Annotated in this window: 54 protein-coding genes, 1 pseudogene and 1 riboswitch (2 of these 56 running past the window's edge); of the genes and pseudogenes, 10 read left to right on the forward strand and 45 right to left on the reverse strand. The window is 52.2% G+C overall.

What is annotated here, in order from left to right; all coding sequences use genetic code 11:
- A protein-coding gene (locus HC248_RS12560; protein WP_168922772.1) for a hypothetical protein crosses the window boundary here: on the forward strand, positions 1–2790 show its 3' portion. Its footprint begins 3741 nt before the window's first position; only the last 2790 of its 6531 coding nucleotides appear in the window; its start codon lies beyond the left edge, outside the window; its stop codon occupies positions 2788–2790.
- 47 nt (positions 2791–2837) lie between these two features.
- Here the strand turns inward: HC248_RS12560 and HC248_RS18010 are convergent.
- The 6 genes and pseudogenes from HC248_RS18010 to cbiE form a co-directional block, all read right to left on the reverse strand.
- Positions 2838–3299 (reverse strand): annotated as a pseudogene (locus HC248_RS18010) (ESPR-type extended signal peptide-containing protein); the annotation flags it as partial.
- A gap of 103 nt (positions 3300–3402) precedes the next feature.
- Positions 3403–3876, reverse strand: a complete 474-nt coding sequence (locus tag HC248_RS12570; protein WP_168922773.1) for a DUF4019 domain-containing protein — start codon at positions 3874–3876, stop codon at positions 3403–3405.
- A gap of 906 nt (positions 3877–4782) precedes the next feature.
- A complete protein-coding gene (gene cobF, locus HC248_RS12575) occupies positions 4783–5622 on the reverse strand; it encodes a precorrin-6A synthase (deacetylating) (protein ID WP_168922774.1) in 840 nt (279 codons plus the stop codon).
- Positions 5619–6437: a precorrin-4 C(11)-methyltransferase gene (gene cobM, locus HC248_RS12580; RefSeq protein ID WP_168922775.1), complete on the reverse strand. Its 819-nt coding sequence runs from the start codon at positions 6435–6437 to the stop codon at positions 5619–5621. Before cobM ends, cobF begins: the two co-directional genes overlap by 4 nt.
- The gene (locus tag HC248_RS12585; RefSeq protein ID WP_238342622.1) at positions 6434–7039 is read right to left on the reverse strand and encodes a cobalamin biosynthesis protein; all 606 of its coding nucleotides are present in this window, start codon (positions 7037–7039) and stop codon (positions 6434–6436) included. Before HC248_RS12585 ends, cobM begins: the two co-directional genes overlap by 4 nt.
- A 14-nt stretch (positions 7040–7053) precedes the next feature.
- Positions 7054–8247 (reverse strand): precorrin-6y C5,15-methyltransferase (decarboxylating) subunit CbiE, encoded by a 1194-nt coding sequence (gene cbiE / locus HC248_RS12590; RefSeq protein ID WP_168922776.1) that lies wholly within the window; start codon positions 8245–8247, stop codon positions 7054–7056.
- On the opposite strand from cbiE, the gene HC248_RS12595 reads away from it, so the two are divergent.
- Positions 8246–9025 carry a cobalt-precorrin-6A reductase gene (locus tag HC248_RS12595; RefSeq protein WP_168922777.1) on the forward strand — a complete coding sequence of 260 codons (780 nt, stop codon included), beginning with the start codon at positions 8246–8248 and terminating at the stop codon, positions 9023–9025. The two genes, cbiE and HC248_RS12595, sit on opposite strands and share 2 nt — an antisense overlap.
- On the opposite strand, the gene cobJ is transcribed toward HC248_RS12595, so the two are convergent.
- The 17 genes from cobJ to bluB all read right to left on the reverse strand — a co-directional run bounded on the left by cobJ (position 8989) and on the right by bluB (position 27587).
- On the reverse strand, positions 8989–9735 hold the full coding sequence (gene cobJ / locus HC248_RS12600; protein ID WP_168922778.1) for a precorrin-3B C(17)-methyltransferase: 747 nt from the start codon (positions 9733–9735) through the stop codon (positions 8989–8991). The genes HC248_RS12595 and cobJ overlap by 37 nt on opposite strands.
- Positions 9732–10463, reverse strand: a complete 732-nt coding sequence (cobI, locus tag HC248_RS12605; protein ID WP_168922779.1) for a precorrin-2 C(20)-methyltransferase — start codon at positions 10461–10463, stop codon at positions 9732–9734. The genes cobJ and cobI overlap by 4 nt, the downstream gene beginning before the upstream one ends.
- Positions 10463–11095: a precorrin-8X methylmutase gene (locus tag HC248_RS12610; RefSeq protein ID WP_168922780.1), complete on the reverse strand. Its 633-nt coding sequence runs from the start codon at positions 11093–11095 to the stop codon at positions 10463–10465. The genes cobI and HC248_RS12610 overlap by 1 nt, the downstream gene beginning before the upstream one ends.
- Positions 11079–12368: a precorrin-3B synthase gene (gene cobG / locus HC248_RS12615; protein ID WP_168922781.1), complete on the reverse strand. Its 1290-nt coding sequence runs from the start codon at positions 12366–12368 to the stop codon at positions 11079–11081. The genes HC248_RS12610 and cobG overlap by 17 nt, the downstream gene beginning before the upstream one ends.
- 10 nt (positions 12369–12378) lie before the next feature.
- Positions 12379–13161 carry a CbtA family protein gene (locus tag HC248_RS12620; protein ID WP_168922782.1) on the reverse strand — a complete coding sequence of 261 codons (783 nt, stop codon included), beginning with the start codon at positions 13159–13161 and terminating at the stop codon, positions 12379–12381.
- Positions 13162–13181: 20 nt separating this feature from the next.
- The gene (locus HC248_RS12625; protein ID WP_168922783.1) at positions 13182–13394 is read right to left on the reverse strand and encodes a CbtB domain-containing protein; all 213 of its coding nucleotides are present in this window, start codon (positions 13392–13394) and stop codon (positions 13182–13184) included.
- Between the two features lie 121 nt (positions 13395–13515).
- Positions 13516–13944, reverse strand: a complete 429-nt coding sequence (locus HC248_RS12630) for a DUF1636 family protein (protein ID WP_168922784.1) — start codon at positions 13942–13944, stop codon at positions 13516–13518.
- Between the two features lie 48 nt (positions 13945–13992).
- Positions 13993–14685 (reverse strand): vWA domain-containing protein, encoded by a 693-nt coding sequence (locus HC248_RS12635; RefSeq protein ID WP_168922785.1) that lies wholly within the window; start codon positions 14683–14685, stop codon positions 13993–13995.
- Positions 14664–15758: a magnesium chelatase ATPase subunit I gene (locus HC248_RS12640; RefSeq protein ID WP_168922786.1), complete on the reverse strand. Its 1095-nt coding sequence runs from the start codon at positions 15756–15758 to the stop codon at positions 14664–14666. The genes HC248_RS12635 and HC248_RS12640 overlap by 22 nt, the downstream gene beginning before the upstream one ends.
- A complete protein-coding gene (cobN, locus tag HC248_RS12645; protein ID WP_168922787.1) occupies positions 15755–19675 on the reverse strand; it encodes a cobaltochelatase subunit CobN in 3921 nt (1306 codons plus the stop codon). Before cobN ends, HC248_RS12640 begins: the two co-directional genes overlap by 4 nt.
- 5 nt (positions 19676–19680) lie before the next feature.
- The gene (cobW, locus tag HC248_RS12650; protein WP_168922788.1) at positions 19681–20763 is read right to left on the reverse strand and encodes a cobalamin biosynthesis protein CobW; all 1083 of its coding nucleotides are present in this window, start codon (positions 20761–20763) and stop codon (positions 19681–19683) included.
- A 72-nt stretch (positions 20764–20835) separates the two neighbouring features.
- Positions 20836–21405, reverse strand: coding sequence for a cob(I)yrinic acid a,c-diamide adenosyltransferase (cobO, locus tag HC248_RS12655; protein WP_168922789.1), 570 nt, complete (start codon positions 21403–21405; stop codon positions 20836–20838).
- A 71-nt stretch (positions 21406–21476) separates the two neighbouring features.
- On the reverse strand, positions 21477–22922 hold the full coding sequence (locus HC248_RS12660) for a cobyrinic acid a,c-diamide synthase CobB (protein ID WP_168922790.1): 1446 nt from the start codon (positions 22920–22922) through the stop codon (positions 21477–21479).
- Positions 22923–22991: 69 nt separating this feature from the next.
- Positions 22992–23225, reverse strand: a riboswitch (cobalamin riboswitch).
- A gap of 89 nt (positions 23226–23314) precedes the next feature.
- A complete protein-coding gene (locus HC248_RS12665; RefSeq protein WP_168922791.1) occupies positions 23315–24865 on the reverse strand; it encodes a cobyric acid synthase in 1551 nt (516 codons plus the stop codon).
- Positions 24862–25875, reverse strand: coding sequence for an aminotransferase class I/II-fold pyridoxal phosphate-dependent enzyme (locus HC248_RS12670; protein WP_168922792.1), 1014 nt, complete (start codon positions 25873–25875; stop codon positions 24862–24864). Before HC248_RS12670 ends, HC248_RS12665 begins: the two co-directional genes overlap by 4 nt.
- Positions 25872–26888 (reverse strand): adenosylcobinamide-phosphate synthase CbiB, encoded by a 1017-nt coding sequence (gene cbiB, locus HC248_RS12675; RefSeq protein WP_168922793.1) that lies wholly within the window; start codon positions 26886–26888, stop codon positions 25872–25874. The genes HC248_RS12670 and cbiB overlap by 4 nt, the downstream gene beginning before the upstream one ends.
- Positions 26889–27587: a 5,6-dimethylbenzimidazole synthase gene (gene bluB, locus HC248_RS12680; protein ID WP_420371986.1), complete on the reverse strand. Its 699-nt coding sequence runs from the start codon at positions 27585–27587 to the stop codon at positions 26889–26891.
- 268 nt (positions 27588–27855) lie between these two features.
- Between bluB and xth the strand changes: the two genes are divergently transcribed.
- The gene (gene xth, locus HC248_RS12685) at positions 27856–28638 is read left to right on the forward strand and encodes an exodeoxyribonuclease III (protein ID WP_168923827.1); all 783 of its coding nucleotides are present in this window, start codon (positions 27856–27858) and stop codon (positions 28636–28638) included.
- Positions 28639–28885: 247 nt separating this feature from the next.
- Here xth and ntrC read toward each other — a convergent pair whose 3' ends face one another.
- The 9 genes from ntrC to HC248_RS12730 all read right to left on the reverse strand — a co-directional run bounded on the left by ntrC (position 28886) and on the right by HC248_RS12730 (position 38738).
- Positions 28886–30460: a nitrogen regulation protein NR(I) gene (ntrC, locus tag HC248_RS12690; RefSeq protein WP_168922794.1), complete on the reverse strand. Its 1575-nt coding sequence runs from the start codon at positions 30458–30460 to the stop codon at positions 28886–28888.
- A gap of 92 nt (positions 30461–30552) precedes the next feature.
- Positions 30553–31638, reverse strand: coding sequence for a nitrogen regulation protein NR(II) (gene glnL, locus HC248_RS12695; RefSeq protein WP_238342623.1), 1086 nt, complete (start codon positions 31636–31638; stop codon positions 30553–30555).
- 89 nt (positions 31639–31727) lie between these two features.
- The gene (locus HC248_RS12700; RefSeq protein WP_168922795.1) at positions 31728–32249 is read right to left on the reverse strand and encodes a hypothetical protein; all 522 of its coding nucleotides are present in this window, start codon (positions 32247–32249) and stop codon (positions 31728–31730) included.
- A gap of 203 nt (positions 32250–32452) precedes the next feature.
- Positions 32453–33868 (reverse strand): type I glutamate--ammonia ligase, encoded by a 1416-nt coding sequence (gene glnA, locus HC248_RS12705; protein ID WP_168922796.1) that lies wholly within the window; start codon positions 33866–33868, stop codon positions 32453–32455.
- 253 nt (positions 33869–34121) lie between these two features.
- Positions 34122–34946 carry a competence/damage-inducible protein A gene (locus HC248_RS12710; protein ID WP_168922797.1) on the reverse strand — a complete coding sequence of 275 codons (825 nt, stop codon included), beginning with the start codon at positions 34944–34946 and terminating at the stop codon, positions 34122–34124.
- A gap of 23 nt (positions 34947–34969) precedes the next feature.
- The gene (locus HC248_RS12715; RefSeq protein WP_168922798.1) at positions 34970–35902 is read right to left on the reverse strand and encodes an EI24 domain-containing protein; all 933 of its coding nucleotides are present in this window, start codon (positions 35900–35902) and stop codon (positions 34970–34972) included.
- A gap of 75 nt (positions 35903–35977) precedes the next feature.
- Positions 35978–36940 carry a sterol desaturase family protein gene (locus HC248_RS12720; protein ID WP_168922799.1) on the reverse strand — a complete coding sequence of 321 codons (963 nt, stop codon included), beginning with the start codon at positions 36938–36940 and terminating at the stop codon, positions 35978–35980.
- 3 nt (positions 36941–36943) lie between these two features.
- Positions 36944–37819 (reverse strand): polysaccharide deacetylase family protein, encoded by an 876-nt coding sequence (locus HC248_RS12725; protein ID WP_168922800.1) that lies wholly within the window; start codon positions 37817–37819, stop codon positions 36944–36946.
- Positions 37785–38738: a YVTN family beta-propeller repeat protein gene (locus tag HC248_RS12730; RefSeq protein WP_238342824.1), complete on the reverse strand. Its 954-nt coding sequence runs from the start codon at positions 38736–38738 to the stop codon at positions 37785–37787. The genes HC248_RS12725 and HC248_RS12730 overlap by 35 nt, the downstream gene beginning before the upstream one ends.
- Positions 38739–38973: 235 nt before the next feature.
- On the opposite strand from HC248_RS12730, the gene HC248_RS12735 reads away from it, so the two are divergent.
- Positions 38974–39831, forward strand: a complete 858-nt coding sequence (locus tag HC248_RS12735; protein ID WP_238342624.1) for an alpha/beta fold hydrolase — start codon at positions 38974–38976, stop codon at positions 39829–39831.
- A 23-nt stretch (positions 39832–39854) separates the two neighbouring features.
- Here the strand turns inward: HC248_RS12735 and HC248_RS12740 are convergent, their stop codons facing one another.
- Entirely contained in the window at positions 39855–40598 is a 744-nt protein-coding gene (locus HC248_RS12740; RefSeq protein WP_168923831.1) for a pseudouridine synthase, read from the reverse strand.
- A gap of 305 nt (positions 40599–40903) precedes the next feature.
- Here HC248_RS12740 and HC248_RS12745 point away from each other — a divergent pair, with 305 nt between their 5' ends.
- Positions 40904–41371: a type III secretion system chaperone gene (locus tag HC248_RS12745; RefSeq protein WP_168922801.1), complete on the forward strand. Its 468-nt coding sequence runs from the start codon at positions 40904–40906 to the stop codon at positions 41369–41371.
- A 2-nt stretch (positions 41372–41373) separates the two neighbouring features.
- Here HC248_RS12745 and HC248_RS12750 read toward each other — a convergent pair whose 3' ends face one another.
- Positions 41374–41742 carry a hypothetical protein gene (locus tag HC248_RS12750; RefSeq protein ID WP_168922802.1) on the reverse strand — a complete coding sequence of 123 codons (369 nt, stop codon included), beginning with the start codon at positions 41740–41742 and terminating at the stop codon, positions 41374–41376.
- A 244-nt stretch (positions 41743–41986) separates the two neighbouring features.
- Here HC248_RS12750 and HC248_RS12755 point away from each other — a divergent pair, with 244 nt between their 5' ends.
- The gene (locus HC248_RS12755; RefSeq protein ID WP_168922803.1) at positions 41987–42466 is read left to right on the forward strand and encodes a type III secretion system chaperone; all 480 of its coding nucleotides are present in this window, start codon (positions 41987–41989) and stop codon (positions 42464–42466) included.
- A gap of 82 nt (positions 42467–42548) precedes the next feature.
- Complete coding sequence (locus HC248_RS12760; protein ID WP_168922804.1) at positions 42549–43331, forward strand: ParB N-terminal domain-containing protein; 783 nt, start codon at positions 42549–42551, stop codon at positions 43329–43331.
- A gap of 52 nt (positions 43332–43383) precedes the next feature.
- Here the strand turns inward: HC248_RS12760 and HC248_RS12765 are convergent, their stop codons facing one another.
- Positions 43384–44439: an asparaginase gene (locus HC248_RS12765; RefSeq protein WP_168922805.1), complete on the reverse strand. Its 1056-nt coding sequence runs from the start codon at positions 44437–44439 to the stop codon at positions 43384–43386.
- Positions 44440–44834: 395 nt separating this feature from the next.
- Here HC248_RS12765 and HC248_RS12770 point away from each other — a divergent pair, with 395 nt between their 5' ends.
- On the forward strand, positions 44835–45455 hold the full coding sequence (locus HC248_RS12770) for an ABC transporter ATP-binding protein (RefSeq protein ID WP_168922806.1): 621 nt from the start codon (positions 44835–44837) through the stop codon (positions 45453–45455).
- A 34-nt stretch (positions 45456–45489) separates the two neighbouring features.
- Here HC248_RS12770 and HC248_RS12775 read toward each other — a convergent pair whose 3' ends face one another.
- From HC248_RS12775 to HC248_RS12800, 6 genes are all read right to left on the reverse strand, one after another.
- On the reverse strand, positions 45490–45975 hold the full coding sequence (locus HC248_RS12775) for a hypothetical protein (RefSeq protein ID WP_168922807.1): 486 nt from the start codon (positions 45973–45975) through the stop codon (positions 45490–45492).
- Positions 45976–46134: 159 nt separating this feature from the next.
- The gene (locus tag HC248_RS12780; protein ID WP_238342626.1) at positions 46135–48483 is read right to left on the reverse strand and encodes a bifunctional metallophosphatase/5'-nucleotidase; all 2349 of its coding nucleotides are present in this window, start codon (positions 48481–48483) and stop codon (positions 46135–46137) included.
- A gap of 149 nt (positions 48484–48632) precedes the next feature.
- Positions 48633–48989: a copper-binding protein gene (locus HC248_RS12785; RefSeq protein WP_168922808.1), complete on the reverse strand. Its 357-nt coding sequence runs from the start codon at positions 48987–48989 to the stop codon at positions 48633–48635.
- A gap of 46 nt (positions 48990–49035) precedes the next feature.
- Positions 49036–49530 carry a cupredoxin domain-containing protein gene (locus tag HC248_RS12790; RefSeq protein WP_168922809.1) on the reverse strand — a complete coding sequence of 165 codons (495 nt, stop codon included), beginning with the start codon at positions 49528–49530 and terminating at the stop codon, positions 49036–49038.
- A 39-nt stretch (positions 49531–49569) separates the two neighbouring features.
- Positions 49570–50976 (reverse strand): multicopper oxidase family protein, encoded by a 1407-nt coding sequence (locus HC248_RS12795; RefSeq protein ID WP_168922810.1) that lies wholly within the window; start codon positions 50974–50976, stop codon positions 49570–49572.
- Positions 50977–51023: 47 nt separating this feature from the next.
- Positions 51024–52097, reverse strand: a complete 1074-nt coding sequence (locus tag HC248_RS12800) for a TolC family protein (RefSeq protein ID WP_168922811.1) — start codon at positions 52095–52097, stop codon at positions 51024–51026.
- Between the two features lie 142 nt (positions 52098–52239).
- Between HC248_RS12800 and HC248_RS12805 the strand changes: the two genes are divergently transcribed.
- Positions 52240–52929: a heavy metal response regulator transcription factor gene (locus HC248_RS12805; protein ID WP_168922812.1), complete on the forward strand. Its 690-nt coding sequence runs from the start codon at positions 52240–52242 to the stop codon at positions 52927–52929.
- Between the two features lie 7 nt (positions 52930–52936).
- On the forward strand, positions 52937–54346 hold the full coding sequence (locus HC248_RS12810) for a heavy metal sensor histidine kinase (protein WP_168922813.1): 1410 nt from the start codon (positions 52937–52939) through the stop codon (positions 54344–54346).
- A 40-nt stretch (positions 54347–54386) separates the two neighbouring features.
- On the opposite strand, the gene HC248_RS12815 is transcribed toward HC248_RS12810, so the two are convergent.
- The 4 genes from HC248_RS12815 to HC248_RS12830 all read right to left on the reverse strand — a co-directional run.
- Entirely contained in the window at positions 54387–55403 is a 1017-nt protein-coding gene (locus tag HC248_RS12815) for an ABC transporter ATP-binding protein (protein WP_238342627.1), read from the reverse strand.
- A gap of 77 nt (positions 55404–55480) precedes the next feature.
- A complete protein-coding gene (locus tag HC248_RS12820) occupies positions 55481–56455 on the reverse strand; it encodes an ABC transporter ATP-binding protein (protein ID WP_168922814.1) in 975 nt (324 codons plus the stop codon).
- Positions 56456–56469: 14 nt separating this feature from the next.
- Positions 56470–57381, reverse strand: a complete 912-nt coding sequence (locus tag HC248_RS12825) for an ABC transporter permease (RefSeq protein WP_168922815.1) — start codon at positions 57379–57381, stop codon at positions 56470–56472.
- Positions 57382–57468: 87 nt separating this feature from the next.
- Positions 57469–57671, reverse strand: the 3' portion of a protein-coding gene (locus HC248_RS12830) for an ABC transporter substrate-binding protein (RefSeq protein ID WP_168922816.1). The gene runs 1381 nt beyond the window's last position; only the last 203 of its 1584 coding nucleotides appear in the window; its start codon lies beyond the right edge, outside the window; its stop codon occupies positions 57469–57471.

Consider the following 57671-nt stretch of genomic DNA (forward strand, 5'->3'; position numbering starts at 1 on the left):
GTATTCAAGTCAGTCGATAGCGTGCTCACATCAGTAGACAAAGCGCTAATGCTTTCCGAGGTAGCGGTCGATAACGAATTCACCGTGCTGTTAGTCGTATTCAAGTCTGTCGATAACGTGCTCACATCAGTAGACAAAGCACTAATGCTCTCTGAGGTAGCGGTCGATAACGAATTCACAACGCTGTTAGTCGTATTCAAGTCGGTAGACAAAGCGCTAATACTCTCTGAGGTAGCAGTCGATAAGGAATTCACAACGCTGTTAGTCGTATTCAAGTCTGTCGATAACGTGCTCACATCAGTAGACAAAGCGCTAATGCTTTCCGAGGTAGCGGTCGATAACGAATTCACCGTGCTGTTAGTCGTATTCAAGTCTGTCGATAACGTGCTCACGTCAGTAGACAAAGCACTAATGCTTTCCGAGGTAGCGGTCGATAACGAATTCACCGTGCTGTTAGTCGTATTCAAGTCAGTCGATAGCGTGCTCACATCAGTAGACAAAGCGCTAATGCTTTCCGAGGTAGCGGTCGATAACGAATTCACCGTGCTGTTAGTCGTATTCAAGTCTGTCGATAACGTGCTCACATCAGTAGACAAAGCACTAATGCTCTCTGAGGTAGCGGTCGATAACGAATTCACAACGCTGTTAGTCGTATTCAAGTCGGTAGACAAAGCGCTAATACTCTCTGAGGTAGCGGTCGATAACGAATTCACAACGCTGTTAGTCGTATTCAAGTCGGTAGACAAAGCGCTAATGCTTTCCGAGGTAGCGGTCGATAACGAATTCACAACGCTGTTAGTCGTATTCAAGTCTGTCGATAACGTGCTCACATCAGTAGACAAAGCGCTAATGCTTTCCGAGGTAGCGGTCGATAACGAATTCACCGTGCTGTTAGTCGTATTCAAGTCAGTCGATAGCGTGCTCACATCAGTAGACAAAGCGCTAATGCTTTCCGAGGTAGCGGTCGATAACGAATTCACCGTGCTGTTAGTCGTATTCAAGTCAGTCGATAGCGTGCTCACATCAGTAGACAAAGCGCTAATGCTTTCCGAGGTAGCGGTCGATAACGAATTCACCGTGCTGTTAGTCGTATTCAAGTCTGTCGATAACGTGCTCACATCAGTAGACAAAGCACTAATGCTCTCTGAGGTAGCGGTCGATAACGAATTCACAACGCTGTTAGTCGTATTCAAGTCGGTAGACAAAGCGCTAATACTCTCTGAGGTAGCAGTCGATAAGGAATTCACAACGCTGTTAGTCGTATTCAAGTCTGTCGATAGCGTGCTCACATCAGTAGACAAAGCGCTAATGCTTTCCGAGGTAGCGGTCGATAACGAATTCACCGTGCTGTTAGTCGTATTCAAGTCTGTCGATAACGTGCTCACGTCAGTAGACAAAGCACTAATGCTTTCCGAGGTAGCGGTCGATAACGAATTCACCGTGCTGTTAGTCGTATTCAAGTCAGTCGATAGCGTGCTCACATCAGTAGACAAAGCGCTAATGCTTTCCGAGGTAGCGGTCGATAACGAATTCACCGTGCTGTTAGTCGTATTCAAGTCTGTCGATAACGTGCTCACGTCAGTAGACAAAGCACTAATGCTCTCTGAGGTAGCGGTCGATAACGAATTCACAACGCTGTTAGTCGTATTCAAGTCGGTAGACAAAGCGCTAATACTCTCAGAGGTAGCAGTCGATAACGAATTCACAACGCTGTTAGTCGTATTCAAGTCTGTCGATAGCGTGCTCACATCAGTAGACAAAGCGCTAATGCTTTCCGAGGTAGCGGTCGATAACGAATTCACCGTGCTGTTAGTCGTATTCAAGTCTGTCGATAACGTGCTCACATCAGTAGACAAAGCACTAATGCTCTCTGAGGTAGCGGTCGATAACGAATTCACAACGCTGTTAGTCGTATTCAAGTCGGTAGACAAAGCGCTAATACTCTCAGAGGTAGCAGTCGATAACGAATTCACAACGCTGTTAGTCGTATTCAAGTCTGTCGATAGCGTGCTCACATCAGTAGACAAAGCGCTAATGCTTTCCGAGGTAGCGGTCGATAACGAATTCACCGTGCTGTTAGTCGTATTCAAGTCTGTCGATAGCGTGCTCACATCAGTAGACAAAGCACTAATGCTTTCCGAGGTAGCGGTCGATAACGAATTCACCGTGCTGTTAGTCGTATTCAAGTCTGTCGATAACGTGCTCACGTCAGTAGACAAAGCACTAATGCTCTCTGAGGTAGCGGTCGATAACGAATTCACCGTGCTGTTAGTCGTATTCAAGTCTGTCGATAACGTGCTCACGTCAGTAGACAAAGCACTAATGCTTTCCGAGGTAGCGGTCGATAACGAATTCACAACGCTGTTAGTCGTATTCAAGTCGGTAGACAAAGCGCTAATACTCTCAGAGGTAGCAGTCGATAACGAATTCACAACGCTGTTAGTCGTATTCAAGTCTGTCGATAGCGTGCTCACATCAGTAGACAAAGCGCTAATGCTTTCCGAGGTAGCGGTCGATAACGAATTCACAACGCTGTTAGTCGTATTCAAGTCTGCCGATAGCGTGCTCACGTCAGTAGACAAAGCACTAATACTCGCTGAAGTAGCGGTCGATAACGAATTCACAGTGCTAGTCGTAGAACTCAAACTGGTAGAGAGTGAGCTAGCAACAGTTGATAGTTGGGTCACATTGACAGCATCTAATTGCCCAACGCCAGCGGCAACCCCGGTGATAGTTCGATTACCTACTGCGACTTCACCTAAAGAGGTTTGTGCGGCTGCCAAACCGTAAGCCGTGTAGCCAACTTGCGCACCGACGGTAGTTACAGACCCACTTCCCAGAGCCACGCTGTTGGCGTTTGTCACTACTGCATTCGATCCAAGTGCTAAGCCATCGGTTGCAGTCAAACTTACCGTTGCCCCGCTGCCTATTGCTATTGAAGTTGTACCCAATGCATTTGCATCGTAACCCAACGCTGTGGAATTAGTACCACTTGCGACTGCCAATGCACCTACAGCTGTACCCCCGATACTGCTTGCTATTGCCTGGTCCGTTAGACTTGCACCAATGGCGATTCCTGTGCCATCGATGCCGGCTATGGCACCGCTGATTGTTCCGTACCCATTTGTGTAGTCGGCATAAACATTTGGCGACATTAACGCCGCGCCGCCAAAAACTGCTGCGACCACCACAGCAGCCAACTTAGAGCCACCACACTTGCAGTGAGCGCTTGCAATTTCAGGAACAGCAATCCAAGTACCTAGATGTACGCTGAAGACCGTACGATAAAACTTATTCATTGGCTATCGCTTTCTGCGAATGGCTATTAATTCTGAAATCATTTTTTTCATTCAGAAGTGAAATCGAAGTAAATTCAGTGTGAACCTAGCATTGATGTGGTCACTATTTAGCTATTGGATTGATATTCGGAATGGTGCCGTACTGGTAGCCAACAGGAGACCAATGGTCTCGATTCCAGACCAAGGAAACTTTTTCCCAAGTTCGAATTTGGGCGATTTGAGAGACGAACAAGACACTGGTAAATTCACCAGGCGGCAAACTTGGATGATTAATTTTTCGTTCCATTTCGGTCCACACCCGCAAACCAGGCGCCGATCCCAAAGTATTTTTTCTGCTCATGATGTAGTTAATCCAAAACGTGCGATCAACCTTATCTTTCATCAGTGGGTCACTTTTTTCCCACATGATGGCAGCATCGGCATCCGCCGCCTCTAGCCACTGCTGAGCAATCGAAATAGCAGAGTCGGCAGAAGATGTTTGTGCAAAAACACCAAAAGAAAGCCCACAAGCAACAAGAAGTAACCAAAGTCGCAGCACAAGGCTGTTCGTCCATTTAACGTATTTCGATTTGCGCATGTCATCCTCTAGTACATCGGTTTATTCAGTGATTTAGTTTGCTTAATTCAACTTTCTAGCGAGCTAGAGAGAGCAATCTGAAAGAAATCAGCTGTTAACAGTGTACGAACAAATGTATTAATGTGTACAAATAAATTAAAAATTGTAAAAAATTACACAAAATAATGAAAAATTAAATAAATTTAATTACTAATTAAGGTTCTTCATCAATTTAATGTGAATTTATTTTTTATAAAAATGCCAGATTGAGCAAATTGCAAGCGGCCTTCTTGCCGGCATCACTGATTTAAACGTTTGATTCTTAGCGGATGATGTGAAGCGCAGCGACAGGAAATGCAAAGATAAAAAATACGCGCGTCTGTTCAAAGAGCAAGACATAAGGAACGGTTGGAATTTCAAAAAATCGCAGTGCTGTTCGACTACTTGTTAAGCCTATTTATGGATACGCTAAGGAGTAGGCTGGAAATAAAATATCAATGCAGCGAACTAAATAATTAGTTCAGCATTCAGCGCGAGAACGGCTAAACAAGACTGCGTATTAGCGCAAAAGACATATTGTCTGAACACACCCGTCAAGCCATTCGAAATCTACGAGAAGCGCAGCTCAGATTCACAGCTTTGATTGAGGGGTCTGATGCGCTAGAAATGAGGACGAACACTGATGCAAAAATTTTGACATCAACACCTACGGTCAGCATCAACAGAGATAAAAGAAAAATCACTTTCTAGACGTCAATATGTCTGAGAAAAATCACGTCAAAAAAAAAACCCGCTAATACTGATTATTGTTAAAGTAAATCGGTGATTGATGGCATGTAGAACGCGTAGATAGCTACGTAAACACATCAAAAACCAGAAACTTAAAACGTCGTCAAAAAGTTAGATGAGTTGCGTTTTATGCAGCAACTAATTAACTGTTTGCGTATTACTTTGACTTATCCTACGGAGCAAATACGTATCCATAATCCACCCATGCGCGCATCGCGCAGCTTGGCGTTTTTGCATAATAAATTCACACACCTGGGCCAACGGACCGTGCGCCAATACCTGCTCTGGCATACCCAGATAAGCGCCCCACCAAATGTGGATGTCAGTCGGGTCTAAATCACGAAAAGAACATTCCCCATCCAGCATCACGGCAAGCGTGTCAGCACTGGCTGGCCAGCCATGCTCGCGTAATTGGCGGCCTGTGGTGATGGTGACGGGGGCATTGATGTCGTTAAGTGCAATCGCATGGGCAGCAGTCAGCGCTTGCAAGGCAGTGATGCCGGGTACGACAGATACTTGCAAATCTAAGCGCAGCTTTAAACGCTCGGCAATGCGCAGTGTGCTGTCGTAAAGCGATGGATCGCCCCACACCAGCAAAGCTAATTTTCCGGTTAATTTTTCACCCGCTTTATTAGCCGTTTTTAACTTTGTTTTTTCACTTGAATTTTCATTTTGCGAAAAATGCTGACCTATCTTCTCAAACCAAATATCCGCAATCGCATCATGCCAACGGTTCACAGCACCGACGTAATCGGCATCAGCGCTATCGCGAAGCGGCATGTCAAAGTGAACTATTCGGGTGGAGCGGTTTGTCAGCACCGCCGCGCAGATGGATTCACGTAGTTCAGCCAAGTCGTTTTTACCTTGGGATTTACGCGGTATCAAAATCACATCAGCGGCGTTTAGTGCTTTGATGCCTTGCAGGGTTATATGCTCAGGACTGCCAGAGCCTATGCCGACCAAACTCAGTTCAATCATGGCGCTGCGCCCTGCGTTATATCAGCATCAGCAGATTCATTGCTTGGAAAACGCGGCTGCGTACCAACCGGTCGATAACGACGGTCGTAATCACCGGCATACAAACGACTGGTGTCAAAGTCTTCAGCGCCTAAAGTGTGGCCGACCAAAATAATCGCCGTGCGTTCCATGCTCTGGCCCACCGCCGCTTCTATGCTGGCGAGTGTGGCGCGCACAATGCGCTGGTCTGGCCAACTCGCACGCCAGACCACCGCAACTGGGCAGTCTGGGCCGTAATGCGGACTTAGTTCGCGCACCACACGCGGCAAAACATGTATCGATAAATGAATCGCCAGCACCGCACCGGTAGCGGCAAAGTTGATCAGTGATTCGGTATCCGGCATGGCCGAGGCGCGACCAGAAGTGCGGGTAAGCACCACTGATTGCGACATGCCCGGCAGCGTCAGCTCTGCACCTAGGGCCGCCGCCGCCGCCGCAAACGAGGGCACACCCGGCGTCACGGTGAAATCGATATTGGCCGCGCGCAAGCGGCGCAGTTGCTCACCCATGGCCGACCAGACCGACAAGTCGCCCGAATGCAGCCTCGCTATCTCATGGCCTTCTGAATGGGCGGCGCTAATTTCGGCCATGATTTCGTCTAGCGAAAGCGATGCCGTATTAACCAGACGCACGCCCGGTGGGCAATGCGACAGCACTCCTTCTGGTACCAAAGAGCCGGCATACAAACAGACTGGACAAGCCGCGATAAGGTCGCGGCCGCGCAGTGTTAAAAGGTCGGGTGCGCCGGGGCCGGCGCCGATAAAGTGGACTGTCATAGTGGCTCAGGGTGAGAGTTGTCGTGAAGGCTGGTTGCAACCGTCTGCGTAGAAAACTTAGAAGACTTAGAAAACTTAGAGGACTTAGAGGACTTAGTAAGGGGAGTAGTGATTACTGCAATCGCAGCCGTGGCCATTTTGTCGGCGGACACGCTGCGCGGCGCCAGCAGTTGCGCGCCTAACCCAGCAGCGACCAGCGCTGAAGTCTCAGCAAGACTACGCGCACCATAGCGTTTAGGAATCCGGCTCAGCATAGTGACAGATACATCGGTTGCGGTTGCAGTTTCAGCCAGCGTGATCAATTGCGCCAGTGGAACGGCCGTCAAGCCCAAGCCCAATTCATGCGCCAGTTCTAACAGTGCTGGGTGCTCAACTTTGTCTTCTGCAGTGGCTAAAAAAATAATACTAATGGGCTGACTGATAAGGCTTGCGCTGGCGGCTTGGCAGGCGTGCAGGGCTTCGCGCAGAGAAGCGACGGTGGCGTTCGCCCTAAAACCAAATCCCGCCACAGCATTAATGGCAACCTGTTCGGCAACATCTTCGGCAACATGTTCGGCAGCAGCACCAGCAGCACTAACAGCTTGCGCTGAATTTTTCGTCACTTCATTTTGAAGCGTCACAGCACTACGCTCCACTGCACAACAGGCCGTGCCGACACCCAGCCGCGCATACGTCCCAAGGGCGCAGCATGGGCTAATTCAATTCGCAGCAACTCGCCGCCATGCACGGCATGCAACTGAGTCAGTAAGGCTTCGGTTTCCAATGTGACGGCGTTCACCACCAACTTGCAGGCCGGTGGTGCCAAGGTTTTAAGCCCATCAAACAAGGCCGCATTAAATCCACCGCCGACAAAAATAGCGTCTGGTGGACTGAGACCGGCGAATGCTTGCGGGGCCAAGCCTTGCATAATCTGCAACGACTTAGTCAGCCCAAAACTGTCCGCGTTGCTGCGAATATTTGCCACTCGATTGGCATGCTGCTCAATAGCCGTGGCGTGGCCACCGGCCAAACACCATTCCACACTGACTGAACCTGAACCGGCGCCGATATCCCACAGATGCAAACCGGGTCGTGGCGCGAGTGCGGCCAGAGTCAAGGCGCGTATCGGGGACTTGGTGATTTGTCCATCGCTGGCAAAACTGCTGTCCGGCAAGCCTGCGCTACGCGGCAAACCAGTAGTGCCCGCAACCTGCAAAGCAAGCGCCACCGGCGCGCGCACATCGGTCAAAGAAAAATCTGCCGCAGTGGTTTTACGCATGCGCTCATGCGGGCCGCCTAGCGACTCCAAAACCCAAAGTTGAGAAAGGCCAAAACTGCGCTCGGTTAACCAACGCGCAAAATCACCCACCGACGCGCCATCGCGCATCAAACCAATCAAACGCTGACCGGTATGCAGCGCGCTGCGGGTAGTGGCAAACGCGCTGGCGTGCAGGCCAAAGCAGGCAGTCTCTTCAAGCCGCCAACCCAAGCGCGCAGCGACCATAGAAAAAGTTGATGGTGCGGAGAAAACCTGCCACTCGTTTGCCGGTAGATGGGCAGCCAAAGAGCCGCCCACACCAAACCAAAACGGATCGCCAGAAGCCAGCACCGCCACACGCTGCCCACGCAAAGCCAGCACCGGCGCGACATCAAAAGGAATTGACCAAGCGCGGCAACGCCCAGCGCCGTCGCTACTCAGATTGGCGAGCGCCAAGTGGCGCGGGCTACCGAAGACAATGTCAGCAGTGTTTATTGCTAAACGACTAGCATCGCTAAGTCCGGCTTTGCCGTCTTCAGTCAAACCAATAATCGAAAGCCAAGCTTCAGACATGACCAGCGCCTCCCGTGAACGTATTCTTTTGTTGGGCGGCACGACCGAGGCCAGCGAATTGGCCCAAGCCTTGGCCAACGCCCATATTGACGCGATTTTTTCTTATGCAGGCCGAACGCTTTCGCCCGTTGCTCAACCCTTGCCCACCCGTGTGGGCGGCTTTGGTGGCGTTGCCGGCTTGCAAGCTTGGCTGCAGGCTAATTGCATCACCCATGTGATCGATGCTACGCACCCGTTCGCCGCGCAAATGAGTGCGAATGCCGTGCAGGCTTGCACTGCAGCTGGCGTGCCGCTGTTGGCTTTTGAGCGAGCGGCCTGGCAAGCACAAGCCGGCGATAACTGGCAATACGTCGCCGATATAGAAGCCGCAGTGGCGGCCTTGCCCGCCGAGCCAGCACGAGTTTTTTTGGCGATTGGCAAGCAACACTTGCTGCCTTTTGCACGTTGCCCAGAGCACGCTTACCTGTTGCGTTTGGTCGATGCACCGCTTGACTTGCCTTTGCGCAGCGCGCAAGTCGTCATCGCGCGCGGCCCCTTCACCGTGGACGGTGATGTGGCGCTGCTGCAAGCGCACGGCATTACCCATGTGGTGGCTAAAAATGCCGGCGGTAGCGGCGCGCAAGCCAAGCTTGAGGCGGCCCGTGCGCTGGGCTTGCGCGTGATTTTGATCAATCGCCCTTCCCTGCCCGCGCGCAACACGGCCACCACGACAGCGCAAGTAATCGCTTGGTTGGCTCAACATCAGGCGGTAACTGGCAGCACTGAACGCGGCGTATAAACAAAGCGGCCGACGCGCCGGGTAGCGCTGTTGCCGACAATCACCACGGTGCGCATATCGGCCATTTCGGGACTGGCGTCAACCAGCGCCACGGTAACTATCTGCTCGTTGGGCGTAGATACTGCACGCGCAAAAATAATCAAACGCTCGGGCTCACAGACTTGCCGCAGAACCGTCAGAATACGGCCAAAAGTTTCGGGCCGGCTGGCAGAGCGCGGGTTGTAAAACGCTAACGCAAAGTCTGCGCCGGCGGCGGCGCGCACACGCGCTTCTATCAAAGCCACAGGTTTGAGGTTGTCGCTTAAATTAACGACGCAAAAATCATGTCCCAAGGGCGCGCCCGCTTTGGCCGACGCTGCCAGCATGGCAGTGATGCCGGGCAGCACACGAATATCTAAAGCCTGCCATTGGACTTGCCCTTCCAAGGCTTCAAACACCGCTGACGCCATGGCAAATACGCCGGGGTCACCGGATGACACCACCACTACTTTTTTGCCCGCAGCGGCCATTTCAAGAGCGGCGCGGGCTCTGTCCATTTCGACCCGGTTATCCGAAGGATGCAAGGTTAAACCTTGGCGCGGCGCAATTCTGGCGACGTAAGGGATGTAGCCCACCACGTCGCTAGCGCTGGCCAATACAGCGCTGACTTCAGGCGTTACAAGCGCGCTATCCCCAGGCCCTAAACCGACAATGCAAAGCCAGCCGGTCATTCCAGCACCTCAGGGCGGCGGCCATGGCCGTGCACCAGCACCGTGGCGAAGTATGGGCAATCACTGCCATCGACTTGCGCCAGCGCCAACACCCGCTGCGTTGGCATGGTTCCGCGCTCTATCAACCAAGCGCTATCCAAGCGACCCGCAGCTTCAAGCGCACGGCGTACTTTGGGCAGATTGCGGCCGGTTTTCATAATCACCAAGGCATCTGCCGACTGCATGTGGCGCACTAAATCGGCCTCTGGCAAAGTGCCCATTAGCACCGTCATGACGTCGTCGCCCCAGGTAATCGGTGTGCCGGTACTCCACCAGCAACCCACCATACCGGGGATACCGGGAATCACTTCCAGCACAGCCCGCCCTTGAAGCCGAGTGTAGAGGTGCATGAAAGAGCCGTAGAAAAACGGATCACCCTCGCACAGCACCAGCACATCTTGGGTTTGCGCCAGCAGCGTTAAACGCTGAGCCCAGTCGTCGTAGAACGCGGCGATGCAGCTAATGTATTCGGGGCTGTCAAAGGGTAGCTCAGTGGTGACGGGATACTCCATCGCGTACTCGGTCACACCAGAAGCCAGCATGCCTTCGACAATCCGCCGGGCTTGTCCGGGTCTGCCCTTTTTACGGAAATAAGCCACATGGCTGGCGCTGCGAATAGCGCGGTCAGAGCGCACGCTCATCAAGTCAGGATCGCCCGGGCCAAGCCCAGCACACAGAATGCGGCCCATTAGATTTCTTTCCGACTAGCCAGCGCGTTGATGGCCGCTACCGTGATGGCCGAGCCGCCTAAGCGGCCATTGACCACCAGCGCGGGAACCGGCGGTGCAAGCATTAAGGCGGCTTTGGATTCAGCCGCGCCGACAAAGCCCACAGGGCAACCAATAATGGCCGCCGGGCGCGGGCAGCTAGGGTCTTGCAACATATTTAACAGATGAAAAAGCGCCGTAGGCGCATTGCCAATCGCTACCACCGCACCGGCCAGATAGGGGCGCCACAACTCCACCGCCGCTGCACTGCGCGTAGTGCCCATGCCGAGGGCAAGACCACGCACTTCAGGCTCATTCAAGGTACAAATAATTCGGTTGTCTGCGGGCAAACGGGCGCGGGTAATGCCTTCGCTGACCATGCGCACATCACACAAAATTGGCGCACCGGCTTCTAGTGCGGCCAGCGTTGCGTCGGCCATGCCGGGACTAAACACAATATGCGCTTCCAGCCCGACCATGCCGACGGCATGAATCATGCGCACGACGGCCATTTCTTCTGTCGCAGAAAAGCGGGTAAGCGCAGTCTCGGCGCGGATGATGGCAAACGACTGGCGGTAAATCGCCGCGCCATCGGATTCAAATTGGTGTCGCATGCAATAGTCTTTTTAATTCTTGTAAAACCGTGTCAGTAGGAACGGCGAAAACATCGGGCGTGGCGGCGGCATTGCCGCAACGAATCATGTCAATACCAGCAGTGGTTCCCACCAAAGTCATGGTGGCTTTTTGATGGGCGCAGCCTTTGCTGCAACCGGATATATGTAGCAGTGCATCAACCGGCACATGAGGCGCTAAAACGCGAGCCAAAGCACGGGTATCAAGGTTTGCCTGTAAGCAAGCCGGCGCCCCGCTGCAAGCGACTACGCGCAGCAGTGGGTCATCAGCGCGGGTGATCAAACCCGTCGATTGAGGTAGATCATGCGCATCAAAAAGTTGTTCGATTAACAGCATGCGCCACGGCGTCATTCGCAGACTGCCAGAGCCAAAACGTGCGGCCGTTGCTGCTAACTGCATGAGTAATTGCGCCGACATTTGGCCAAGCACAATACCCACCAAATAGCCGTGTGGATTCACGCCAATCTGCGCGGATAAGTTAGCCTCTTGAGCTAAAGATGGGGCTGGTGAAAGCTCTGGCAATAGCTCTGGCAATGACACTGGTAAAGGCACTTGAAACATAGCTGGTAAAAGCGCTTTAGCAAGCCTTAGCGATTGGCGAGGATTAGCCAATTGCGCCGCCATGTTGGAGACACACCAATGCGCCAGCGCGATTGCCACCGGCACGGCTTGCTCTAAAATAACTTGCGCGCCGCAGGAAAATCCATCGGCATAAACAAACAAACTACCCGCTCTGCGTTCGATCCGAATATCGGCCGGGGTAGTTTGCAAAACCAACTGGCTAGCGGTGTCAACTGCGAAACCGAATTTACTTGGCAAGGCGGGTGCGCCCAGCTGTGACAAAGCATTGGCAAGCGCCTCTGCGATGTGCAAAGTGCCGTCGCCAGTTGTCCAAAACGGCGTCACCACTATGTTGCGTCTAGCCTCAATTTCTGGGCTGGCGTCTATCAGTTCTAAGCCGCGAAGACCATCAGTGAGCTCGGTCAGTGCTGCAGGCATCACGCCGCGCAATTGCAAATTCGCGCGATTAGTCAGGTCTATTAATCCATTGCCAAACCGCTGTGCAAGCTCGGCAATGCCAGCGGCTTGTTCATGGCTTAAGCGGCCTGCAGGCGGACGAATTCGCACCACCAAACCATCACCCGACAACATGGGCCGCAGTGCGCCGGGGCACCAACCTTTGACTAAAGGTTTAGCCAGAGGAATTAATTTTTCAATCGACTTAACGATTAAATCTGAAGCATCGATTTGCATACTCAGGCGACTAAAAAGTTGCTACCAACTCAGGCTGCAACCAACGCTTAAACACCCAACCACAAGCCACACCCATAGTCAGCCAAAAACTCAATGAAACCCAAGTAGTAGCCCAAAAAAACTGCGCCAACAATTGCATCAGTGCTGTCTGAGCCGCCGGACTGTAGCCCGCCAAAGCATCAGAACCTAACTGGGGTGCGCCGACGACAAAAGGCAACGCCAACAAAATAGCGGCTACCGGCCAACGCCATTTGGCCTTCGAAAATCCAGCCAATGCGCAGGCAGCAGCGGCACTAGCCACGGCTAAAACCGACCAGACTTGACGTGCATGCAAAGGGGCTGCTTCCATACCCGGAACTTGTGCCGGTAAACCCAATGCGGGCCAGAGATAAAAACTCAGCCAACCTGCGCCAGCCACCGCGCCAGCTAGCGTCAAGGCACTCAGCGCAGAGCCGCGCAGATAGCGCCAAGCGCCCATCACCGCAAAAACTAATAACGCCATGCTTAAAGCATGCAGAGAATTGGCCACCCAAGTCCACGCCATGCGTTCTGCGCCGTTGCTGGGTTCCCACTCTTTGGCCGTACCGTGTTCATGTTCATGCGCATCGGCAGCAACACCTTGCACGGGTGCAGTAAGCGCTGGCATTGGCGCTGGTGCCTCAGTCTTTTGAACTTCGAACACTTCAGCCGCCAAAATAAGCGGCGCAGCTTGCAAGCGCTGCACACCAGTTTGCACGCTGCCGACTATTAAAGCGACAGCCAAACTAGACCAAATGATTCGTGGAAAAAGCATCGCTTACCTTTACGAAAAACTCAATGGCAAGGCTGAACCGTGATGTGACGCACATCGTGCGCAGCGTTATGCAGCAATGGACTTTCAGCAAAGGCCACGCCGTAAAAAAGCACCAGACCTAAAGCCGCACCGGCGGCGAGTTGCAGCAACAAGCTATGCGCCGCGCTGCGTGCACCACTAGCGGTATTGAGGCTGGTTGGGTTAGCAGAGATAACAGTGGTCGGTGTGTTCATAAAAAGCTCCATTAAAAAACGTGAAATAAATAACGAAAAAAGTGGCGAAGTAAGTTGTAAAACTTGCTCTAACTATAGGTTTAAAACTTCAATCGCCGTGTGCTTTATGCGCCTAATCGACTTAGGCTGCTAGCGGCGGAATGCGCGCCAATATGCCGTTTCGCAAACGCGCAGGTCTGTCATTGCGCAGCAGCGTGCCATCAAGCGTGCCGGCGTGCAATTGGGCGCAGGCCAAAATATGTTCTGCGGTTTCAGTATCAGCAACTAAATCGCCGAAGTAATAAAGGTGTTTGCCTTGGGCTTGAAAAGTGACGGTGCAAGCGCGGTTGCAACCGGTCATACATTCCACACCGCGTATGCGCAAATTAGCCAGCTGAGCAGGCTCAATATCCCACGCTGCAATTTGCACCGCTTCAAATAAGGCTGCACCGTGAGCCGGTTGGTCGCGCGGCACGCCGGCCGGTCGGCAGGTGGTGCAAACGATGACTTCTGTGATGACAGCGGCTGGGGCTGTCCCGATTTTTGGTGTGATGCTTAGCAGTTCGTTCATAAGTTTTGATATTCCGTATGGGACATATATTTAAGTTTTTAAGCCGACTCAAAAAGGCGCGAGTCTGTGCTCAGCGCCCCAGCGCTTAGCCAAGGCAGCGCAGCGGCCCAGCCCACGCTTGGGGTCGTCAAAATCCACAATCACGGTGTGCGCCACGCCTTTCACAGCGATTGGTTGCTCTAGCGTGCGGCCATCGGTTAACAACCACAGCGCAGCCGACTGCGACTTATTTAACAACGCTTGCGCCACCAGCAACGCTTGCGCCAGCGGCGTGCCACCGCCACCGCCGCACTGACGCACGTGCATAACACCGGAAGCTCGCGCCGGGCCGGGCGGCATTAAAAGCTCAACACCACGCCCACCAAAACTAAGCAAGGCCACATCGTCGCCAGCACGTGCGGCGACTTCAATCAAGCGTGCGGCAAAACCTTTGGCCAAGGCTAAACGTCCGTCTTGACGCATAGAACCTGAAGTGTCTAAAACGATGCAATGCAGCAGCGGCAAACTTTTACTCAGCGCTTGAAAACGCAAATGTTTGCGCGCTAGCGGGCCGCAGCCTTTTGCCACCAGCGTGCGTTGCCACGCAAGCTGCGGCCCATCGATAGGGTTACTCTGCGCTTTGCGTTGCAAGCTCGGCTGCGGCAAGGCAAAAGACTTGGATTGGGGTGCAAGCCACCGCCCGCCAGCCGCCCGCGTTGGCGGGCGTTGGCCGGGGTGGCTCAAGCCTTTTTTGCTGGCCATACGCCTATCGTCGTGACGCGCCTAGTGGCGCTGGGTGTGGGCGCCATAGCACCCCAATCACCGGCTGCGTTGGCATCAGATTGGGTTGAGTTAGCAGCAATATCGTTTGAGGGCGGCGGCAATTTTTCTGCTGTTGTCTTTACTGCTGATGTTGACGATTGCGATTTTTCAGTTTGGCTAGCTGGCGGCGCATTCTCAGAACGCCGATGCGCCAGTGCCAACTCGGCCACGGCATCAACATCTTGCAGACTGACTTCGAGGCTACCTTGCAAAGCCGCATAAGCCCGGGCGGCGCGCAGCATCACCAAGTCAGCGCGTACGCCGTCCACACCCGCAGCTAATGCCAGTTGGGCGACATGCGTTAATACCGCGTCTGACCAATGCAAGCTCGGCAAAGCAGCACGTGCTTGGGCTAGCTTGGTGACCAGCGCCGCTAACGCAGCCGCGTGCTGCGCCAGCAAAGCCTCAGGGTTGTCGTCAAACATTAGCCGAGTGCGCAAAATGCTGTGGCGCAGCTCTAAGTCCAGCGGGTTATCCAGTCGGACTGACAAACCAAAGCGGTCTAGTAGTTGTGGGCGAATATCACCTTCTTCAGGGTTCATAGTGCCAACCAGCACAAAGCTTGCGGCGTGCTGCTGCGAGATACCGTCGCGCTCCAGCGTATTGACGCCACTCGCCGCTACGTCCAGCAAAGCATCGACTAACGCGTCGGGCAAAAGGTTGGCTTCATCAACATACAGCAAACCCAAATGCGCGCGTGCAACTAAGCCGGGCGAGAGCCGCAAGGTACCGTCGCGCAGTGCGTCTTCCACGCTTAAACTGCCGACCACTTGCTCTAAGCTAGCAGACAAGGGCAGCGTCACAAACGGCGCATCGGGAAGCAATGCGGCAAGCGCACGAGCGGCTGTCGATTTAGCCGTACCGCGCGGCCCGCTGATAAGCAAACCACCAATACTCGGATCAATCGCGACCAACAACAGCGCTTGTTGTAGCGATTGCTGGCCGACTAAAGCGGTGAAAGGAAAAACCACGCGGGGCGGGGTTTGCACAAGATTTGCAGCGGTGAGGGTCATGGCAAAAATTTCTGTGGCGTTTTTAGTGGCAGATTTGCGGCATTGTTTTCGGCTTGTTTGTCAGCTTGGTTTTCAGCCTCTTCTAAGCCTTGCTCTAGCGCCAACAAATGGTCTTGAATACGTTCTAGCTGATCGCCCGGTTCGGCCCACAGGCCGCGCCGCATGGCTTCTAACAAACGCTCACCCACACTGCGCAATGCGCCGGGATTGTTTTGTTGTAGAAATTCGCGCGTGTCCGCATCGTGCAGATAAGCATCTGCTACCAACTCATATTGGTGGTCACCCACTACGCCGGTGGTAGCGTCAAAAGCAAACAAAAAGTCCACCGTTGCGGCAATCTCAAAAGCACCTTTGTAGCCGTGGCGTTTAATGCCTTCTAACCACTTGGGATTAACCGCTCGCGAGCGCACGACGCGGGCGACTTCTTCACCCAGTGTGCGAATACGCGGTGAGCCGGGCACACTAAAGTCGCCGTGGTAGAGCGTCGCGTCGTTGCCGCTCAAGTGCTTCACAGCCACCGCCATACCGCCTTGAAACTGGTAGTAATCGGCTGAGTCGAGGATGTCGTGCTCGCGGTTATCTTGGTTGTGCACGATGGTGTCGATGCCGCTTAAGCGCTGCTCAAAAATCTCGGCCGCAGCCTTGCCGTGTTCATCTTGTCCGTAGGCAAAAGAGCCGGCGCGCAAATAGGCTTTTGCTAAGTCGGCGCCATCCGTCCAGTTGCCACTGTCAACCACCTCTTGCAAACCCGTGCCGTAGCCACCCGGGCGCGGACCAAACACGCGCCAAGTCGATTGGCGCTCTGCCTCTTCTTGGGCTAGGCCTTTGGCTAGCGCCTGGTCGGCTTCACGCTGTACGCGGGCACGAATCGGGTTGACCTCATCGGACTCCTCGGACTCTGGAATGGCGGCAACTGCGCGTACTGCTGCATCGAACAAATCAATCAGGTTGGGGAAAGCATCACGAAAAAATCCAGACACGCGCAGCGTCACATCAATCCGCGGACGGCTTTTAATGTTCATGGGCATGATTTCAATATCCACTACCCGGGTGCTGCCAGTCGCCCATTTAGGCCGCACACCTAGCAGTGCAAATGCCTGGCTAATATCTTCGCCACCAGTGCGCATAGTGCTAGTGCCCCAGACCGATAAACCGACGGCTTTGGGGAAAGCACCGTGGTCTTGCAGATGGCGCTCTACCAGTAGGTTTGCCGCTTTGGCGCCCATGTTGTAGGCCGTGGCTGTGGGTACTGCTCTGGTGTCTACAGAGAAGAAATTACGCCCGGTGGGCAATACATCGGGCCGACCACGCGACGGTGCACCGCTGGGGCCGGGTGGCACAAAGCGCCCGTCAAGACCGCGCAGCAATTGCAATATTTCATTCGGACCACAGGCATCTAAACGCGGCGCTAAGCGGGTTTTCAAACGCTGCAGAACTGCTGCGGTTTGCGGCCATAAATCAACAGGCAGCAAAACTAATTCTTCAGCATTTTGGTTTTGAGAGTCTTGATTCAAACACTCATTAACCAGCTGCGTAGCGAGTAGTTCCAGCCGCTCCCGCGTATGACCGGCGTGACGCCAAGCGGCGCCACTAAGTAGCTGTAACGCCTCTGGCCGTGGCCCATTCCAGGGCTGTGCCCACTCAGGACTTAAGACATCAAAACCATCCACCAAATGCAGACTTAAATCCTGCGCCAAAGCGACTAACAAACTGCCTTGGTCAGCGCCCTTGCCGCTCGGAAAGCGCGCCAAAGCCACCAGCGTATCAGTGCGCTGCCGGCCGGTTGGTGAGCGGCCGAAAGTGTGCAGGCCGTCCCGAATTTGCGCTTCTTTGATTTCACAAAGATAGGCGTCTAAGCGGTTCAGCAAGGCTTCGCGTCCCGCGTCGTCTGCGGGATTATCAAAGCCTAATTCCAGGTGCAAATTATTTTCCAGCACCTTATCCAAAATACTCGCGCGTAAAAGTTTTGCGCGGCGTGGGTCTAGCGACAGGGCTTCGTAGTACTCATCCATCTGCCGCTCTAAGGCTTGCAGCGGGCCATAGGTTTCAGCGCGCATCAAGGCCGGCATTAAGTGGTCAATGATGACGGCTTGTGTGCGGCGTTTGGCTTGACTGCCTTCGCCCGGGTTATTCACGATAAAGGGATAAAGATGCGGCAGTGGGCCAAGAATCACGTCTGGCCAGCAAGTCGCACCCAGCGCAACGCTTTTACCCGGCAACCATTCCAAGTTGCCGTGCGTGCCAACGTGGACGACGGCATCCACCGCGAACTGACGGCGCAGCCAAAAATAAAATGCCAAATAGTTGTGCGTAGGCACTAAATCCGCATCGTGGTAACTGGCAACTAAATCCCTGCCGCGTGCGCGTGCGGGTTGGTTGCCGACAAATACATTGCCAAAGCGTTGACCCGAAATCATGAATCGACCGGCGCGCAGCATCGGGTCAGTTTGCGGCAAACCCCAGAGCGTATTGATCGCGTCACGGCTAGCTACCGGCAGTGCGTTGAAGTCGGCTAAGTAGTCATTCATGGCCAAGCTTTGACCGACTGGTCGCTCATCATTAGCCGCCACATTATTGGTGACGCTTGCCAACAGCAAGGCCATAAGTTGGTCGCTAGAATCTGGCACTACGCCAGTGCTGTAGTGCGCGTCTTGCAAGGCTTGCAGCATCAATACACAAGACGCAGGCGTATCCAAACCCACGCCGTTGGCCAGACGCGAATCGTCGTTGGGATAGTTGGACAGAATTAAAGCCACGCGTTTATCGCTATTATTTTTATGCCGCAGTGCGCTCCAACGCCGCGTAAGCTCTGCGACAAAAGCAATTCGTTCCGGCTCTGGCTGGTAACGCACCACATCGATCTGAGTGCGCTCACAGCGCCAAGCCATGCCTTTAAAACTAATCGCACGTGTCAGTATGCGGCCATCCACTTCGGGCAACACCACCTGCATAGCCAAGTCACGCGGGGCTAGGCCATGTGGGTCTGCCTGCCATTGTTCTAGCGAGCAACCAGCAGTAATCAGTTGCAGCACGGGTGCGTCACCGGCCATTTGCTTGAGTGACTGCGCCGCACTTTGCGCTTGCCAGTCTTGTATTTCATCATCACCCGCAATCGATGCAACGGCAAAGCTAGTGGCATTTAAAACCACAGCGACTTGGTGCTCAGCCGCAACCGATTGCAGCAGCGCAAAACTAGTCGGGTTCTTCAGCGAGTCAACCGCTACTGCGACACCGTTAACACCAGCTTGGGCCAAGCCCGCCAGCATGGCGTCAAATAATGCGGTGTTGCCGGACTCAAAATGTGCGCGGTAAAAAACCAGCATAGCGACGGGTGCGCCAGCTATCCACGCAGCCGCATTGTGTGGCGGCCTGTAAACCAAAGCAGGTGGCAATACCGCGGCGGGTGCCGGGCGTTCGCCCAAACCAAAAGCCGTATGACCTAAAAACTGAAAGAAGTTTTGTGCATTACTGCGGCCGCCTTCGCGTAAACAGCGCCACAGATGACGACAGTCGTCGTGCGGCATATTGCTGCGTAAAAGCAATTGCATGTCTTCAAAGTTATCACCCGAGAAAATGAATAATTTCAAACCACGCGCTGCAGCTTGTTCCATGGCTTGGTCGACCACGTAGGCCCACTCGCTCAAGCTGCCCAGATGGTCGATCACCACCACGCGGGCGTGGCGCAAAACATCGTCCACATACATGTCCATGCTGGCGGGCTGACGCAACCACATCAAGTTCGCTAGGCGAATTTTGGGGTAACTATCGTCCAAGCTGGAAGCGACATCAGACAGCAAAGCCAGCGTCGTATCAGCGGCACTGAGAATGACAATCTCACCCGGTGTTTGCGCCACGCGCACCACGCCCAAGCCGTCATCTTCTACGTAGCCGCCTGGGCGTGTGGAGAGCAAATGCATGTGGTTTAGACTTTTTCGAACTGCAACTGCTCGTGTAATTGGTTTTGAATTTGTTGCTGTAATTGCGCCGCATCTAAATGCTCACCAATCAACACCAGCCGACTGGCGCGCACTTCATCCGCACGCCAAGCACGGTCAAAGTAACTCTCAAAACGTTGACCCACGCCTTGAACTACCAGCCGCATCGCAATGTTTGGCAAAGACACAAAGCCTTTGACGCGGAAAATTTCATGGGCTTGAACAAGACTGGTCAATGCGTTAATTAAGGCGGCGCGGTCAGACACATCAAGGGTCACGGCGATGGAGTCAAACGCATCGTGGTCGTGATCTTCTTCTTCGTCGTGATGGGTTTTACGCTGGTCAATCACGTCTTCTACCGAGCGCTCTAAGCCTAATAACAAAGCAGGATCAATCTTGCCGTGCTGCACATGCACTAACTTGACACCGGGCAGGGTTTCAAGACGAATCAAGGTTTCGACATGCGCCAAAGTGACCGCATCCATGCCGTCAGTTTTATGCACAATCACTAAATCGGCGGTAGCCAGTTGGTCTTCAAACAATTCGGCCAGAGGTGAGTCGTGGTCTAAATTTTCGTCTTGTTTACGCTGCGCATCGACGGCTACCGGGTCATCGGCAAAACGGCCTGCGGCTACAGCAGGCGCATCCACCACGGTGATAACAGAGTCAACAGTGAAAGCATTGCGCAAAGCCGGCCATTGAAAAGCTTGAACCAAAGGTTTGGGCAAAGCCAAACCGGAAGTTTCAATCACCAAGTAATCAATCTCATCACGGCGAGCGGCTAACAATTCCATAGCCGGTGCAAACTCTTCTTGCACCGTGCAACATAGGCAGCCGTTGGCTAATTCAACGACCTGACCGATGTATTCCCCGTTGGGTTTACCGTCTTCATCGCAACCGATGCCGCAGCTACGCAGCAACTCACCGTCAATACCCAACTCACCAAACTCGTTAACAATCACTGCAATGCGGCGCCCGTTGGCGTTGCTTAGTAAGTGACGTAGCAACGTGGTTTTGCCACTGCCCAGAAAGCCGGTGATGATTGTTGCGGGAATTTTGCGGGTTTGCATCTGCAGTCCTATTAAGTGTTTTAAAAATCAAGTTTTAAGATTTCGACAGAGAAATTCTTAAACTTAAAAAATTCAATCTTCGATGCCGCGCTGTGCGGGCACACCAGCTTTAAAGTGATGTTTGATTAGCGTCATTTCTGTCACCGTGTCGGCCAGTTCAATAATTTCTGCGGGCGCGCCACGGCCAGTGAGCACCACATGGACGTGAGGCGGACGCTCGCGCAAGCAGGCCAGTACAGGCTCCAAGGGCATCCACCCATAGCGCAGCGGATACATGATTTCGTCCAGCACCACCATGAAATGTTCACCCGCACGAATCGTTGCTTCAGCCTGCGCCCAGCCAAATTGAGCCAACTCAGCCGAGTGCTCTAAGTCACGACTCTTCCAGCTAAAGCCATCGCCCAAGCCGACAATTGGCACACCGAGTTGTTCAAACAGTCGGTGCTCACCGAAACGCGCAGTCGGCACTTTCATGAATTGATAAACCTTGATGACTTTGCCCCGACCGTGGGCACGCAGCGCCAAACCAAATGCGGCTGTGCTTTTGCCTTTGCCAGTGCCGGTGTGGACTATGACCAAACCACGCCGTTCGCCGGTGGGTTTTGGCGTGTCACGCAGCAGGGGTGGGGCTTCAATTTCCATGACTGGCTTTCGTCTTTTTCGGGGATACAAAACGCTTGTCGGTAAGCATTAAATTTTTCATGTGATGGCCTTTACGCAGTCGTCAGAGCGCACTGCGCTTCGGGCAACACAGCGCTTAATTCCGTGCGCGGGCTTGGGCTAAAGAGCTCAGCAACCGCAGCCGGACAAGAAGGAAACCAAGCGTGAAAATAACTGCAGCGCACAGAGCCCTGTTGCCAAAGCGCCTCGCCAACGTCAGGCATGGGTGCTAGATTCGGCCGCGAAGTGCGGGTTACGGCTTGCAAACTAGTCGCGGTGGTGGAGTAGTGAAATGTGTGACCGCGCAATAGGCCAGAATCTAAACGCAACTGCTGCGGCCCCAGACCCGACAAGCGTTTGTGCATGCTGACTTCACCCGGCAATATGCCCCACTGACTATGCTTTTCGCCATCAGCCGTGACGAGTATTTGAAACAAAGACATCATGCCGCCGCACTCGGCCCATACCGGTTTACCCAGACCTACATGCTGCGCCAACGAGTCACGAAAATCTGTATTGGCGGCAATAGGGACGGCGTGTAGTTCTGGATAACCACCGGGAATCCAAACTGCATCACAAGCCGGCACGGCGCTGTCGGCCAAGGGCGAGAAGAAAGTAATTTGCGCGCCCAGCTCGCGCAGGCAATCTAGGTTGGCCGCATAAATAAAACAAAAAGCTGCGTCTCGCGCAACAGCAATCGTTTGATTGGCTAAGGGGCGGGTAGTGAACGCAAGCTCGGCTTTGAAGTTTGCGGTGTCCGTATCGGCAGTTGCGTTTGAACTTTCAAAACAAACCTCCCAACGCTTTAATTCAGCCACAGACATTTGCCCCAACGGGGTTTCAGCTAACGCGTCGGCGGCGGCGTCTAGTCTTTCCATTGCGTCGGTGAGTTCATTGGCCACCGTCAAACCCAAATGCCGACCGGGTAAGTTCATCGCTGGGTTTCGCTTAACAGCGCCCATCCAATGCGCGGGGTCGCGCAAGCTAGATTGCAACATTTGCGTGTGGCGGTCGCTACCCACTTGATTAGCCAGCACGCCAGCCCAATGCAGACCGGGCCGGTAATGTTGCAAACCAAATGTGACTGCACCAAAAGTCTCAGCCATGGCCGATGCATTGACCACGGCGAGCACATGCAGGCCAAACTTTTGCGCTAGATCGGCAGCGCTGGGCTCGCCATCGAACAAGCCCATCACACCTTCGACCAAAATCAAATCGGCGTCAGCGGCGGCCGCCATTAATCTAGCGCGGCAGTCCGCCTCGCCCGTCATCCATAAATCGAGTTGATGTACGGGAGCGCCGCTGGCAAGCGTGTGCCAGAAGGGATCGAGGAAATCGGGGCCGCATTTAAAGACGCGCACTTTGCGCCCTTGGCGAGTGTGCAGACGTGCGAGTGCAGACGTGACAGTCGTCTTGCCTTGACCCGACGCAGGTGCGGTGATCAAGATGGCAGGGCAAGCAAAGCTTACCGGTGCGGATCGCTCAATTTGGGAAAACATGGATACAGACAACGTTTTTGCCCTCACTATCTTCCCCGATGGTGCTTGGACGAAACAATCGCACGCACGCGTGCAACTACTTTGTTGGCCGGTATCCGGGCTGGTGAAACAAATTTCATCGCCTTCCCAAGCGCGTATTAAAAACGCTCAGTGGCTGTGATGAAAACTGAGCCTAAGGGCTCGTTCACTTACCGTTGCGGGGGCAGCGCAGGTTAGGTTTGCTGTCAATAGCCAACCCTCCTGTTTCCCGTTGAACTGCAGCATGTGATTCATGTTGCGAGCACCAACTTGGTTATAGTAACTCAAATTTGCTTGCCCTCGCCGAATCGGTCGATATCGATTTTGATCGAATTCCAACGTCTAGGCGCTTATAAGCAGGACTTAAAAAAAGTTTAAATCGGCGCAGATGGTGAAGCAATTAGCGCATCCAACACGCCGGATTCAAAGTGCTTTTCAATGTAATCGGCCAGACCATCAAACACAAAATCAAGGGTAGGAACGTTGGCACCAAAAAGCGCTTGCAGCACTGCCGGGTCTTCAAACATGCCGTGCAAATACAGACCCAACACATTGCCTTGTGCATTCACCCAACCCAAATCGTTGGGCAAAACCGCACGGGTAAAATTTCCGGCTTTGGCAAAAGCTGAGTGCTGCGTTGTCAAGCCGTGATGAATTTCGTAGCCCGAAACCGGCGTACCCGCTAACGCAGCCCAAGCCGAAACGTCAGCATCAACAGCGTCGGCGATCGCCTCTGTGTTTGTCAAAAATCGGGTCTGGGTATATTGCACCGTTTTGTCTTGTGCAAAAACCGTCACCAGCGGCAGCAAGCCCAAGCCCGGCGCATTGCCGTCAATGCCGTGCGTGTCGATCAAGGCCTCGCCGAGCATTTGCAAGCCGCCGCAAATACCCAGCACCGCACCGCCAAGCGCCGCGTGGTCTGCCACGGCGCGGTCCAGTCCTTGACTGCGCAGCCAAGCTAAATCTCCGCTGGTGTTTTTAGAACCCGGCAAAATAATCCAGTCGTTTGGCTTCAAACTAGCCAGTTCTGCTGGGCTACGCACCCACTTTAAATGCAGACCGGGCACGTTTTTAAGCGGCTGAAATTCATCTAAATTACTCATGCGCGGGTAGGCGATCACGCAGACCACTCTGGGCTTAGCAAGTGTTGATGCGTCGCCCCCACCTAGCGTGCTGCTCATGTCAAACACCCCGTCTTCTTCGGGCAAACCGTGCTGCCACCACATCGGCAAAGTGGCGACTATGGGCACACCGGTCAGGTCTAACAACATCTGCGGCGCCGGCGCTAACAGCGCCGCATCACCGCGAAATTTGTTCAGCACATAGCCTTTAATCAAGCCTCGTTCAGCTTCAGGCAATAAAGCCCAAGTACCGTACAAATGCGCAAACGCCCCGCCTCTGTCTATGTCAGTGACGAGCAAACACTGGGCTTTGCAGTGCATGGCTACGCGCATATTGACAATGTCGCTATTGGATAAATTAATTTCTGCGGGTGAGCCCGCGCCTTCAATCACCACCACATCGTTTTCGGCACGCAAATCATCTAAGGCCTGCGCGATAGGCGGCCACACATGCGCGCTACGGCCGCGCCACGGCATGGCAGTGAGCGCTTCGCTGACCTGGCCCATCAACACCACTTGACTGTGGGTATCGCGCTCGGGTTTGAGTAGCAGCGGGTTCATGCGCACATCGGGTACAGCGCGTGCCGCCAGCGCTTGAAAATATTGCGCCGAACCAATCTCGCCGCCACCGACATCGCCAGCGTTTTTACTCGCCACCACTCGTGCGTTATTGCTCATGTTTTGCGCTTTAAAGGGTGCCACTTTTAAGCCTTGGCGCGCGTAGTAACGACACAAAGCTGTCGTCACCCAACTCTTGCCAGCGCCGCTGGTAGTGCCCAGCACCATCACACATCGTGCAGTCATTGATTGTCCTTAAAAAGTTTCCAAGCACTGGCTAACGCGTCTTGCGCTACTGGTGACAATACGCCCAGCCGAACATGGCCGGGCAAACCAAACGAAGATGCATCACGCAGTTTTATGCCGTGATGGCGCAAATGCGTGAGCGCAGCAGTTAATGTTTTGATGGCTGCGCCAGAATCGTCACCCAAAGGCCGTGCGCAAAAAAAATTAGCCTCGCTAGGCAAGCAAATCCAGCCCAAACCTTGCAGCATATTTAGTTGACGCAGCTTCCATTGACGCAAGATTTCTAAACTTTGTATCAACCAGTTTTGCGCCTCTGGTTGCAGCCAAGCTTGCAGCATAGCCACAGCGTGAACGCCTAACGGCCAAGACGGACACATGGCGTTAAGCGCGATCACAGCCTCTTGAGCGCTAACTGGCGCAATCGCATAAGCGCCGCGTACACCGGTCAGGCCTAGGGCTTTGTTCGGCGTCCAGAGTTGCCAGAGATGGTTTTGCTGAACCCCAAGCAAACTTGAAGTGCCGGTTAAGCGCAGAGGCGCATAAGCGCAGTCCAACACACGAACACCATCGCTGCGCTGCATGAACGATGCTTGTGTCCATTCGGTTTGCGCTTGGCCGAGTGGGCTAGACGGCTCACAGCCCCAAGCTAACGCCGCCTCTTGCGGGTGGGTGACGACGTCCAAACCCCAAGCGCTAGCGGCAGCGGCGTAGTCGCCATAAGCGTGTAGCGGCAGTCGCACAGTGCGCGCACCACCGCGCTGCACCCAAGCGGTAATGCGGTAAATAAATTCGCTCGCACTACCCGCTAATACGATGCGCCAAGCCTCTACCGCATGAAAATCCGCCAGCTGTTGGCGCAAGACGGTGTAGGCCGGGTCTGGGTAATAACGCGCATCGCATAAAAGCAAAGCAGCGACTGCCTGAGGGTATGGGCCGCAGGCATTGGCGTTGGTAGAAAAATCGTACAAAGGCACACCTAGCGCATCCGGCCCACCGTGCATTGCATTCATAAAGCACCGCCAAACTGCGCGGCAACAACCGAGTAATTAGCGATTAAAAATATCGCGGTAAGCACGAGAAATGCAGCGACTACAAACCAAAACAGCGCGAAGTTCCCTAAGCGCAGCGCAGAATTTGTGTCTGCCGCTTGAGTCGCGCGGCCGGATTTATTCAGCGCATAAACGCCGGGTTTGTGCAGGCACACACAGATTGCCAGCGCCATCGCCGCCATAGGCCAACCACTGTTGGGCGATGGTGTGAGCGCGGCTTCGCGGCGTAATTGTTTAAGACTTAGTCCACCCGCAGCAACAGCCAGCGCCAGCGCAGTTAAACGTGCGGGCAACCAGCTCAGCACATCATCTGCACGCGCCGCCCACTTACCCGCCCATTCCCAGCGACGGCCTTTGTACACGCCTTTATAACCCCACATGGCGTCGGCAGTATTGGCAAAGCGGTAGAGCGCTGCGCCCGGCAGGCCAAGCAGCAAAAACCAAAAAATCGGCGCAACCACTGAGTCGTTTAAATTTTCAGCCAAAGACTCCATCGCGCTTTGGCGCACTTGGTCGGCACTGAGCTCAGTCACATCGCGGCTGACCAGCCAAGCCAAACGCTCACGCCCTGCGGCCAAGGATATTTGCAGCGCAGCCTCAACCGCTTGCACCTCAGCGAAGAGCATGCGCCAAGCCAGCAAAGGTTTGAGCACAAAGCCCAATAGCAACGGCACCAACCAAAACGGCGCTTGCTGTATAGCCAAATGAAAGCCCCAGCTGGCGATGACAAAAAAGCTAGCCAGCACAAGCCAAACCAACGCGCCACGGCTAAACGTTTTCCAGTCTTTTGCATCCACTGCTAGCGCATTACTACTGGTCAAAACCCAAGGCGTGCAACGCTCTAAAGCCTTGCCCATCCACACAACAGGATGCCAGCGCAGCGGTGGTTCGCCTAAAAAATGGTCTACTGCGAAGGCTACCAACACAGCTAAAAATACAGTCAAAAATGGTGCAAAAAGAAATAGCGTAGACATCTACAACGCTTGCCCCCAAGTGTTTTCAAAGAGCAGCGAGTCAAGTGTGCAACGAGTCGCCCAGCCTTCTTGCTGCAACATGGGTTCGTCATAAAAAGTATGGACAGGGCCAATGCAAAGCAGCGCAATTGGGGTCGAGCCTTCTGGCATATTGAATAAGGTGGCGACTGCTAATGGGTCAAACATTGACACCCAGCCGATCCCAACACCTTCAGCCCGCGCGGCCAAGCTCAGGTTTTGAATCGCACATGCAGCCGACGCCAAATCCATTTGCGGCATGGTTCTACGGCCAAACACATGCGCTTCGCGACCTGGGGCTAAGGCCACCATCCAGAGCTCAGCAGCATCACATATGCCTTCGACTTTCAAGCGCATAAAAGAGTCTTCTCGTTCACCCAAGGCTTTTGCGGTGAGAAGCCGCTCCTGCTCAACCAAGGCTTTTAAACGCAAACGCAATGCGCTGTCAGTAACCCGTAAAAATCGCCATGGCTGCATAAAACCTACGCTGGGCGCGTGATGCGCGGCAGTCAGTAAACGGCGCATGACATCAGGCGCAACACTGCCACCAGAAAAATGCCGCATGTCGCGGCGCTCAAAAATAGCCCTGTAAACCGCCTGAGTCTCAGCTGCACTGAACGCCTTAGCGCCAGGCTTGTTATCCGTGCATTCCATACGTTTTATCTCCGAAGGCAAAGTCATGTGTCGTCAGTCCCGTTTGAAATCGATTCACAGTCAAATTAACTTTCCATAATAAGCGAGCGTTGGCGGTGCAGCATTAGTAGAGACTATTTATATACAAAGTCGTAACTTAAGCGCTTAGATACTTAATCTGCATTGGTGTCAATTCAATGAAAAAGAGCGAAGGCTACACTCAATCGATATTCATGGGTACAGAAGCCACTGAACCTGCTAGCAAGATGGTGAGAAAAAATTTCTTTTAACACTTAAATTAAAAAATTATCTAATGATGAAAATTGCCACCTGGAACGTGAATTCCCTTACCGTGCGTCTGCCGCAAGTACTCGATTGGCTAGCCGCCAACCCAGTCGATGCGTTGTGCCTGCAAGAACTCAAGCTGACCGATGAAAAGTTTCCTTTTAAAGAGATCGAGGCGGCGGGTTATCACAGCGCGGTTTTTGGTCAGAAAACTTATAACGGTGTGGCCATACTGAGCCGAACAGCGCCGCGTGATGTGGTCAAAAACATCACTGGTTTTGCTGATGAGCAGTCGCGCGTCATCACTGTCACGCTGGACTCGCCGGTCGGCGAAGTGCGGCTGGTTAACGGCTACTTTGTGAACGGTCAAGCACCGGACAGCGAAAAGTTTGAATACAAAATGCGCTGGCTTGAAGGTCTGCAAAATGCATTGCGTGATGAGTTAGCAAACCATGCGCAACTGGTGTTGGTGGGCGACTTCAATATCACAGTCGATGACCGCGACACTTACGATGCAGAAGGTTTGCGCGAAACGATTCACCACACTAGCGCGGAGCGTGCGCATTTTCAAGCCTTAATCGAGTTAGGTTTAACGGATGCGTTTAGACTTTTTGAGCAGCCTGAGAAAAGCTATTCATGGTGGGATTACCGCGAGTTTGCGTTCAGACGCAATCGCGGTCTGCGCATTGACCATGTGCTGGTGAGCCAAGCGCTGAAAGAAAAAGTCAGCAGCTGCGTGATCGACAAACTGCCGCGCAAAAATGAGCGACCAAGTGATCATGTTCCGGTGATTGTGGAATTGGCTGGGATATAAATACGCTTTGATCTTAGCCAGTCGCCGGGCACTTTAATTCAGCCAATAAAACCGGTGAGCGCAGGTCGCCGGGGTTTGCATAGAAATTAAAACGGCAGCTGACAGTATCAACAACACAGCTATTAGAGCGGCCATTAATGCGGCAATTAAAGCGGCAAAAAACGCCGCATTTATAGCCTCAATCAATGCAACAAAAACACCGCAAATTCATTGCGGCGTTAATCTCAAAAACGCAAATCAGTGCGCACTATTCCAGATTTAATTCCTGAATTTTGCGCGTGATGGTGTTGCGTCCTATGCCTAACTTTTGCGCCGCTTCTATGCGCCGACCACGCGTGTTTTGCAAGGCTGTCTGTATCAGGCTGGACTCAAAACGGCGCGTGAGTATTTCCCAAACATCGGTGTGACCAGACTCTAGCAAGGCCATCGCTTCGATTTGCATTCCGGCCTCCCAGCCCTGCTGATTTCCAAGCGGCGTAGTGCTGGCGCTTTCGGCGTCTGCTGTCAAAGGCTGAGACGCTGGATGCGTTTCATAGGCTGAGGCTGTGGGCAATGCTGCCGAAGCCGGAGCACTATGACTGGCCAAGCCGGGTTCCAGCAAAGCCGATGCCGCAGCCGGACTTGACAGGGCAGACACGCTGCGACTCAGGACTGGTTTGGTGCCGTGTATTTCAGGCGGCAAATCCTTGGGTTCAATGACTTGGCTGGGCGCCATCACGGTTAGCCAATGACAGATGTTTTCCAGTTGCCTGACGTTGCCGGGAAACGCAAACAAGCTGAGCTCTTGCAAGGCCGCATCCGAGATGCGTTTGGCATCGACACCGAGTTGCTTGGCGCTTTGCTGCAAGAAGTGACGGGTCAACATAAACACGTCTTCACGCCGCTCACGCAGAGCGGGTAGACGCAAACGTATGACGTTTAACCGGTGGTACAAGTCTTCCCGGAAAACACCATCCATCACGCGTTGCTCAAGGTCTTGATGGGTTGCCGCGATCACGCGCAAATTAGCTTTTATGGCGGTGTGGCCGCCGACGCGGTAGAAGTTTCCGTCGGATAAAACTCTGAGCAAACGGGTCTGTAAATCAAACGGCATATCGCCGATTTCATCGAGAAACAAGGTGCCGCCATCGGCTTGCTCAAAGCGGCCGCGGCGCATGGTTTGTGCGCCGGTAAAAGCGCCGCGCTCATGGCCGAACAATTCACTCTCTAACAAATCTTTGGGAATGGCGGCGGTGTTAATGGCAATAAAAGCGCCGTGCGCTCGGTTTGAATGCTTGTGCAGCGCGCGCGCCACCAACTCTTTGCCAGAGCCGGATTCGCCTGTAATCATCACCGTGACATTGCTCTGACCAAGTCGGCCAATAGCACGAAAAACGTCTTGCATAGCCGGCGCTTGGCCTAGCATTTCAGGGGCTTCGACCATGCGCTCTTCAGCGACTTCTTCGCGCTGACTTTCTTCTACCGCGCGGCGAATCAGCTCGACCGCCTTAGGCAGATCAAACGGCTTGGGCATGTATTCAAAAGCGCCGACCTGAAAGGCTGACACAGCGCTGTCCAGATCAGAATAGGCCGTCATGATGATGACTGGCAGGCCGGGTAATTTTTGCTTAACCTTTTCGAGTAAATCTAAGCCCGATCCACCCGGCATGCGGATGTCGCTGACTAAAATTTGCGGGCCATCTTCTTCAGTGGCGATTTCAAGTGCGGCTAGCACCTCGCGCGGATTGGTGAAACTGCGGGTTGGCAGGTCTTCACGCAGCAAGGCTTTTTCCAGCACAAATCGAATCGACTGGTCGTCGTCAACAATCCAGATGGGCTTCATAGTCGGTCCTGTCTCTGGGCTGTGCCCAATGGGTGTGTCATTGCTAGTGCTAAAAAAACTGCCTTTGAACCAGACCCTAGGGACGACAAAGATCAAGGCAAGGGAATCAGCACCTTAAAGTCTGTTCGTCCCGGGACGCTATCGCACTCGACCAATCCGTGATGCTGCTGAACAAAAGTTTGCGCCAATGTCAGCCCCAACCCGGTGCCGCCCTCTCGTCCCGATATCAGCGGGTAGAAAATTCGGTCCTTGATCTCGTCCGGCACGCCCGGTCCATTGTCAATCACATGCAATTCCAATGCCAACCGATAGCGCTGCTTGCCAAAAGTTACTTGTCTGGCAATTCGCGTCTTAAAAGTGATTTGCGCCTGCCCGTTGGCGATCTGATCGGTGAGCGCTTGCGCCGCGTTATGGGTGATGTTGAGCAAGGCTTGAATCAATTGCTCGCGGTCACCGCGGAACTCAGGAATTGAAATATCGTAGTCGCGCACAAAGCGCAGTCCGCGCGGAAACTCAGCCAACACCACGGACCGCACACGCTCACAGACTTCATGAATACTCACGTCGCCCACCAAATGCGGCCGGCGATGTGGCGCAAGCAATCTATCGACTAAAACCTGAAGTCGGTCGGCCTCGTGAATAATCACTTGGGTGTACTCGCTCAGGTCTTTGCTGATTTCCATTTGCAGCAATTGCGCGGCACCGCGAATACCGCCTAAGGGATTTTTAATTTCATGGGCTAAGTTGCGGATCAACTCTTTGTTCGCTTGGGCTTGGTCAACCAGCCGTTCTTCGCGCTCTTGTTTAGCCTGATGCTCTAGCGGCAGCAATTCGATAATCGCCTCGCCGGCTACGTCGGTGGGCGCTAACACCACATGTACGGGCAATGGTTCTTGATTAATGCGGCGCAACCAAGCGTCGTAGCGAAGCGCTGTAAACGCATTGCTTTCGGCATCTAAAAGCGCATTTTGCAATACCGCCGAATCAGTAAAAAAGTCCGGTAAACACGAACCCTCTATGGTGCGGCGCGACATGCCTAGGGCATCTTCAAATGCAGAATTGGCGAATAAGGCAGTGCCATCAGATCGCACGACAGCCACCAAGGTGACCAGAAGATCGAGGGATTGGAAACGCGAGTTCTGAGCCGGTGATGCGCTTGGGGAAATAAGTGTTTTCAAGTTAACTATTTTGATCTATGTATGCAGACTGCATAGGACGACTGAACGAAAACCCACGCAATCAATTACTCAAGTACCAGCTTTAGCGCCTAGCCACCGGTTGCGGGTAGTCGCGCCAGCTCCCGCTTAATGCCAGCTATATCGCTCTGGCTGCGGGTAATCGCTTCCTTGAGTTGTGCCGTACGGTCTAGGTAGCGTTGGTAGTTGCGGCCCTCTATGCCTTGCTTTTCAGGCTCACCGTTGTTGTATTCTTTTTGTTGATCTAGCAGGCGGATTTCGGATTTCTTGAGCTCAGACTCTAGAATCGCACGCGAGTCGCTGTCCCGGCTCTTTTGCTCGGCGCTCAGACTCGGTGTCGGCCCAGCAGCGGCAACATTAGCCGATGCAGATTTGGCCTTGGGCACGGGCGCACCCTGAAAAATCGTGACGTTACCGCCTTCCATGCGCTTACAGCCGCGGGTCTTGGCTTCTATGACATTGTTGATGTATTCGGTGCTAGCACCAGCAACGCCGGCACAGCGAAAAACTTGCGCTTGAGCGGGTGCAGCTAAGCAGAGCAGGCCCAGCAGCGCGAAAGCGCTAAAAGGTGAAGAAAGGGGGATTAATTTCATGAACAAAAAACGAAGTTTCATTAGTAAACCCTGTTGCCATAAGAAAGCCAAAAAATGAGCAAGTTCGCCTAACAAGTATGCCGCATGGGTATGAAAAACAAAAGCCTAAGCCATCTGATTAAGCAGCTCTTAAAAAAAAAGACGGCCTAAGCCGTCCTTTTTTGAACAGCGGGCAAGTCAGGCCTGCCCGCGCTACTCTGGGTTTAGAGCGAGTAGTACATGTCGTATTCGACTGGGTGTACGGCCATGCGAAAGCGCGTGACTTCCTGCATTTTCAGTTCGATGTAGGCATCGATCATAGAGTCAGAGAACACGCCGCCCTTGGTCAAGAAGCTGCGATCTTTGTCCAGATATTCCAACGCCTGATCCAGGCTGTGGCATACGGTAGGAATCAATGCATCTTCTTCCGGTGGCAGATGGTACAAGTCCTTGCTGGCGGCTTCGCCCGGATGGATTTTGTTTTCCACGCCGTCCAGACCAGCCATCATCAATGCTGCAAAGCACAGGTATGGATTGGCCAGTGGATCTGGGAAACGTGCCTCGACGCGGCGACCTTTAGGGTTTGCCACGAACGGGATACGGATAGAAGCTGAACGGTTTTTAGCCGAGTAAGCCAGCTTGACCGGTGCCTCAAAACCAGGAACCAAACGCTTGTAGCTGTTGGTGCCTGGATTGGTGATGGCGTTCAGTGCGCGAGCATGCTTGATGATGCCGCCGATGTAGTACAGCGCAAAGTCTGACAAACCTGCATAGCCGTCGCCGGCGAACAGATTTTTGCCGTCTTTCCAGATCGACTGGTGCACGTGCATACCGGAGCCGTTGTCGCCAACCAGTGGCTTAGGCATAAACGTAGCTGTCTTGCCGTAGGCATTGGCCACGTTGTGAACCACATACTTGAGCAACTGGGTCCAGTCAGCGCGCTCGACGAGCGTGCTAAAACGGGTGCCGAGTTCGCACTGGCCTGCGCCGCCAACTTCGTGGTGGTGCACTTCAACTGGAACGCCTAAGGATTCCAGAATCAGGGACATCTCGCCGCGCATGTCATGCGTGCTGTCAACTGGTGGCACTGGGAAGTAGCCGCCTTTGACGGTTGGACGGTGGCCGCGATTGCCGCCTTCGAGCTTGGCGCCTGAATTCCATGGTGCTTCGTATTCGTCGATTTTGTAGAAGGCGCCCGACATGTCGTTGGCCCAGCGTACGCCGTCAAAGATGAAGAATTCTGGCTCTGGGCCAAAGTAAGCGGTATCGCCCAAGCCAGAGGCTTTGAGATAGGCTTCAGCGCGCTTAGCGATGGAGCGTGGATCACGATCGTAGGACTTGCCGTCCGTAGGATCGATCACGTCACAGCTCATGAACAACGTTGTCTCTTCAAAGAACGGGTCAAGGTTAGCGGTGTTTGGGTCAGGCATGAGCAACATGTCAGACGCTTCAATGCCTTTCCAGCCAGCGATTGAAGAGCCGTCGAATGCGTGACCCGAAATAAATTTGTCTTCGTCAAAATGGGAAACAGGCACGGTCACATGCTGCTCTTTGCCCCGGGTGTCGGAAAAACGGAAGTCAACAAACTTGACTTCATTTTCCTTGACCATTTTCATGACGTCTGCGACGGTCTTTGCCATCAAAATCTCCTGTAATGCGGGTTAAAAAAACGTAACTCAAAGATTGGATGCACGATTTGTGCCACAAATATTGCCAGCTTGCGTCTGCTTGCCAACTCAAATCCCAACCCCCCATTGTGACGGGTGTTGGCGTGGCCTTGACCTAGGCTGACAAAAAACACCAGCCACGAGGAAGATAAATTTAGGTTGTCAATTTGGTGCAATTTTGCGCCTCTAAAATACACCACTTTGGTGCTAAAAATATTTTTTTTAATTAACGCACCAATTCAGGGCCAGTCTTAAACGCAAACAGACCCAATCCCGCCAATAAAGCAGGATAGGCCAAGGCCACCGCCTCCGGACTGCCCTTGACGCCTAGCTCGATATGCCGGCCGTAAATCGGGTGATCCACACTTGGCAGGCTAAACACCTTCACACCAGTGTGCTCAGCCTCTAGCGCGATCATTAAAGGCGTGAGAGTCGCTTCCATAGAGCCAAAAACAATAATGGATTTTTCTTGATAGGACAGTTTTTGGTGCAGATGCGGATAAATCGTATCCAAAACCCAAGCCATCATCGGCCAAGCCATTACCGGGAAACCCGGCAAAAAGTGCACACTGCCCGCACCCGCCGCACAGCTAAAACCAGGAATTTTGTTGTAGGGGTTGGGAATGATCTGGGCGCCCGCGGGGAAAACACCCATGTTTAAGCGGTGGATATTGTCATCGCGATCAGCATTAAACACTTCGCCCTGCTCGGCAGCCACGTCGCGCATGCGCTCGGTGATTAAGTCCTTGGCCTCGGGGTGGAGTAGTAAATCTACACCTAGCGCACTGGCGGCACAGCCACGCGTGTGGTCATCAGGCGTGGCACCAATACCGCCGCAAGAAAACACCACATCACCAGACGCGCGTGCCGCGGCAAAAGCGCGTGCCAACGTGGCGGTGATGCGGGCCGGATCATCGCCCACATAGTCGGCATAAGCCAGTGGCAAACCGCGTGCAGCCAATAGTTCAATGGCTTTAGGCAGGTGCTTGTCTGCACGCTTACCCGAGAGAATTTCGTCACCGATGATGATGATGCCAAATGCAGTGGTCATGGTCTTGAGTTCCGGTAAAAAATTTAAGGCTTAGCGCCAAACTGATCGTCAGGAGCGCCAAACGTAGGCGCCAAAGCTTGAGAGAATTTCGTGCTGTCGCTGCTGCCAATAGAAGAAGCCGCCAGCGCTTCCTGTACCAATGGGTCGGGTGCAAGCGCCAGTGATTCACGGCGTAAGTCCTCGAGTGCAGACAGACAAAAATGCCCAAACCAGAGCGAAGAAAAGGCAAATACCAAGGTATAGGTCCAGATCGCGACCGGCACCAATATTGGCGCCATCACCACGAACATCGCACCCGAGGCCCACAGTACGCTGGGCGCTGCGCCAAGAAAACCGCTAATAATGCCTATACCAAGCAAGCTGGCACGGTAACGCTTGATGATCTCGCGCCGCTCCTCGCCGCTGGCATGCTCGGCGAGCGCGTCATAAGTCATCACACGGTAAGTCAGCCAGCCCCAAATTAAGGGCGGCAACACCAGTATTAAAGGGGGAATCAACCACAGCGGCACTGATACCAGCAGTGCAACAATGGCCAACAAAGAAGAAGCTAACGACCAAAACAAGCTGGCAAGAAAGCTGCCGCCACGCTTGCGTTCTAGCGCCGGAAAACGCCTTTCAGCCACCAATACCACCATGGCTGGCGTCATAAAAGTCGCCACAAACAACAAAGACACGATGACTATCGCAGGTATAGCCAGCATAAGCAGCAGCGCCGGCGCCAGCACCAAACGCAAGCTAGCCAAACCTAGGCCTTGCAGCCACATGCCCATGGCGTTGACTAAAGAGTAATTACTGAGATTGCTGCGAACTGCGCTGACAGCGTCTTCCCAAAAAAAATAACCCAAGCCTAAAGACACCGCCGCCATGATCACCAAAGGCAAGATGGACAGGGCAATTACACGCGGGTGCACGCAGTAGGCAAGCGCGCGCCAAAAAGAGTCGAGAAGCTTATTCATGACTTACAAGGATAACCCGGTTGCTACTAAGCGTTGTCAGGCTCATGTAGTGACGGGCAAGAATAGGCAGCCGTTTTAAGCCTTGCCGGCTAAGCGCTTAATGCCCAGCCACTGCTGGGACCAAAAGCCACGGCCATAGTTTCGGCCAGTCTCGACTTGATCGCGTATGCCGGTCGCATCAAAACGGTATTGAAAGTTAGCCGTACGAAACAGCATGTCCCACCATGGCAGCAGCACACCAAAGTTGCGCCCGCCCAGCACTGGTCTATGGTCTTTAATGGTTTCGTGACCAATCCCAATGCTGTGATGCAAGCGGTGAAAGCGCGGACTAACCCAAATCCTCTCACCGACACGGCCAAACCAGAGCCGCACATTGGCATGCTGCAAACTCTCACTGAGCTGTGTCAAGGCAACAATGGCGACGAATTGACCCGGCGCAACACCTATAAGCTGAGCCACCACCACCACGATGGTACTCACCAACACGTCGTCTAGCAGGTGATTACGGTTATCACTCCACATCGTCATTTGTCGCTGCGCATGGTGCAAGGAATGCAACTTCCACCACCACTCAATCTGATGCTGACCACGGTGAGTCCAGTAGGCAACAAAATCAAACACCACCAAGTAAATCAGAAGACTGACCACCGCTTTGTCCGTCACACCGGGCCACAGCTGGTCTAAGTGAAACGTACCAACGCCCGCCGTGCGTAGAACGCCAAAGAACTGATCAAACAAGGGGTCTAACGAGAAGAAAAGCACCAGCCTAAAAAAGCCGAGCCGGTGAATTAAGGTGTACAGCACATCGGTACGGATAGTTGAGCGATCACTCACTTTATCGACCGGCCGCCAGCGCTGTAGTGGCCCAATAATGGCTAAGAGCACCACAATCTGCAAAGCACCCACTAAAAACCAACCGCTGGCCTCGTAAGCGTCTTCAAGCAAACTAGCCATGCCCAGCCAGATCATCACAGGCTGAAGCACTGCGGCAAAAATCCAGCCCTGTGCTTGAGAAAAAATATCGCTAAAAAATATCATAGTTTATTTTGCAGTGGCAGCAGCAGGCACGCCAGAATGCGCGTTAATCCAGACTGAAAACTGGGGATGCTGGCTCAAGGTTTTAAAACAAAAGCCGCGCGCTTGTAGGCCGATAATTAAAGGCTCAAGCACCGTCGGCGCCCAAGGGTCTTTTCGCGACCAAATGCCTAGATGAGCCAACAAAATATCACCTGATTTAATTGTTGTTAAAGCTTTGGCAAGTAAGTCAGCATTCGGGTAAGTGTCGCTGGGCAACTCATCCCCTAAGAAACCGGCGGGGCTCCAGCCCACATAGGCATAACCGCAAGCGCCGGCTGCCGCTAGCAGGGCTGGCGAGGTTTTACCGCCCGGTGCACGAAACAGCGGCAAGGGCTTAACGCCGGTGATTTCTTGCAATCGGGTATTTGAGCGGGTTATTTCTTGGCAATAACGCGCCGCGCTCCAGTTCAAGTTCTGGCCTTCTTCAGGCCCGGCAGATGGACGAATGCGGAACTGTGCCGGTTGACCCGCGCTGGCGGGAATATCGCCGCGCCAATAACTATGGCTCCAAGTGTGTGAGGCAAACTCATGGCCCTCAGCCGCTCTAGCCTTCCACCACGGCGCCCATTCATTGCCCAAGCTGCCATCGCCGGTTTTAGTGCGTTCGTTGGCGGCAAAAAACGTCACCTTAACTTGGTGTCGGTTGAGGATGTCAGCGATTAGCGGCGCGACTTCCATATGACCGGTATCGAGTGTCAGATAGACCGGTTTGCAGGCGCTTGAACTAGCGTTTGATTTATCGACTGCACCGGCCAAGCCGGTGCTGATTAAGGCCAGCGCAAATAGTGCGCATTTGAGAGCCGGCTTAGCGCGGCGCGTGATCCAGTGTCCAGACACCATGAGGGCTTTTTCCTACGTTGACCTGTTTGACGACTTTGCGCGTAGCAATGTCAATCACGGTGAGTTTTTTAATCCAGCGCGAGCTGACCAAAATCTGTTTGCCGTCGCGGCTCACATCCATGCAGTCAGGGCCGCCCGGTGCGGGAAATTTATCCACCACCGCCAGCGTTTGCAAATCAATCTTGCTAATGCTGTCACCGCTGCGGTTGCTCACCAACACATGACGTTTATCGCCAAACGCACGAAACGCGTGGGCGCCCAGACCCGTGGGGATGATTTTAGTCAGTACTGGCAATTTGCCGCTGACGTCATAGACTTCAACCCCATCGCTGCCAGTCAAAGCCACAAGCATGGTTTTATCGTCGGCCAGACCGAATACATCGGCCGGCACCGATCCAGTTTTGACGCGCCATTTGACGGCTTGGCTGGCGAGATCAATGGCAATGAGCTCATCGCTGTCTTGCATGGTGGAGTAAATCGTGCTGCTTTTTGTGTCTATCCACAAGTGACTCGGCGTGCGGCCGGTAGGAATACGCTTGGCCAGTTGTATATCTTTACCGTCCCAGCGATAAATATCGATGTGGTTTAAGCGGTTCGCAGCAGTCACAAACCACTTCATGTCGGGCGAAAAGCGCAACTGATAGGGGTCGAGTATGCCCAGCACCGTGCGCTGCACTTCAGCAGTTTTAGGATCGATAAAAGTCAGTGAGTCGGACAACGCATTGGCAACAATGATGGACTTTTCATCCGGTGTCAGGTAGAGGTGATGCGGCTGCTTGCCAGTAGCGATGCGCTTAGTCTCAGTCCAAGTAACCGGGTCAATGACGCTAACGCTATCGTCTAGCGAATTGAGTACGAACACTGGCGAGCTTAAAGGCCCTTTTAGCGCCGGTGTGCTAACCGGAGCACTAGCAGCCAAACTAGGTGCCGGTCCAGACGCCTTAGGTGCGCTTTGTGCCAATACATCCGCCGGCCTGGCCAGCAGCCAAGCAGCGGCTAAGGCGCTGGACAAAAAAATGCGTTTGGAGACATGGCCGGAAACTGGCCGTTGAGCTAGAGAAGAAGCGAAAAGATTCACGAAAAATAACTTTCTTTAGTTGTGCTGAGTGTAGCGGCCTAAGCCCAAGTGATGAAAAGCCATAGCCAAGAAAACCATGCACAAGCATTACTATTCGCAGATGCCTAAAACATTCGTCACGCTGGATCCGACTCAAGGTGAGCAGCACGCAGACATAGGGCTAAAAGTGCAACTAGAAGTGCGGCTGATTGAGGGACCGGCCCATCGAGCGAGCCTAGTTTTCCTGCACGAGGGCTTGGGCTCGGTTAGCCAATGGACACAGCGCGATGCGGATTGGCCATTGGCACTTTGCCAAGCCAGTGGACGCGCGGGCATGGTTTACGCAAGGCGCGGCTACGGTCAGTCCAGCCCGGCTCTAAGAAGCCATGTTGACGACACCCACCCTAGCCTGCTAATGCCCGACTATATGCATAAGGAAGCTTGGCAAGTACTACCAAGCTTGCTGGAAAAACTACACATTAAAAACCCGGTGTTGCTAGGCCATTCAGACGGCGCAAGCATCGCCCTACTTCATGCCAGTGTGCATCGGGTAGCAGCTTGTATCGCCATGGCGCCTCACGTGCTGGTGGAAAGCATGGCAATAGACGCGATTACCAACGCTAAAACTGCATTTGAAAGCACCGATTTGCGCCAACGCCTAGCGCGCCATCATGCCGATGTAGAGGGTGCTTTTTGGCAATGGAATGACGTCTGGCTGTCGCCCGCTTTTCGCCAGTTTGACATTCGCGCTGATTGCGCCCGCCTACTCGCCCCACTGCTACTGATTCAAGGCGACAACGATGAATACGGCAGCATGCTGCAGCTCGACGAAATCGCGCGGCAGGCAAAGCATGCGCAGCAGCTACGGCTGAGCGACTGCGGCCACTCTCCGCAACGTGATCAGCCGCAAAAAACCTTGGCGGCGATTTGTGGATTTCTACAAAACTGCAACTAATGCCCGGTTGAGTAAAAGACTTTTTATTTGGCCACAGGAAATGCCGAAATAGACACCAAATCCTGCGCCGTCAACCAGCGCCACTGGCCTTGTGGCAAATCGCTTGGCAAGGGTAATTCACCAATGCGCGAGCGGTGTAGGCCGCCGACTTCCTCGACCCGATTACCGACTGCCGCAATCATGCGCTTGACCTGGTGGTATTTACCCTCTGTCAGCGTGAGCCTGAGCTGGCGCTCACCGGTTTGCTCACAAGCGGCGGCGCGCACCGGCTTGGGATCGTCATCAAGCACTACGCCGCTCAGCAGCTTATCGACTTGAGTCGCGTCCACCGCATGCTTGGCCAACACCTCATAGACCTTGGGCACATGGTGCTTAGGAGAGCTCATGCGGTGAATAAATTTACCGTCATCAGACAGCAGCAGCAAACCACTGGTGTCTTGGTCTAACCGGCCCACCGCTTGAACACCCGCCGCCGCACCACCACCGCGTTGACGTATAGGCGCCGGCAGCAAGGTGTAAATGCTGGGATAGTTGCTAGGCTTTTGTGAACACTCGTAGCCGGCTGGTTTGTGCAGCATCAGGTAAGCCTTTTCAAAATACTGCCAAGGCTTGCCCTGAACCGTGAAGTGCAGTCCTTCGGGAGGAAAAAGCTCAGACGGCTCAAGCACAGCAGCAGCGTCGACAGTGACTAGGCCCTGTTGTATGAGGCCGGCGCAAACGCGGCGCGTACCAAAACCTTGGGAAAAAAGAATCTCTTGTAGTTGCATGCTTTTCATAGCGCTATTGTCCCTATTGAAGCAGCCCAAAAATGGCGCTGCCGAAAATTAACTTGGCACTGAAAACAATGACAAGGTAGCGCTCCACAGCTGAATTCAATATGAATCAAATAATTTACAAATCCACCAACCTAGGTGTACTATAAAAATACACATTGAATCAAATTGTTTATCAATTTAAGCCGCAGCGGCATTTAATAAATACAGGTGCAGACACTAGCGATACGGCGTTATAGCGCGACAACAAAAATCAGAAAAATATCAAGAAATTCGACACCAGCATAAAAGGAAATGCGATGCTAATTGATCCAGCCCTACATCAGTTAATTAACGAATTTGGCCAGACCATGCGCCTAAGCGATCTGAAGTTAGATAACGATGGCGGCTGCGCCGTCCGGCTGGACAAAAAATTAGTGGTCAATCTGCAATGCCGTGAGGTTGAGCGCGAACTTTGGTTTTACGCCGACATGGGCACACCAGCTACCGGCTCAAAAATCTATGCTGATCTGCTGCGCGGCAACCTGTTTTGGAGCGCCACTTTTGGCGCCACCTTAAGTCTGTCTGGGGATACCCCCCCACACATCATCATTACTCTGCCTATCACTTGGTACGGAATGGATGGATCCACTTTATTAAAGCAGTTAGAAATCTTTGTTAATGCAGTAGAAGAATGGTCCGAATACATAGCGAACGAAAACGTCACTAGCGAAGATACAACCGAGCTTGATGCCTCAGACATAAACCTGTTGATGTCACGCGCATAGGCTCAAGAAAAATATCTACTGAAAAAATAATATGAAAAATATATATCTGCATATTTACAAAGCTTAATCGCCCAAATATTTTTACCAGGGAGAGCTCTAATGAACTCAGTGAATAAACCAATGTCAATGTCTAATTTGCTTAGTGCAAATACAAATGCAAACACCGAATCAGCAAAAGTTAATACGGAAGGATTTTTTGCAGGTAAAAGCGTTGAGATAGAACCTAAGCAAGTCATAACGCCTAATCCAAGCAACTCTTTTTTTGCGTCTACGAAAACACTACTCAGCAGCAGAAGCGCCGAAGAAAGTATTCCGAGTCCACACTTAAAAGCGATAGCCAGCGGTGCGACAAAGTTAAGGGCAATTAACACCTAGCTAGGTAATCGTGAATTAATAAAATTCAAACTGATAAAGCAAGGCAAATTATCAACACAGCGACATCAAAAATTTATGTCAAAACAGCAGCGAAAAATACTTTAAAACGACAGGGTTTAGACGGTGGCAAACAAAAAACGGCTGCATTGAAAAAAAGTTTTTTGCACATTTTGAATTGACTAGATGCAATTTAAATCGCGATTACATAAATCGCTGAAATTCAACCGCTAAGGGGTTTTAATGCTAGTTCCAACAGCACTCGCCATCCTGATCCGAGAGTTAGGTGAAAAGATGTATCTGGGCAATCTTTCGCTAGACGCAGACGGTGCTTGCGCGGTCAATCTTGACAAGCGTTTTATCATTAACTTTCAGTATCGTGATTCGCAAGACCAGCTTTGGCTTTATGCCGACCTTGGCGTGCCGGCAGATGGTGAGGCCATTTATTACGATCTGCTACGCGGCAATCTTTTTTGGGATGCGACAAAAGGGGCAACGATTAGTTTGAGCCTCGACGATCCATCTCACATCATCATGACGATTGCCCTTAAATGGAAAGCCATGGACTGCTCTGTCATGGCCAAGCATCTAGAGAGCTTTGTGAACACCGTGGAAGACTGGTCTACATTCATCGCTGCCAGCTCTTCGAGTGGCAATGGCATTGACATGACGCCTCAAAACCAAACACAAGCGCAAAACCTTCAGAATCAACGCGTGTTCTGATTCGATTTCACGGCCTGATCAAGCGTGGGTTTTTGCTATTTAAAATAGCCTATCCCCACTTTATCGATTGATCAGCGCCTTCATGAACATTACCGTCAACCCAGAACTTCTCGCCTACATAGACCCCCTGACCCAAGAAGAAAATCAAGCCTTGGAGCGAAGCCTGTTAGCCGAAGGCTGCCGCGATGCGCTGGTGTTATGGGGCCAAACACTGGTCGATGGCCACAACCGCTACCGTATTTGCAGCCAACACGGCATCGCCTTTGAAACCATTCAAAACCAACACTTCACATCTATAGACGATGTGCATTTGTGGATGATTGAGCAGCACCTAGGCCGGCGCAGCGTGTCTGACTTCCAGCGCGGCGTGCTGGCCTTGCGTAAAAAAGCAATTTTAAATACACGCCTAAAGCCGGTGCTCAGCGAATCAGAGAGTCCAGAGCCAGTAGAGCTGACAAGCCAATCACCAGCCACGTCGCCAGCCAAAGCTTCACGCGAAGAAGTGGCAAAAGAAGCGCGCATCAGCAGCAATACCGTCAGTCAGATTGAAAAAATTCAAAAGACCGCAACGCCAGAGTTAGTGGCCGCCGTCAAGGCTGGCACCATTTCAATCAACGCCGCAGCCAGCGTAGCAAGCCTGCCGGTAGAGGCGCAAGTCACGGCAGTCGCGGGTGGTAAAAAAGAGCTTCAGCAGGCAGCGCGCAATGTGCGTCAAGCCAAAGCCGTAGAACGTACACAGCCCGAATCAAACGAAGGCTTGATCGCACGCCTGCGCCAGAGCATTTCGGTACTGACTGCGGAAAACGCAGAACTCAAAGCCGAGCTGAAAAAACAGCAGCAGCTCGACGCCAACGCAAACGACTAAACCCAGTAAAGCCGAGCTAGAAATTCAAGCGCAGTCAAACTGCGCTAGTCCATCAACGGTCAAAAGCGGCTTGAAGCTCAGTCTTGCTGCTGACGCCGCTTTGCAGCATTAACATCAACATAATTCTGGCTTTGGCGGGTGACAAATCGTCAGCCATGACGGCGCCCGCCTCAAAAGTGGTCTTACCACCGCCAACAAAACCGTAATTCGGCAGCACCCGTCCATTGTGCACACGGGTGGCGATGACGACGGGCACACGTTTGGATAAAGCGTACTTCACGCCTTCAAACATTGACTCGTTCATATTGCCCATTCCCAAGGCCTGCACGACTATGCCTTTGGCGCCGCGGTCCACCGCGCTGCGCAGTGCTGCGCCATCAGCACCACCGTACATAGGAATGATGTCTACTGGCGGCATCACACTAGCAACGATGGGTATGTATTGCCTGCGAACAGGTGTGTAGGCATACATGATTCGATCGGGATAGGCCTCACCCATGATGCCAAACTGACCTGAATTAAAGGTCTCGACATTGGCAGTGTGGGTTTTGGTCACATAACGCGCCGAATTGATTTGGTTGTTCATTGCAAGCATCACGCCTTTGCCGACGGACTTGCTATCGACCGCAATACGCGCCGCGTTGAGCAGGTTGCGCGGACCATCAAAGTCTGATGACGAAGCATTGCGCTGAGCACCGATTAAAACCACCGGCTTACTCGAATTGACCGTCAGGTCAAGCCAAAAAGCCGTCTCTTCTAAGGTGTCAGTGCCGTGCGAGACGATCACGCCAGCAATCTCTGGCTTGTCTAGCGCTGCTTGCACAGTAGCAGTGAGTTCAATCCAACGCGGCGGGTCCATGTAATCGGAAGGCACGTTTGACAGATTGTTAACTTCAATCCTGACGTAGTTGCCAATGTCCGGCACTGTAGCGAGCAAGTCGTCACCAGAAATAGCCGGCACTGGCGCATTTTTTATCGGATCTATCTTCATCGCGATAGTGCCGCCAGTGGCGATGAATAAAACTTTTGGTTTATTTTGTGCAAAAACGGGGCTAGAGACCAAAGCAGTTATCAACGCCAAATTGAAGGCGGCTTGTTTAAGTTTCATATTTGAGTCCCTTGTCTGTAAAAAATATTTCTGTCACTGGGTCAGCATTTTTATTATGACTTATGCAAATTCCAAGGAAATTGATGTCCCGCCTGACAGCTATGCTAAGCAGCCTTAGCAAGCTTCTGAGCTGTGCCGCTTTGCCTACTTTTTAAGCACTCCTTGCAAAGCCAGCACTGGCTTGGGTTTTAGTACTTGTCCAATAAGTTATCCACAGCTTAGGGCACAGAGTGCAGGGACAACTTTTTAGGGCTTGACGCAATGACTGAGTGCTTTTAAAAAGCGGCACAATGTTTTTCAAGAATTCAACTTATCCACACGTCAGCATGGCGTCAACAAAAAAAGAAAAGAGGCTATTCATCGAAAATTTTGCCCAACCCCATTCAACCCTGCTAATGGTCAATCAACTTTGTTACGCCTGGCCTCAGGCCAAACTTTTTACAAACTGGTCGGCTCGAATAAAGCCCGGTGTGACTTGGCTAATAGGTGATGACGGCAGTGGCAAAACCACCTTGCTGCGTCTGCTTGCCGGCCATTTGGTCAAGACAAGCGGTCAATTGCAATTAGGGCAAACAGACCTAGACTTGCAGCCTAGCCAATACAGCAGCCAACTTTTCATCACCGAGCCGGGCACAGAAAAATATGAGCAAATGACGGCGCTGGACTACTTTGCCTTAGTTCAACGTCAATACCCAAGTTTTGAGCAGCATTTGTTAGCCGAGCTAATCAACGGCTTATCGCTACAAGAGCATCAACACAAAATGCTCTACATGCTGTCGACGGGCTCTAAACGCAAAGTTTGGTTAGCAGCGGCGTTTGCCTCTGGCGCTCTGCTAACGCTGATTGACGAGCCCTTTGCTGCGTTAGACAGTGCGTCAGTGGAGTTTGTGAGTACGCTGCTAAAGCTAGCGGCAACACAAACAACGCGCACGTATCTGGTCGCCGACTACCAAGCCCTAGTGGGCACACCAACAACAGCCATCATCGAGCTGACCGCTACTGACATGACAAATTAGCCAACCCATCAATTAACGAATGCTTTTAGCGCCTTCACTCTTGGGGCGTTAATTTACAAATACCGCCGACACAGCGCATTTGCATGGCTTTGGCTTTAACTGGCGCAGCCTCTATGGCTTTGGTCTGTGCAATACGCACAGTGCAATCGCCCGGTACTGTGCTGCAAAGGGCTGCATCACTTAAGCCGATTTTTTTTTGTCGAACTCGAAAGTCGATTAAAAATTCACTCGCAATTTGTTCAGAGTTGAGGTGGCCGACGCGCATATAGCTAAGTGCACCTACAAAGCCAAAGTAAGCTGTGCCTAGTCTTTCATACGCTGTCTTTCCAGTCGCATCGCGCAAATTACGCAAGCACTGTGCGTAAGCGTTGGTGTCGCGATACATCTCTTTAAAACACTGACTTTGTGCAAAAGCTGCGGCAGTACTAATTTTTGCTAGCGACTGATCTTGACCAGTTTTCTGGTCTTGACTGCGCGTTAAGTTGTTCTCATCAGCCATGACAGAAAAAGACAAACTCATCAGCAAAAACCCGCACAGAGTTAGCGGAGTCAACTTTATAAAACGACGAGACTGCATAATAATTTTAAAAAATATGACGTCCACCTGTGATCAGGTGGGCGTATAGGCCGTAGAAAAAGTATCCTTAAAAAGAGCTGTTATTTTTTACGTCGCTATTTTTTAGTTGATACGCGTAATACGGGGCGCAGGAGGACTGAGCGGTGAGTTGGTCGCAAAAAAGTTTATGAACGCGACTAAATCATTGGTCTTGGTGTCTAGCGGATTAGTGCCAGTCGCCATGACTGAAAAGTTGTCACCACCAGCGGCAAGAAAACTATTGGTCACTACCCGATAACTCTTGGCAAAATCGATCAACACACCATTGAGTTTAAGACTACCGGCAACTAAACGATTGCCATTGCCAGCGGCTGCGCCGGCCGCTTGATTATTGTCATAACTGTAAGTTAGACCTTTAGACACTTGCAACAATCGACCCACAGCACCACTTGCCGGATTGGTTTTAGCCGTGTTGTTAGGCGCTTCCCATTGCTGCTCTAACAAACGCACAATTTGCGCACCGGTCAAATTGAGCGTGAACAATGTATTACCGAATGGCTCTACCGTATTGAGCGCTGCGTAGGTCACAACACCAGCATCAACGAAAGCAAGGTCGGCGCGTACGCTGCCCGGATTCACAAACGCCATGTCAGCACCAGCGCTGACACCGGCTAAATAGCTATCGGCCATCAGATCACCCAATGGACCTTCTGCCGTTTCATCGCGGGTCGGTGTGCCAGAGCTAGAGAGCAAAGCGCGGTTAATGCTTTGAGTAATTGTGCCCACTTGCTTGGTCGCAAGAGTAGTCGAGAGCGTGGAATACTTAGTCACCAATGCATCAATAGCCGGGTCTTTGGTCACAGCGGTAAAGCCCACGGGTAGTGAAGCATTGCCAAGTAAATCCGCTCGAATCACCGGCACCGTATTCGCAGACATAGCCGTCACGCCCTTGGAAGGCTGAATCATCAAATCAATGGCGCTGACCGCACCGCCGTAGTAACCGGTAGAGGTGAGTAGAAAATTCTTCTTAGCGGCCTTGCCTAAATAGTTGCAAACATATTCTTGATGCGTGTGGCCACTGACAACTATGTCGACATTGCTGCTCAGCTTATCGGCAACACCCAAAATATCGCCGCTAAAACCGGGGCAAGTTTTGTCATTAATCGTGCCCGCAGTGGTTTGCCCGCCTTGGTGAATAAGCACCACCACAGCACTGACACCGTCACTTTTCATTTTTGCTGCGAATTTATTAATCACAGCCGACTCTTCAGAAAAAGTCAAACCGGCAATGCCACCTGCACTGACTGCATTAGGCGTTGCTTGAAAAGTAAGGCCGATAAAGCCAACACTGACAGTGCCAAAACGCTTGATGTATGTCGAGGCTAAAAGCGGTTTACCGCTATCCGTAAAAACCACATTGGCCGACAAGTATTTGTACTTAGCACCCGGAAACTTGCTGTCTACTAAACAGGTGTCGGAGCCAATAGCACCTTGATTTCCAGCTGCCGGGAAGCAACCACCATTTTGTATGCGTAGCAACTCGGCCTGACCGCTATCGAATTCGTGATTTCCAACAGAGCTAGCTTCCAAACCAATATTATTCAAAATATCCACACTGGCTTCATCGTGAGTCGCTAAGGAGGCAAAGGGCGATGCACCTATCAAATCACCAGCACCGACCAAAATATTATTTGGGTTTTCGTTCTTTAAATTTTTGACTAGAGTAGCTAAATAAGCCGCACCACCTACTGCTACTTTTTGACCGGCACCACCATTGGGTAATACCAGTGTGCCGCCGTTGGTGCTAGATGGTGGCTGAAAATTACCGTGAAAATCATTCATTGCAATGATGCGCACACTGACAGGCTTAATCGCTATGCTGTCGAGCAACTTATCGTAATCATTGCCTTGACTGAGACTGCTTTTAGCAACTAATACGTCGGTCATAAAGTTGCGGATCTGGCTTACGTCAAAACCACTGTCTTTAAGATTTTGTAAAACCAAAACCTGAGCCGCAGTCATTTTTTCAGCGCTAACACTGGCGGCAAAACCAGAATCAAAACGGGCGAAAAAATCTGCGGTATCAGCGCTATCTTGAGACAGCGAGGCCAGCAATTGCTCAGTCAGTGGCGTGACATTGGCCACAGCTGATCGGCTCGAACTATTGGCCACAGAATGCAGCCGGCGTTGACCGTCGCTGACTTCAACCAAACAAGGAAAACTACCACTCGCAGTGACAGCAAAACCACCGTCAAGACCGGTTTTGGTGATGGCGGCTAGCGTGCTGTTTAAGCATTTAACCTGCACGTCAGCATTTATCATTGCCGCGCCAGTAGCTGCGACTCCGCTGACATTGACAGATAAAGGCGTACTGACGCTAGAGCCGCCACAACCCAAAAGTGCAGCTGTGCTGATAGCGGCTGTGACTAAGCTAAGCAACAGACCTGTAGGCATACGCAGGTATAGTTTCATTTATCAACTCCATTTAAGTTGACTGCATAGTATGAAACATACGTGTCATATTAATGACCGAATACTTCAGTCACGCAAGACTATTTGTCAGCCTTGGTTATGCGTCCACGCCAATCCTAAGGGCTTAGCGTTTAAAAGTATGGCGTAATTTACTTGGCTAATTCAAGTGCCGTCACCATCATTTTTCCGCCTTCATTGGCAACGACAAATTTGATTTTGTCGCCAGCCTTGACCTTGTCTAAAAAGGCGGCTTCTTTGACGGTGAAAATCATAGTCATGCCGGGCATGTCGAGATTTTTTATCTCTCCGTGCTTGATGGTGATCTTGCTGGCATCTTTATTGACTTTTTTGACTTCACCGTCTGTCATAGGAAAAGTTTTGCCCGAATCGGCCTTACCCATTTCCATTTTAGGCATATCAGTTTGTGCCATTGCCACACCAGGTGCGGCAATCAAAGCGGCCAAAACAGTAGCGCTGACGGCGAGTAGTTGCTTGATATTTTTCATTTCTAAAGTCCTTGAATACGATTAATTAAATTGAGTAAAAGCGCTATTACTTGGCTGAAACTTTGACTTGGCCCTTCATGCCAGCTTCATAGTGACCGGGCATCAGGCAAGCGAAGTTAACTGTGCCGGCTTTGCTGAATTGCCAAATAATTTCGCCTTCTGTACCGGGAGCCAAAGTTAGCTTGCCGGGTTCGTCATGTTCCATGCCTGGGAATTTTTTCATTTCTTCCAAATGCGCCAGCAAATATTTCTCGGAACCCAAACTCATCTCATGCTTGACCTTGCCGGTATTTTTCACCAGCAAACGAATGGTTTCGCCTTTTTTCGCTTGTATGTCCGATGGCGTGTAGCGCATGCTGTCTGACATTTCAACAGTGATGGTGCGAGTCACCTTGGCTACAACGCCCGGCTTGCCGATGGCAGATTCGCCATGGCCAGCGTCATGCCCGCCTGCGTGGTTGCCCGCAGCTAACGCGCCTGAAGACAGGCTGGCAATGGCGAGCGTAGCTAAAAAGACAGTAGCGACTTTGGATAATTTCATGCTATTCCTTACTTGGAAGATTTAAAAAGATTTGAAAAATTAGTGACCAGAATGTGATGATGGCTTTTTAGCATTCATCACAGCCGAGGTCGGTGTTTTTGCTGCATCGGCATTGTCTATTTCCGAGCGCATGCGTGCAGGCTCAGACAGCGGCCCGGTGTATTCCGACGCAACCGTACCTTTGGGATGCTGATAAGGACCGGGATCGCTGTAGTCGCCTGGCTTTTGGTCCTTGCGCACCTTGAGCATGCTAAACATACCACCCATCTCAACCGATCCAAACTGTCCCTGCCCCGTCATCATAGGTGCGGTGTTGTCCGGGATGGGCATTTCCATTTGTCCCATGTCGGCCATACCGCGCTCACCCATGAGCATATAGTCGGGCGCAGTCTTTTGGATTTTTTTGATCAGTCCGCGGTGATCTACGCCGACCATGGTTGGTACTGTGTGGCCCATTGCGTTCATGGTGTGGTGGCTCTTGTGGCAATGAAATGCCCAGTCACCTTCTTCATCAGCCACGAACTCAATTTGACGCATTTGTCCCACCGCTACATCGGTAGTGACTTCATACCAACGGGTTGAAGGCGGTGTTGGTCCACCGTCAGTGCCGGTCACTAAAAATTCATGGCCGTGCAGATGAATCGGGTGATTTGTCATGGTCAGGTTTCCCACACGCACACGAACCCTGTCGTTCTTACGCACATTGAGCGTATCGATGCCGGGGAAAACCCGGCTATTCCAAGACCAAATATTAAAGTCCAGCATGGTGTTGATCTTGGGCGTTTTAGTGCCCGGCTCAATATCAAAAGAATTGAGCAAAAAGCAAAAGTCGCGGTCCACATCACTGATGTGCGGATGCTTAACCTTGGGGTGGGTAACCCAAGAGCCCATCAAACCCATGGCCATTTGCACCATTTCATCCGCATGCGGGTGATACATAAACGTGCCGGGACGACGCGCGACAAACTCGTACATATAGGTCTTGCCAACCGGAATTGCTTTTTGGTTAATACCGCTGACACCGTCCATACCATTTGGCACACGCTGGCCATGCCAATGAACTGATGTGTGTTCGGGCAGTTTGTTGGTGACGAAAATGCGTATGCGGTCGCCCTCAACCACTTCAATGGTTGGGCCTGGACTCTGACCGTTGTAGCCCCACATATTGACTTTGAAACCGGGCGCCATTTCGCGCTCTATCGGCTCAGCCACCAAATGGAATTCTTTAAAGCCATTATTCATGCGCCACGGCAACGTCCAACCATTGAGCGTGACAACCGGGTTGTAAGGCCTTCCGGTGGTAGGGATGAGTGGTGGTGCGGTTTCAACGGAAGTGCGCATTACCGGTTCAGGTAAGCCAGCTAACGCAGTTCGAGACACAGCCAGGCCAGCCACCGCAGTGGCTGCACCAGCGAAAAATTGGCGGCGTGAATTATCTTGGTTCATGTTTATTCCTATGGATTAGTTGGCTGGGCTAGCGTATGCAGCCAAGCTCAAAACTTGGCCGCAGTGACGCCTTGCAAAGTCATCTGCAAATTAGTCTCGGCCATTAAATAGTCGCGCTGGGCATTCAGCACGGCCAAGTCAGCGTGCAACTTGGCGCTGCTTTGCGCTAACAAATCCCAAACGCTGAGCAACATGCCGTTGTAGCGGAGCACGGTTTCGTCATACATAAATACGTTTACTTTTTGCTCATCTAGCGCCAGTTGTGCCATTGAATAACTGGCTTTATAAGCGGAGAAAGCTTGCGACACCGTGCTCTGAGAGTAAATAGCCTCAGAGCGGGGAAGCACTGCGCGAATAGATGTCAACGCTTTGTCAACGGTGTCCGCACTAATGGCCTGCTTTGGCAAGTCTGACAGTGCCTCAGGTAGGCCGACAGTAGAGTAGACACCCCGCAACCTAAGCGCCTTGAACAAATGGACTTGAGCTTGCTCGGCCTCTAACTGCGTTTTGAGCGTCTGCTGTTTCACCGCAATTAGGCGCGACTGCGACTGGGCTTGCTCAAGCCGGCTCCAGTTTCCAACGCGAACCATGCGCCTAGCTAGCTCACCGGCAGTGGCATAAGCCTCTTCGATTTCATACTGAAGTTTTAATCCAGTTTGAGCGGCAACTACTTCAAACCAAGCTTTGCGGGCATCTGCGGCGGCTTCTAGGATTTCGTCGAAATCCTCAACTCGCCGGCGTACAGCCGGATCGACCTCTAACCAGTTGCCAGCTGCAATATGCGCTTGGTTGGCAGTGCCCAACTGAGCGAGCGAATCTGCCCACGCGGGATGGCCGCGCCAAGCGAGGCGAACGGCGACATCGGCAGTCGGCATCATCACGTCAGGGGTTGCGAAAGGCAGATCTTTAACCGGGTTTGAATTGGCTTTATCCCACTTAAGAACGTCCGCATGACCGCGTTCAAACTGCGATACCCCATCATTGGCCTTGCGCCAATCTATCGTTTCCTGCTCAAGGGGATCTTGTTTTGCTTGCTCTGCGGAAGCTGAACCGATCAATGCACACAGGCCTAGAGTTGCCAGCCACAACGGCCTAGGACGGAGAAAAGAGATGCGATTCATGAAATAACCTTCGTTGTATTTGAAACTTTTTAAAGTTTATAAAGGCAGTGGCTACGCCTACATGTCGTCTAGATTACAAATTTGTTATGTTGCACAAGCAGTGCCCCAACCAAGGCACACTCAAAGCAAAGGATGAGCGACTGTGAAAATATTAATCGTTGAAGATGAGCCCAAAACCGGCGAGTATCTTCGCAAAGGACTGAAAGAGGCCAGTTTTGTGGTGGATTTGTCATCCGATGGCATTGACGGGCTGCACAACGCGCTTGAGGGCGAGTACGACTTAATTCTGCTGGACGTCATGCTTCCCGGTATGGATGGCTGGGAAGTCATGCGCAATCTACGCCAAAAAGGCAATGAAGTGCCGGTTCTGTTTCTAACCGCCAAAGACCAAATAGAAGACCGTGTCAAAGGCTTGGAACTTGGCGCTGATGACTACTTAGTCAAACCATTTTCTTTTGCTGAATTACTAGCCCGTGTACGAACCATACTGCGCAGGGGTAAACCCAGCGTCGAAGCCAGCATCATCAAAGTCGCTGACTTAGAACTAGATTTACTGCGCCGCAGAGTGTCGCGCGCCGGTAAAAGAATAGAGCTCACTTCCAAAGAATTCGGTTTGTTAGAACTATTGATGCGAAGACAAGGCGAGGTACTGCCGCGCTCCCTGATTGCGTCTCAGGTTTGGGATATGAATTTCGACAGTGATACAAATGTGATTGAAGTAGCCGTCAGGCGCTTGCGCAGCAAAATTGACGATGCGTATGAGCCCAAGCTGCTGCAAACCGTCAGAGGCATGGGCTATGTGATCGAGTCACCCTTGCAATCCTCATGCTGACGCACCTATGACTAGTTTTTCGCTCACTACCCGGCTGACCTTGTTTTACACACTGGTCTCAGCGCTGGTTTTACTCGGCTTGGGCTGGTTGACATCGGCCGCGATGAACCAGCATTTTGACGCTTTAGACCGCGCTGGTTTGCAAGACAAAATTCATCTTATTGAAGAAGTCGGTGCCAAAGCAGAATCAAAAAGTGATTTACAAAAACGCTTGGCTGATGTGCTGCACAGTCACGAAGGCTTAATAGTTACGCTACAAACCAACGGGCAAACGCTGTTTGCAACCGAGGCTTTAAAAATTCCTGATGCGGCGATTAAAAATTTAAGTCAAGAATCCAAAACACAAAAATTATTCAATTGGGAAACTAAAGACCATCAATACCGCGCTTTAGGCGCACTCATCTCAACGCCCTTAATTGGGGATGAAGTTTTGACTTTATGGGTTGTTTTAGACAGTAAATTACATGCGCATTTTCAGGAACATTTTCGTTTTACTTTGGCGATCTACGTCATATTGGCTACGGTTTTCAGCGGCTTATTAGGCTGGCTGGCTGCCAAACAAGGCTTAGCACCCCTGCGAATTATGAAGAGCAGAGCGCAAGCCGTGACGTCCAACAAAATGGGTGAGCGCATGCCGGTTAAAACAGTACCGGTAGAAATGGCCGACTTAGCGCAAACACTCAACGATATGTTGGATAGATTGCAAGAAGACTTTAGGCGTTTGTCAGAGTTTTCATCCGATCTCGCGCATGAGCTACGAACGCCCATCAGCAATTTATTGACAGAAACCCAAGTTACTTTGTCCTCTAAAAGAAGCAACACAGAGTATGAAGACGTTTTAGCCTCCAACTCTGAAGAGTTGCAGCGTTTAGCCAGAATGGTGTCTGACATGCTTTTCTTAGCCAAAACGGAAAACGGTCTCACACTACCTAGTCAAGAGACCATTGCAATAGCTACTCAAGCGCAAGCCTTGTTTGATTTCTATGAAGCATTGGCTTTTGAAAAGGGAATTTATTTAGCACTGACAGGAGAAGGACTCATCAGCGGTGATCGTTTAATGTTGCGCAGAGCTCTGAGCAATTTACTATCCAACGCCCTACGCCACGCCACCATCGGCACAACGGTGTCAATCAAAGTAGAAACGATTAACGACAAAGTCCAAGTAAGCGTGATCAACCACGGCAGCATGATTAGTGAAGAAATGCTGCCACGATTGTTTGACCGATTTTTTAGAGTCGATAAATCAAGAGCCCATCCGCACAGTGATGGCGCGGGACTAGGCCTAGCAATAACCCGCGCCATCATGCGGGCCCACGGTGGTGGTGTGACGGTCACATCGCGGCTTGGCGAGACTTGTTTTAGTTTAATTTTTCCAAAAATCGATACTGACAATCACGCTATAAACGCTAACGACTAAGCCCCGTAAACCACAGCCTAAAAGCTGCGCTTATCAAATCCTAAACCCTGCCTTCTTCTACTCCATGACAAGCAATCTTCACGCCCGCAATCGTCAGCAAACGCGGCGCTTCCATTCGGCAGCGTTCTTGTACATGCGGGCAGCGCGGATGAAAAGTGCAGCCGCTCGGTGGGTTTAAGGGGTTGGGTACTTCGCCTTGCACCGGCGTTCTGGCGCGGCCGGTATCGCGCATTTTTGGAATCGCGTCTAACAACATGCGCGTGTAAGGGTGGCGCGGGTTAGAGAACAGCGACTGTTTATCCGCCAATTCCACCAAGCGCCCGAGGTACATCACACCGACTTGGTCACTCACGTGGCGCACGACGGCAAGATTATGTGAGATGAATAAATACGTCAGGCCGCGGCTGCGCTGCAAGTCTTTCATGATGTTGAGCACCTGAGCTTGCACACTCACGTCTAAGGCTGAGGTTGGCTCATCACAGACTAAAAATTCTGGTTCAGTCGCCAGCGCTCTGGCGATCGAAATGCGTTGACGCTGACCGCCGGAGAACTGGTGCGGATACTTTTGCATATCTAAGCGCGACATGCCGACAGATTCAAGCAAAGACTCGACTCGGCTTTTAAGCTCAGCTGCATCGGTTGCGATGCCGTGCTCTTTGAGCGGCTCACCGACAATGTCACCCACCAACCAGCGCGGGTTCAAACTGGCATAGGGGTCTTGAAAAATCATTTGAATCCGCCGGCGCAATTGCAAGCCTTCAGGCTTTTTAAACTGCGCATGAGCGTCTTGCGAATCAAAAGTAAAACTACCGCGTGTCGGCTCATTCAAGCCCACCAACAGTTTGGCCACCGTGCTTTTTCCGCAGCCCGATTCACCGACCAAAGCCAGCGTTTTGCCTTTTTCAATTTCAAAACTCACGCCATCAACGGCTTTTAATAATAGTCGCGGCTGGCGCTCAATCACGCGGTTTAGCCAAGGCGCAGAAACATCAAAAGTCATGGCTAAATCATGCGCTTGAACCAAAGCGGTACTGGGCTCTGACATCGGTCTGTGCATCAGACTTTCACCGGGATTTTGGACAATTTTATTCGGCTGTCCTGTGTGTAAAGGCAGGGGCAATTTAAGAGAATTGTTCATACGGTCTCAACTGGCAAAGCATGCAGCCAACACGCGGCGCGGGTAGTACCTGCGAATTGCAAATCAGGTCGTTCTTGACTGCACTTGTCAAAGGCCTTGGGGCAGCGCGGATTAAAAGCACAACCCGAAGGAATGGCGTTCAGTCGCGGCATGGCGCCGTCGATTTGAAACAAGCGATCACGCTCAACATCGATGTCGGGAATCGCCGCCATCAAGCCCTCGCTATACGGATGAGCCGGATGATTAATAACCGCGTTCACTGGGCCAATTTCTGCAATCCGGCCTGAATACATCACCGCCACGCGGTCGCAAGTTTCGGCAATTAATCCCATGTCGTGGGTAATTAGCATGACGGCTGCGCCGCGCTCTTTGCAAACGTTTTTTAACAGCGTGATGATTTGCGCTTGGATCGACACATCTAGCGCCGTCGTCGGCTCATCGGCGACGATTAACCGTGGCTCGGCAGCCAACGCTAAAGCGATCACCACGCGCTGACGCATGCCGCCAGAAAACTGATGCGCGTAGTGGTCGATGCGTTGAGCCGCAGCCGGAATACCCGTGTCTTCTAGCAGCGAGATGGCGCGCATACGCGCCTCTCGCGCCGTCATGGGCAAGTGCGCCTGAATGGTTTCCACCAACTGCCGGCCTATGCTGTAGAGCGGGTTTAACGAGGTCAATGGATCTTGAAAAATAGCCCCAATCTTGCGCCCGCGTATGTGGCGCATTTGCGGCTCACTGAGCTGATCTATGCGTTGGCCTTCGAGCAGAATCTGCCCGCTTGCGATGCGGCCTGGTGGCTCAAGCAATCCAATAATGGCCGAACCAGTGAGCGATTTACCCGCACCGGATTCGCCCACCACACCCAAAATTTCACCCGCAGAAATATCAAACGAAATATCGTCTAGGGCGCGCAGAGTGCCGTGCCGAGAAGGAAACTCGACCACCAGATTTTTAACTTGAAGCAGTGTCATGACAAAAAACTTTCTCAGCGCAAACGCGGATTCAGCGCATCACGCAGCCAGTCACCCAGCAAATTAACACTGAGCGCAATTAACACCAACATCAATCCTGGAAAAACCGTAATCCACCACTCGCCAGAAAACAAGTAATCATTGCCCACCCGTATTAAGGTGCCCAAAGAGGGGGAAGTGGGCGGCGAGCCGACACCTAAAAATGACAGCGTCGCCTCGGTAATGATGGCAGTTGCGACTTGAATAGTTGCCAACACCATCACCGGCCCCAGCACATTGGGCAGCACATGGCGGCGCATGATGCGCAGGGGTGAAACGCCGGTCACACGCGCAGCTTGCACATATTCTTTGTTTCGCTCAACCAAAGTCGAGCCCCTAACCGTGCGCGCATATTGCACCCAGCCGGTTAGCGTAATCGACACAATCAACACACCAAAAGCCACACTCGCTTGTGCATTGGGAAACAGCGCCCTGCCCACACCCGCCATAAGAAGGGCTACCAATATGGGCGGAAAACTCAGCATCACATCGCATAAACGCATCAAGGCAGTATCAATCCAGCCGCCACTAAACCCAGCGATTAAGCCTAACGTCACACCAATCAAAATCGACAGCACCACCGAGGCTAGACCGACTACCAAAGAAATACGTGCACCGTAAATCACAGCCGACAAAATATCGCGACCTTGATCATCAGTACCGAGCAAATATTTAGCGCTACCCATCTCATACCAAGCCGGCGGCAAGCGGGCGTCACTCAACTCCAGTGTGCGCAAATCAAACGGATTGTGCGGAGCCACCCAGCCGGCAAATACCGCAGCAAAAACGCAAACCAAGGCGATCACAGCAGCGGTCATGGCCATCGGCGAGGTGCGAAAGCTGTAGCCGACATCGCTGTCATACCAGCGTGATAACAATTGATTCATGAGTGTGTTGCTAGAAAAAATTTAAACCAGTCAAGCTGCCAATACTGGCCGCTTGACAAATACAACAAGCATCAAACATCAAGCGGATTAAGGCTGAATGGTAATCCACTTAAACGGCATGAAGTTATCCGCTAATTGCGTCAAAGTGACTTTTTTACTCATGCCCCAAGCCAGTGCTTGCTGATGCATTGGCAGGTGACCGATATCAGTTGCGTGCATTTCAAAAGCTTGTTTGATGTAAGCCGTGCGTTTGGTCTTATCGGTTTCAGACTGGACTTTTTTAATCAACT

Origin of the sequence: Polaromonas vacuolata (assembly GCF_012584515.1) — a bacterium.
GTDB classification, from domain to species: Bacteria; Pseudomonadota; Gammaproteobacteria; order Burkholderiales; family Burkholderiaceae_C; genus Polaromonas; species Polaromonas vacuolata.

Excerpts from the sequence above, each read along its gene's own strand:
- HC248_RS12570 (WP_168922773.1), bottom strand. The coding sequence starts at position 3,876 with ATGCGCAAATCGAAATACGTTAAATGGACGAACAGCCTTGTGCTGCGA.
- cobF (WP_168922774.1), bottom strand. The coding sequence starts at position 5,622 with ATGATTGAACTGAGTTTGGTCGGCATAGGCTCTGGCAGTCCTGAGCAT.
- cobM (WP_168922775.1), bottom strand. The coding sequence starts at position 6,437 with ATGACAGTCCACTTTATCGGCGCCGGCCCCGGCGCACCCGACCTTTTA.
- HC248_RS12595 (WP_168922777.1), top strand. The coding sequence starts at position 8,246 with ATGACCAGCGCCTCCCGTGAACGTATTCTTTTGTTGGGCGGCACGACC.
- cbiE (WP_168922776.1), bottom strand. The coding sequence starts at position 8,247 with ATGTCTGAAGCTTGGCTTTCGATTATTGGTTTGACTGAAGACGGCAAA.
- cobJ (WP_168922778.1), bottom strand. The coding sequence starts at position 9,735 with ATGACCGGCTGGCTTTGCATTGTCGGTTTAGGGCCTGGGGATAGCGCG.
- cobI (WP_168922779.1), bottom strand. The coding sequence starts at position 10,463 with ATGGGCCGCATTCTGTGTGCTGGGCTTGGCCCGGGCGATCCTGACTTG.
- HC248_RS12610 (WP_168922780.1), bottom strand. The coding sequence starts at position 11,095 with ATGCGACACCAATTTGAATCCGATGGCGCGGCGATTTACCGCCAGTCG.
- cobG (WP_168922781.1), bottom strand. The coding sequence starts at position 12,368 with ATGCAAATCGATGCTTCAGATTTAATCGTTAAGTCGATTGAAAAATTA.
- HC248_RS12620 (WP_168922782.1), bottom strand. The coding sequence starts at position 13,161 with ATGCTTTTTCCACGAATCATTTGGTCTAGTTTGGCTGTCGCTTTAATA.
- HC248_RS12625 (WP_168922783.1), bottom strand. The coding sequence starts at position 13,394 with ATGAACACACCGACCACTGTTATCTCTGCTAACCCAACCAGCCTCAAT.
- HC248_RS12630 (WP_168922784.1), bottom strand. The coding sequence starts at position 13,944 with ATGAACGAACTGCTAAGCATCACACCAAAAATCGGGACAGCCCCAGCC.
- HC248_RS12635 (WP_168922785.1), bottom strand. The coding sequence starts at position 14,685 with ATGGCCAGCAAAAAAGGCTTGAGCCACCCCGGCCAACGCCCGCCAACG.
- HC248_RS12640 (WP_168922786.1), bottom strand. The coding sequence starts at position 15,758 with ATGACCCTCACCGCTGCAAATCTTGTGCAAACCCCGCCCCGCGTGGTT.
- cobN (WP_168922787.1), bottom strand. The coding sequence starts at position 19,675 with ATGCATTTGCTCTCCACACGCCCAGGCGGCTACGTAGAAGATGACGGC.
- cobW (WP_168922788.1), bottom strand. The coding sequence starts at position 20,763 with ATGCAAACCCGCAAAATTCCCGCAACAATCATCACCGGCTTTCTGGGC.
- cobO (WP_168922789.1), bottom strand. The coding sequence starts at position 21,405 with ATGGAAATTGAAGCCCCACCCCTGCTGCGTGACACGCCAAAACCCACC.
- HC248_RS12660 (WP_168922790.1), bottom strand. The coding sequence starts at position 22,922 with ATGTTTTCCCAAATTGAGCGATCCGCACCGGTAAGCTTTGCTTGCCCT.
- HC248_RS12665 (WP_168922791.1), bottom strand. The coding sequence starts at position 24,865 with ATGACTGCACGATGTGTGATGGTGCTGGGCACTACCAGCGGCGCTGGC.
- HC248_RS12670 (WP_168922792.1), bottom strand. The coding sequence starts at position 25,875 with ATGAATGCAATGCACGGTGGGCCGGATGCGCTAGGTGTGCCTTTGTAC.
- cbiB (WP_168922793.1), bottom strand. The coding sequence starts at position 26,888 with ATGTCTACGCTATTTCTTTTTGCACCATTTTTGACTGTATTTTTAGCT.
- bluB (WP_420371986.1), bottom strand. The coding sequence starts at position 27,587 with ATGACTTTGCCTTCGGAGATAAAACGTATGGAATGCACGGATAACAAG.
- xth (WP_168923827.1), top strand. The coding sequence starts at position 27,856 with ATGAAAATTGCCACCTGGAACGTGAATTCCCTTACCGTGCGTCTGCCG.
- ntrC (WP_168922794.1), bottom strand. The coding sequence starts at position 30,460 with ATGAAGCCCATCTGGATTGTTGACGACGACCAGTCGATTCGATTTGTG.
- HC248_RS12700 (WP_168922795.1), bottom strand. The coding sequence starts at position 32,249 with ATGAAATTAATCCCCCTTTCTTCACCTTTTAGCGCTTTCGCGCTGCTG.
- glnA (WP_168922796.1), bottom strand. The coding sequence starts at position 33,868 with ATGGCAAAGACCGTCGCAGACGTCATGAAAATGGTCAAGGAAAATGAA.
- HC248_RS12710 (WP_168922797.1), bottom strand. The coding sequence starts at position 34,946 with ATGACCACTGCATTTGGCATCATCATCATCGGTGACGAAATTCTCTCG.
- HC248_RS12715 (WP_168922798.1), bottom strand. The coding sequence starts at position 35,902 with ATGAATAAGCTTCTCGACTCTTTTTGGCGCGCGCTTGCCTACTGCGTG.
- HC248_RS12720 (WP_168922799.1), bottom strand. The coding sequence starts at position 36,940 with ATGATATTTTTTAGCGATATTTTTTCTCAAGCACAGGGCTGGATTTTT.
- HC248_RS12725 (WP_168922800.1), bottom strand. The coding sequence starts at position 37,819 with ATGGTGTCTGGACACTGGATCACGCGCCGCGCTAAGCCGGCTCTCAAA.
- HC248_RS12735 (WP_238342624.1), top strand. The coding sequence starts at position 38,974 with ATGCACAAGCATTACTATTCGCAGATGCCTAAAACATTCGTCACGCTG.
- HC248_RS12740 (WP_168923831.1), bottom strand. The coding sequence starts at position 40,598 with ATGCAACTACAAGAGATTCTTTTTTCCCAAGGTTTTGGTACGCGCCGC.
- HC248_RS12745 (WP_168922801.1), top strand. The coding sequence starts at position 40,904 with ATGCTAATTGATCCAGCCCTACATCAGTTAATTAACGAATTTGGCCAG.
- HC248_RS12755 (WP_168922803.1), top strand. The coding sequence starts at position 41,987 with ATGCTAGTTCCAACAGCACTCGCCATCCTGATCCGAGAGTTAGGTGAA.
- HC248_RS12760 (WP_168922804.1), top strand. The coding sequence starts at position 42,549 with ATGAACATTACCGTCAACCCAGAACTTCTCGCCTACATAGACCCCCTG.
- HC248_RS12765 (WP_168922805.1), bottom strand. The coding sequence starts at position 44,439 with ATGAAACTTAAACAAGCCGCCTTCAATTTGGCGTTGATAACTGCTTTG.
- HC248_RS12770 (WP_168922806.1), top strand. The coding sequence starts at position 44,835 with ATGGTCAATCAACTTTGTTACGCCTGGCCTCAGGCCAAACTTTTTACA.
- HC248_RS12775 (WP_168922807.1), bottom strand. The coding sequence starts at position 45,975 with ATGAGTTTGTCTTTTTCTGTCATGGCTGATGAGAACAACTTAACGCGC.
- HC248_RS12780 (WP_238342626.1), bottom strand. The coding sequence starts at position 48,483 with ATGAAACTATACCTGCGTATGCCTACAGGTCTGTTGCTTAGCTTAGTC.
- HC248_RS12785 (WP_168922808.1), bottom strand. The coding sequence starts at position 48,989 with ATGAAAAATATCAAGCAACTACTCGCCGTCAGCGCTACTGTTTTGGCC.
- HC248_RS12790 (WP_168922809.1), bottom strand. The coding sequence starts at position 49,530 with ATGAAATTATCCAAAGTCGCTACTGTCTTTTTAGCTACGCTCGCCATT.
- HC248_RS12795 (WP_168922810.1), bottom strand. The coding sequence starts at position 50,976 with ATGAACCAAGATAATTCACGCCGCCAATTTTTCGCTGGTGCAGCCACT.
- HC248_RS12800 (WP_168922811.1), bottom strand. The coding sequence starts at position 52,097 with ATGAATCGCATCTCTTTTCTCCGTCCTAGGCCGTTGTGGCTGGCAACT.
- HC248_RS12810 (WP_168922813.1), top strand. The coding sequence starts at position 52,937 with ATGACTAGTTTTTCGCTCACTACCCGGCTGACCTTGTTTTACACACTG.
- HC248_RS12815 (WP_238342627.1), bottom strand. The coding sequence starts at position 55,403 with ATGCACAGACCGATGTCAGAGCCCAGTACCGCTTTGGTTCAAGCGCAT.
- HC248_RS12820 (WP_168922814.1), bottom strand. The coding sequence starts at position 56,455 with ATGACACTGCTTCAAGTTAAAAATCTGGTGGTCGAGTTTCCTTCTCGG.
- HC248_RS12825 (WP_168922815.1), bottom strand. The coding sequence starts at position 57,381 with ATGAATCAATTGTTATCACGCTGGTATGACAGCGATGTCGGCTACAGC.